The sequence below is a fragment of the Rhodovarius sp. genome (genome assembly GCF_040399605.1).
Taxonomy (GTDB): domain Bacteria; phylum Pseudomonadota; class Alphaproteobacteria; order Acetobacterales; family Acetobacteraceae; genus Rhodovarius; species Rhodovarius crocodyli_A.
On the sequence record NZ_JBBARU010000020.1, the window covers coordinates 1 to 43349 of the forward strand.

Annotated in this window: 41 protein-coding genes; 29 read left to right on the forward strand and 12 right to left on the reverse strand. The window is 65.3% G+C overall.

Annotated features, from left to right (window positions below; genetic code table 11):
* Window positions 1–268, forward strand: a 268-nt coding sequence (locus ABWP84_RS07725) for a glutathione binding-like protein (RefSeq protein ID WP_353211437.1), incomplete at its 5' end; no start/stop codon positions are given.
* A 283-nt stretch (window positions 269–551) separates the two neighbouring features.
* Here ABWP84_RS07725 and ABWP84_RS07730 read toward each other — a convergent pair.
* Window positions 552–1433, reverse strand: coding sequence for a hypothetical protein (locus ABWP84_RS07730; RefSeq protein ID WP_353211438.1), 882 nt, complete (start codon window positions 1431–1433; stop codon window positions 552–554).
* A 41-nt stretch (window positions 1434–1474) separates the two neighbouring features.
* Between ABWP84_RS07730 and ABWP84_RS07735 the strand changes: the two genes are divergently transcribed.
* Window positions 1475–2020: a cytochrome b/b6 domain-containing protein gene (locus ABWP84_RS07735; protein ID WP_353211439.1), complete on the forward strand. Its 546-nt coding sequence runs from the start codon at window positions 1475–1477 to the stop codon at window positions 2018–2020.
* Between the two features lie 4 nt (window positions 2021–2024).
* Here the strand turns inward: ABWP84_RS07735 and ABWP84_RS07740 are convergent, their stop codons facing one another.
* On the reverse strand, window positions 2025–2249 hold the full coding sequence (locus tag ABWP84_RS07740) for a hypothetical protein (RefSeq protein WP_353211440.1): 225 nt from the start codon (window positions 2247–2249) through the stop codon (window positions 2025–2027).
* A gap of 78 nt (window positions 2250–2327) precedes the next feature.
* On the opposite strand from ABWP84_RS07740, the gene ABWP84_RS07745 reads away from it, so the two are divergent.
* Window positions 2328–2660, forward strand: a complete 333-nt coding sequence (locus ABWP84_RS07745; protein WP_353211441.1) for a DUF1491 family protein — start codon at window positions 2328–2330, stop codon at window positions 2658–2660.
* A 4-nt stretch (window positions 2661–2664) separates the two neighbouring features.
* Here ABWP84_RS07745 and gpt read toward each other — a convergent pair whose 3' ends face one another.
* Both gpt and ABWP84_RS07755 read right to left on the reverse strand, forming a co-directional pair.
* The gene (gpt, locus tag ABWP84_RS07750) at window positions 2665–3138 is read right to left on the reverse strand and encodes a xanthine phosphoribosyltransferase (protein WP_353211442.1); all 474 of its coding nucleotides are present in this window, start codon (window positions 3136–3138) and stop codon (window positions 2665–2667) included.
* A gap of 5 nt (window positions 3139–3143) precedes the next feature.
* Entirely contained in the window at window positions 3144–3485 is a 342-nt protein-coding gene (locus ABWP84_RS07755) for a tRNA-binding protein (RefSeq protein WP_353211443.1), read from the reverse strand.
* A 103-nt stretch (window positions 3486–3588) separates the two neighbouring features.
* On the opposite strand from ABWP84_RS07755, the gene ggt reads away from it, so the two are divergent.
* Both ggt and ABWP84_RS07765 read left to right on the forward strand, forming a co-directional pair.
* The gene (gene ggt / locus ABWP84_RS07760; RefSeq protein ID WP_353211444.1) at window positions 3589–5193 is read left to right on the forward strand and encodes a gamma-glutamyltransferase; all 1605 of its coding nucleotides are present in this window, start codon (window positions 3589–3591) and stop codon (window positions 5191–5193) included.
* A gap of 112 nt (window positions 5194–5305) precedes the next feature.
* The gene (locus ABWP84_RS07765) at window positions 5306–6802 is read left to right on the forward strand and encodes an amidase family protein (protein WP_353211445.1); all 1497 of its coding nucleotides are present in this window, start codon (window positions 5306–5308) and stop codon (window positions 6800–6802) included.
* A gap of 125 nt (window positions 6803–6927) precedes the next feature.
* On the opposite strand, the gene ABWP84_RS07770 is transcribed toward ABWP84_RS07765, so the two are convergent.
* A complete protein-coding gene (locus ABWP84_RS07770; RefSeq protein WP_353211446.1) occupies window positions 6928–7170 on the reverse strand; it encodes a hypothetical protein in 243 nt (80 codons plus the stop codon).
* A gap of 171 nt (window positions 7171–7341) precedes the next feature.
* Window positions 7342–7593, reverse strand: a complete 252-nt coding sequence (locus ABWP84_RS07775) for an Lrp/AsnC ligand binding domain-containing protein (RefSeq protein ID WP_353211447.1) — start codon at window positions 7591–7593, stop codon at window positions 7342–7344.
* Window positions 7594–7770: 177 nt separating this feature from the next.
* On the opposite strand from ABWP84_RS07775, the gene ABWP84_RS07780 reads away from it, so the two are divergent.
* The 3 genes from ABWP84_RS07780 (at window position 7771) to ABWP84_RS07790 (ending at window position 11608) form a co-directional block, all read left to right on the forward strand.
* Window positions 7771–8820, forward strand: a complete 1050-nt coding sequence (locus tag ABWP84_RS07780) for an oligopeptide/dipeptide ABC transporter ATP-binding protein (RefSeq protein WP_353211448.1) — start codon at window positions 7771–7773, stop codon at window positions 8818–8820.
* The gene (locus tag ABWP84_RS07785; RefSeq protein WP_353211449.1) at window positions 8817–9788 is read left to right on the forward strand and encodes an ABC transporter ATP-binding protein; all 972 of its coding nucleotides are present in this window, start codon (window positions 8817–8819) and stop codon (window positions 9786–9788) included. Before ABWP84_RS07780 ends, ABWP84_RS07785 begins: the two co-directional genes overlap by 4 nt.
* Before the next feature lie 74 nt (window positions 9789–9862).
* A complete protein-coding gene (locus tag ABWP84_RS07790) occupies window positions 9863–11608 on the forward strand; it encodes a thiamine pyrophosphate-dependent enzyme (RefSeq protein WP_353211450.1) in 1746 nt (581 codons plus the stop codon).
* A 281-nt stretch (window positions 11609–11889) separates the two neighbouring features.
* Here the strand turns inward: ABWP84_RS07790 and ABWP84_RS07795 are convergent, their stop codons facing one another.
* From ABWP84_RS07795 to ABWP84_RS07820, 6 genes are all read right to left on the reverse strand, one after another.
* Window positions 11890–14010, reverse strand: coding sequence for an acetate--CoA ligase family protein (locus ABWP84_RS07795; RefSeq protein ID WP_353211451.1), 2121 nt, complete (start codon window positions 14008–14010; stop codon window positions 11890–11892).
* Window positions 14011–14036: 26 nt separating this feature from the next.
* Complete coding sequence (locus ABWP84_RS07800) at window positions 14037–14519, reverse strand: GAF domain-containing protein (protein WP_353211452.1); 483 nt, start codon at window positions 14517–14519, stop codon at window positions 14037–14039.
* An 89-nt stretch (window positions 14520–14608) separates the two neighbouring features.
* Window positions 14609–14887 carry a hypothetical protein gene (locus ABWP84_RS07805; RefSeq protein WP_353211453.1) on the reverse strand — a complete coding sequence of 93 codons (279 nt, stop codon included), beginning with the start codon at window positions 14885–14887 and terminating at the stop codon, window positions 14609–14611.
* Window positions 14888–15057: 170 nt separating this feature from the next.
* Window positions 15058–16464, reverse strand: a complete 1407-nt coding sequence (locus tag ABWP84_RS07810; RefSeq protein ID WP_353211454.1) for an HlyD family type I secretion periplasmic adaptor subunit — start codon at window positions 16462–16464, stop codon at window positions 15058–15060.
* Window position 16465: 1 nt separating this feature from the next.
* On the reverse strand, window positions 16466–18217 hold the full coding sequence (locus ABWP84_RS07815) for a type I secretion system permease/ATPase (protein ID WP_353211455.1): 1752 nt from the start codon (window positions 18215–18217) through the stop codon (window positions 16466–16468).
* 306 nt (window positions 18218–18523) lie between these two features.
* Window positions 18524–18964, reverse strand: a complete 441-nt coding sequence (locus ABWP84_RS07820) for a GtrA family protein (RefSeq protein ID WP_353211456.1) — start codon at window positions 18962–18964, stop codon at window positions 18524–18526.
* A 161-nt stretch (window positions 18965–19125) separates the two neighbouring features.
* Here ABWP84_RS07820 and ABWP84_RS07825 point away from each other — a divergent pair, with 161 nt between their 5' ends.
* The 21 genes from ABWP84_RS07825 to ABWP84_RS07925 form a co-directional block, all read left to right on the forward strand.
* Complete coding sequence (locus ABWP84_RS07825) at window positions 19126–20727, forward strand: ABC transporter substrate-binding protein (protein ID WP_353211457.1); 1602 nt, start codon at window positions 19126–19128, stop codon at window positions 20725–20727.
* Window positions 20728–20825: 98 nt separating this feature from the next.
* Complete coding sequence (locus ABWP84_RS07830) at window positions 20826–22409, forward strand: ABC transporter substrate-binding protein (protein WP_353211458.1); 1584 nt, start codon at window positions 20826–20828, stop codon at window positions 22407–22409.
* A 77-nt stretch (window positions 22410–22486) separates the two neighbouring features.
* Window positions 22487–24049, forward strand: a complete 1563-nt coding sequence (locus ABWP84_RS07835) for an ABC transporter substrate-binding protein (RefSeq protein WP_353211459.1) — start codon at window positions 22487–22489, stop codon at window positions 24047–24049.
* On the forward strand, window positions 24046–25617 hold the full coding sequence (locus ABWP84_RS07840; RefSeq protein WP_353211460.1) for an ABC transporter substrate-binding protein: 1572 nt from the start codon (window positions 24046–24048) through the stop codon (window positions 25615–25617). Before ABWP84_RS07835 ends, ABWP84_RS07840 begins: the two co-directional genes overlap by 4 nt.
* Window positions 25618–25788: 171 nt before the next feature.
* Window positions 25789–27375: an ABC transporter substrate-binding protein gene (locus tag ABWP84_RS07845; protein ID WP_353211461.1), complete on the forward strand. Its 1587-nt coding sequence runs from the start codon at window positions 25789–25791 to the stop codon at window positions 27373–27375.
* A gap of 20 nt (window positions 27376–27395) precedes the next feature.
* A complete protein-coding gene (locus ABWP84_RS07850) occupies window positions 27396–28337 on the forward strand; it encodes an ABC transporter permease (RefSeq protein WP_353211462.1) in 942 nt (313 codons plus the stop codon).
* Window positions 28338–28378: 41 nt separating this feature from the next.
* On the forward strand, window positions 28379–29242 hold the full coding sequence (locus ABWP84_RS07855) for an ABC transporter permease (RefSeq protein WP_353211477.1): 864 nt from the start codon (window positions 28379–28381) through the stop codon (window positions 29240–29242).
* Window positions 29242–30237 carry an ABC transporter ATP-binding protein gene (locus ABWP84_RS07860; RefSeq protein WP_353211463.1) on the forward strand — a complete coding sequence of 332 codons (996 nt, stop codon included), beginning with the start codon at window positions 29242–29244 and terminating at the stop codon, window positions 30235–30237. The genes ABWP84_RS07855 and ABWP84_RS07860 overlap by 1 nt, the downstream gene beginning before the upstream one ends.
* A complete protein-coding gene (locus ABWP84_RS07865) occupies window positions 30234–31277 on the forward strand; it encodes an oligopeptide/dipeptide ABC transporter ATP-binding protein (protein ID WP_353211464.1) in 1044 nt (347 codons plus the stop codon). The genes ABWP84_RS07860 and ABWP84_RS07865 overlap by 4 nt, the downstream gene beginning before the upstream one ends.
* Before the next feature lie 52 nt (window positions 31278–31329).
* Window positions 31330–31578, forward strand: a complete 249-nt coding sequence (locus ABWP84_RS07870; RefSeq protein ID WP_353211465.1) for a hypothetical protein — start codon at window positions 31330–31332, stop codon at window positions 31576–31578.
* Window positions 31579–31638: 60 nt separating this feature from the next.
* Entirely contained in the window at window positions 31639–32142 is a 504-nt protein-coding gene (locus ABWP84_RS07875; protein ID WP_353211466.1) for a (2Fe-2S)-binding protein, read from the forward strand.
* A gap of 93 nt (window positions 32143–32235) precedes the next feature.
* A complete protein-coding gene (locus ABWP84_RS07880; protein WP_353211467.1) occupies window positions 32236–34629 on the forward strand; it encodes a xanthine dehydrogenase family protein molybdopterin-binding subunit in 2394 nt (797 codons plus the stop codon).
* Window positions 34630–34693: 64 nt separating this feature from the next.
* Window positions 34694–35488: a xanthine dehydrogenase family protein subunit M gene (locus ABWP84_RS07885; RefSeq protein WP_353211468.1), complete on the forward strand. Its 795-nt coding sequence runs from the start codon at window positions 34694–34696 to the stop codon at window positions 35486–35488.
* A gap of 3 nt (window positions 35489–35491) precedes the next feature.
* The gene (locus ABWP84_RS07890; protein ID WP_353211469.1) at window positions 35492–36127 is read left to right on the forward strand and encodes a LysE family translocator; all 636 of its coding nucleotides are present in this window, start codon (window positions 35492–35494) and stop codon (window positions 36125–36127) included.
* A 151-nt stretch (window positions 36128–36278) separates the two neighbouring features.
* Window positions 36279–37538, forward strand: a complete 1260-nt coding sequence (locus ABWP84_RS07895; protein WP_353211470.1) for an FAD-dependent oxidoreductase — start codon at window positions 36279–36281, stop codon at window positions 37536–37538.
* Window positions 37539–37631: 93 nt separating this feature from the next.
* Window positions 37632–38432 (forward strand): cold shock domain-containing protein, encoded by an 801-nt coding sequence (locus ABWP84_RS07900; RefSeq protein WP_353211471.1) that lies wholly within the window; start codon window positions 37632–37634, stop codon window positions 38430–38432.
* Window positions 38433–38891: 459 nt separating this feature from the next.
* The gene (locus ABWP84_RS07905) at window positions 38892–39854 is read left to right on the forward strand and encodes a tripartite tricarboxylate transporter substrate-binding protein (RefSeq protein ID WP_353211472.1); all 963 of its coding nucleotides are present in this window, start codon (window positions 38892–38894) and stop codon (window positions 39852–39854) included.
* Between the two features lies 1 nt (window position 39855).
* Window positions 39856–41007 carry an enolase C-terminal domain-like protein gene (locus ABWP84_RS07910; protein WP_353211473.1) on the forward strand — a complete coding sequence of 384 codons (1152 nt, stop codon included), beginning with the start codon at window positions 39856–39858 and terminating at the stop codon, window positions 41005–41007.
* 66 nt (window positions 41008–41073) lie between these two features.
* Window positions 41074–42051 carry a tripartite tricarboxylate transporter substrate-binding protein gene (locus ABWP84_RS07915; RefSeq protein ID WP_353211474.1) on the forward strand — a complete coding sequence of 326 codons (978 nt, stop codon included), beginning with the start codon at window positions 41074–41076 and terminating at the stop codon, window positions 42049–42051.
* 93 nt (window positions 42052–42144) lie between these two features.
* Window positions 42145–43065 (forward strand): EamA family transporter, encoded by a 921-nt coding sequence (locus ABWP84_RS07920; RefSeq protein WP_353211475.1) that lies wholly within the window; start codon window positions 42145–42147, stop codon window positions 43063–43065.
* An 87-nt stretch (window positions 43066–43152) separates the two neighbouring features.
* The coding region (locus tag ABWP84_RS07925; RefSeq protein WP_353211476.1) for a hypothetical protein at window positions 43153–43349 on the forward strand (197 nt) is incomplete at its 3' end.

Below are 43349 nucleotides of genomic sequence, written 5' to 3' on the forward strand. Positions count from 1 at the left end.
TGAGCGTGATGCTGCGGCGGCCGATGCTGCCGAGGCGGTGCTGCGCGCACCCTTTGCCGTGCTGGACAAGGCGCTGGCCGCGACGGGCTATCTGGCGGGCGGGCGCTTCACCGTGGCTGATATCAATGTGGCGGAGATTATTCGCTACGCCGTGGCGGCGCCGGCGCTGTTCGAGGCCAATCCACATGTGAAGGCGTGGCTGGCGGCCTGCCATGCGCGGCCGGCGTTTCAGCGGATGTGGGCGGAGCGGGATGCTGAGCCGGCCTGAGGGCGGCAGGCTGCGGGAAGACCTGGGTAGGATCGAGGGGCTTTGCCCCTCGAGCACCCCAGCAGGAAACTTAGTTTCCTGCACCTTCGTTTAATTGTTGGGTTTATGTTGTAATTCACTTGGACTAAATTTTGTTGAAGTAGACATACTATAGTAAACTTATTTTTTGAATTTTTTCGAATGTAGGAAAATTTTCGACATACATGTCGAGCCTGGTGGGAGAGCGCCAGAGGGCAAAGCCCTTTCGCCGTTTGTATTGCCACAAGCGCCTGTCGGCCGCCTGTCAGGATTGCCCTAGCACCCAGCCTTCCCAGCGCTGAATCCATGGGTCTTCCGGCACATGATCGGCGCGGCGGCCATCGAGGACTTGCAGCATGCAGAGCAGGCCGATGAGGCAATCCAGCCTGTCCTCGCCGGCGGTGTCGTGGCCGAAGCCATCGGTGATGGCGGCGGAGAGGGCGGGTTCGGGGTGGGCCTGGGCTTGGGTGAGAGCCTGGTGCAGGGCGGGGGCCAGGGCGCGGCGGGCGGTTTGGTCGCGTTTGCTGCCTGGGAGTTTGAGGCCGAGTTGGCGCATGGCTTCGGCGGGGTAGACCTCGGCCAGGACGGCCCGGCCGGGGCGGAGGAGGGCTTGCAGGCGGCCTTCGAAGGGCCAGAGGGAGAGCGGCGCGCCGGCTTGCAGGGCCGGGGCCAGCCAGTCCCGCCAGGCGGCGATGGCGGCCTTGCCGGATTGATTGGCGCCGAGCGTCCAGAAGAGCGGGGCGCCGGCGGGGCGGAGCGGGGTTGCACGGTCACAATGGCGCGACAGATCGGCCGCACTTGCCATGCCCAGGGCCTGGGCGTGGGAGAGGCGCGTCATGCCCTTCACGGCGCGGGCGGGGTAGAAGGGGCGGGCGCGGCTGATGGTGGTGAGGGTTTCGTTCACCTCGAAGAATTCTGGCGTGGTGAGGCGGGCGCGGAGAAAGGCGGGGAAATCGGCCTCGGTGCAATGGGTGGCATAGGCGCGGGGCAGGCCCAGGGGCAGGTCCAGGCCCATAAAGACTGGCGGGCCTTCGGCGAGCAGGGGGCGGAGCAGGGCCATGGGCTCGCCCACCAGCCGGGGGGCGGCGGTGTGCCATGTATTGTTTCGCCGCCGTGCCAGGGCGTGGTAGCGTTTGGGGGTATGCATTGACCAATCGGCATGCAGCGCAATCATCTCCGGAGCCCCGCATGAGCATCACACGACCTGATGGCAGCTACAGCGCCGTCGCGAAGATTTTTCATTGGGTGAGCGTGCCCTTGATTGTGTTGGCGCTGCTGAGCGGGGTGGTGATTGGCCATATCAAGGATCCCTCGAAGATGGGGTTTTACGCGATCCATGAAAGCCTGGGGTTGACGCTGTTGATATTGGTGCTGGCGCGGCTGGCCTGCCGGCGCTTCAGCCCGCCGCCGCCGCTGCCTGGGGATCTGCCGGGGTATTTGCGCAAGGCCTCTGCCGCCACCCACCATATGCTTTATGCCGCGCTGGTGGCGCAGCCGGTGCTGGGGTTTTTCGCCAGCAATGCCTTTGGTTTTCCGATGCAGGGGGCGACAGCCTATCTCGGTTTCATCGACTTGCCAAAATTCATGAATGCCTGGGAGGGATTGGCCAAGCCCCTGATGTGGCTGCATGGCTGGCTGGGCTGGCTGCTGCCGGTGCTGATCGCCGCCCATGTGGCGGCGGCGATCTATCACCATGCCATCCGCCGTGATGGCACGCTGATGCGGATGCTGTGAGGGCCTATAGCGGTTTTTGCGCGCGTTCGAGCAGGCGGGAGAAGAAGCCGGGCTTTTTGGCGGGGGCTTGTGGTTCGGCGGCGGCCGCGGCCTCGCGTGCGGCGGTGGCGGCTTCCTCGCGGGCGCGCTTTTCCTTCTGGGTGAGCCATTTATCCAGGCTCATGCCGGCTTTCGCCGCCCGCTTGGCTTCATAGGCGCGCTGGCCTTCGGTGAGTTTGCTGGCGTCCATGGTGATCTCCTGAAGTGCTGTTGTGGCGCGGGGCGATGGACGCTGGCAAGGGGCGGGCGGCTGGCGCAGAATGGGGCCATGGAAGCACGGGTGAAATCAGAGATCTGGGTGAGCATGGCGATCCGGCTTTCCAATGCCGCCGGCCGCCCGGCGATGCAGTTGCGCCGGGGGGACCCCGATAGTGGCGGCTTTTTGTGTGTGTTGTTGGGGCGGGGGGGGGTGGTGGTGCTCTCCCAGGCGCGCGATGCCGAGGGGCGCCCGGCCTGGATGCGCGGCACTGGCCCAGCGCCGGTGGAGCAGGCGGTGGCGGATGCCTATGTCGAGCGGCAGGTGAAGCGCGACCCTGATCTTTGGGTGGTGGAATTCGAGGCGCCGGATTACCTGCCGCCTTTTGAGGGGCGGATTTTGTAGGGGATTATTTGGCCGCCTTGGCGATGGGCGGGATGAACTGCGCCTCGGTGTCCCAGGGGAAGAGAATCCAGGTATCCTGGCTGACCTCGGTGATGAAGCTGTCCACCAGATCGCGGCCGGCGGGTTTGGCGTAGATGGTGGCGACATGGGCGCCGGGCAGCAGGGCGCGGACCACCCTCAGCGTGGTGCCGGTGTCCACCAGATCATCGATGATGAGCCAGCCGGTGCCATCACCGGCGGCGGTGGCCTGTTTCATCACCTGGGGCTCGCCGCGGCTTTGCTCATCATAGGTGACGACGGAGATGGTCTCTATCACCCGGCATTCCAGTTCACGCGCGACGATGGCGGCGGGGATGAGGCCGCCGCGGGTGATGGCGACGATGCCCTTCCAGGGGCCGCCATGCAGCAGGCGCCAGGCAAGGGCTTTGCTGTCACGGTGCAGTTGGTCCCAGGTGACGGTGAAGTAGCGTTGGGTCATTTTTTCTAGAACATCCTTCCGCCATTGGGCACCGCCTGGTCGGGGGCGAGCAGCACCACGGCACCTTGGGCATCGGGCATGCCCAGCACCAGGATTTCGCTCATGAATTTGCCGATCTGCCGGGGCGGGAAATTTACCACCGCCGCCACTTGGCGGCCGAGCAGCGCCTGGGGCGTGTAATGCACGGTGAGTTGGGCTGAGGTCTTCTTCACGCCGATCTCCGCGCCGAAATCGACCCAGAGTTTGATCGCGGGTTTGCGCGCCTCGGGATAGGGCTCGGCCTGGATGACCGTGCCGACCCGGATGTCCACACGCTCGAAATCGTTCCAGGAGATGGGATCGGCCATGCGATGGGCGCTTAGCGGCTGTGCGCCATGGAGGAAAGGGGGGCGCTTGCCGGTTGGGCTGCCCTGTGCAATCCGAAATGTGACGAGAAGGAAGTCCAAGATCATGCGCGATTTTCATGCCCCGGGCCGCAGCCCGGTCATTTCCGGCCGTGGCATGGCCGCGACCTCCATGCCGGCGGCGACGCTGACGGCGTTGGATATTCTGCGCTCGGGCGGCAATGCGGTGGATGCCGCCATTGCGGCGACCGCGGTGCTGGGGGTGATTGAGCCGCAGAGCACTGGCATTGGTGGTGATTGCTTCGTGCTCTATGCGCCGGCCGGCACGGGCAAGGTGATTGCCATGAATGGCTCGGGCCGTGCGCCGGCGGGGGCGACGCCTGAGGCGCTGCGCGCCCGCCAGGTGACGGCGCTGGAACCCACCAGCGCGCATTCGGTGACCATTCCTGGTGCCATTGGCGCCTGGGAGAAGCTGAGCCGCGCGCATGGCCGCAAGGGGCTGGATGAATTGCTGGAGCCGGCGGCGCGCTTTGCCGAGGGTGGCTTTCACGTTCATGCCCGCGTCGCCACGGATTGGGCGGATGCGGCGGGCAAGCTGGCCAAGAATGCGGCTGCGGCGCGGCATTATTTGCCCGGCGGTGTGGCGCCGAAGATGAGCGATAAGATGGCCTTCCCGGCCCTGGCCCGCACGCTGCGCAATATTGGCCAGCATGGCGCGAAGGCGTTTTACGAAGGTGCTGCGGCCGCCGATATGGTGAAGGCGCTCAATGCGCTGGGTGGTCTGCACACCGAGGAAGATTTTGCCAATGGCCGCGAGGCGGCGGAGTTCGTCACGCCGATCAAGACCCGCTGGAAGGGGATGGATGTCTTCCAGTGCCCGCCCAATGGCTCGGGCATGATCGTGCTGGAGATTTTGAATATTTTGGGCAATCTGCCGACTGCCGAGCAGGGGCCGCTGAGTGCCGAGCGCTTCCATCGGCATATTGAGGCGGCGCGGCTGGCTTATCGGGACCGTGATGCCTTCCTCTCTGACCCGGCCTTCTTTGATGTTCCGGTGGAAAAGCTGCTGAGCCCGGAATATGGCGCGGCGCTGGCGCGGTTGATCTCTGATGAGCGGGCGATGGCGATGATGCCGCTGGCGGGCGAAAGCGACCTCGCCCGGCATAAGGACACGATTTACATGTGCGTCGTCGATGAGGAGGGCAATGCCTGCTCCTTCATCAACTCGCTGTTTGAGAGTTTTGGCTCGGGTATTCTGGCCGAGGAATCGGGGGTGATGCTGCAGAATCGCGGCTATGGCTTCCGGCTGGAGGAAGGCCACCCGAATTGCATCGGGCCGAATAAGCGGCCGATGCACACCATCATTCCCGGCATGGTGATGAAGGATAATGAATGCATCATGCCCTATGGCGTGATGGGCGGGCATTTCCAGCCGATGGGGCAGACGCTGTTCCTGACCAATCATTTTGAATATGGCATGGATGTGCAGGAGGCGATTGATGCGCCGCGGCTCTTCCCGCGCCTGGGCAAGGTGCAGGTGGAGAATGGGATTTCGCCGGAGGTGGTGGCCCGGCTGAATGCGCTGGGGCATGAATGCGAGCCCATTGCCAAGCCGCATGGTGGCGGCCAGGCGATCTTCATTGACCGCAAGCGCGGTGCGCTGATCGCGGGAAGTGAGCCGCGCAAGGATGGCTGCGCGATGGGGTATTGAGGGCAGCGGCCGGGCGCGGTTTCAACCCCGCCCGGCATGGCTTGCCATCATTCACCGGGGGGCGTTTCCTTCTGCCCCAAGGGCCGCGTGATGCGGCGAGAGGACACGACACATGACCGAACCCTGCGACCTCACCGCCATTGCGGCCCGCCGCATGATTGGGGCGAAGAAACTCTCCGCGAGCGAGCTGCTGGAAAGCTGCATCGGCCGGATTGCCGCCATCAACCCGGCGGTGAATGCGATGACGGCGATGGATATCGACGCCGCGCGCGCCACCGCCCGGGCGGCCGATGAGAAGACCATGCGGGCGGATCCGCTGCCGCCGCTGCATGGCCTGCCGCTGGGCATCAAGGATCTGGAAGAGACCAAGGGGCTGCGCACCACCTGGGGCAGCCCGATCTTCGCCGACCATATTCCCACCCGCGATGAGGGCATGGTGCGGCGCCTGCGCGAGGCGGGCGGCAATGTGCTGGGCAAGACCAATGTGCCGGAATTCGGCTTGGGGGCGAATAGCCGCAACACCGTCTGGGGTGCCACGGGCAATGCCTTCAACCCGGCCTATAATGCGGCGGGGTCCTCGGGTGGTTCGGCGGTGGCGCTGGCCACCAATATGGTGCCGCTGGCTTCCGGCAGTGATACCGGCGGCAGCTTGCGCAATCCGGCCGCTTTTAATGGCATTGTGGGTTATCGGCCGTCATCGGGGCTGGTGCCGAGCGAGCGGCGCGGCCATGGGTTTTCGCCGCTGCCGATGCTGGGGCCGATGGCGCGCAATGTGGCGGATCTGGGCCTGATGCTGGGCGCGATGGCGAGTGATGATGCGGCTGATCCGCTGGCCTATAGTTTTCCGGGCCATCGCATGCGTGAGCGGCCGGAGCTGTTTCACCCGGTGCTGCCGGCTGATCTTTCCGCCATGTCGCTCGCCTTCACCGAGGATTTCGGCCTCGCACCGACTGAGGGGATTGTGCGACGGAAATTCCGCCAGGTGGTGGCCGCGCTCGCGCCGATGTTTGCCCGGGCGACTGAGGCCACACCGGATGTGAGCGGTGGCGATGAGGCGTTTGAGGTGCTGCGCTCGGTGGGTGTGCTCTCCGCCCATGCCGAGAAGGTGCAGACGCGGCCGCAGGATTGCGGGCCGAATATGCATGCCAATGTGGCCGAGGCGATGCGCTATACCTTCGCCGATAATTCGGCGGCGCTGACCCGGCAGACGCAGATTTATTTCGGCTTTCAGGCGTTTTTTGGCGAGCATTCGGTGCTGATCAGCCCCGCCATCTGCTGCTCGCCGCGGCCGTGGCGCGAGCTTTATCCGGCGGTGATCGATGGCAAGCCGGTGCGGAGTTACTTCCATTGGCTGAGTCTGGCTTATTACGTGACGCTCACCGGGCACCCGGCGATGAGCCTGCCGGTGGGGCTGGATGAGAAGGGTTTTCCCTTCGGTTTGCAGATTGTGGGCCCGCGCGGTGGCGATGCGGTGGTGTTGCAGGTGGCAGCGGCGATTGAGGCGGCTTTTGCCGGTGATGCCGAGTTTGGCCGGCCGCTGCCGGATTTGGCGGCTTTGGCGAAGGCGCGGCCGATCTCGGAAATGGAGGCCTTTAAGACCTGGGATTAGGGATTTTTCCAGCCCCGCGGCTTCGCGGGGGGCGATTGGGTCAGTCAAAGCTTGAGCCGTTTCACCCTCTTCGCTTGTGGTGAAACGGCTGTGGTGGGGTGTTGATGGCCTGAAGCGGCACCTGGCTACCAGCGCCGGCCGTAGCCGGAGCCGTGTTGCGGGTGGTAGCCGCGACTATAGCCACGGTTATAGCCGCCATTGCGATGGCCATGGCCGCTATTGGCGGCCAGCGCCACGCCGCCGGCCAGGGCGGCGACACCCGCGCCGAGCAGCAGGGTATTGCCCATATTCACGCTGCCATCGGGGTTCTGGCAGGCCCCCAGCAGCAGGGTGGCGGAGAGGGCGGCGGCGGTGAGAAGCTTTCGCATGGGTTTTGGCCTGGGGGAGGTGCCGGCTGTCACCCCGGGCACCGAGGGGGCTATCCCCTCAAGACACATGCTGGACCCAGGCCGTGGCGTAATCGCGCCCGCTTCAAGGCAGCGCGCGGCGGCTTTGTGATGTTGTTGTGGCGGCCCCCAGGGGGAGGGAAGGGAAGCGGCTCAGCGCGTGGCGGTGAAGGCGTTGTAGGTGAGCATGGTGTAGGTGTCTTTCACGCCCTCCACCGTCTGCACCTTTTCGACCACGAAGAGGCCGACATCCTGCTCCGGGGCCAGGTAGAATTTGCCCAGCAAATCATATTGCCCGGAGATGGAGTGCATTTCCGACAATTCCTCGATGCTGTCGGCCATGTGGCGCGCGACACGATAGGCCGCGCCCATCTCACATTTGATCTGCACGAAGATCGCTCGCATCTCGGGCTCCTTGGGATATGCCGGGAGGATGGACGCGCGCGGGCGTGGGGGCAACTGACCTTGGGGCGGGCGCGGTGCAGGGCGGCTGCCCAAGATGGTGGCAGAAACCGCCGCATATGGCCCTGGCCGCTTTGGAGGTGCGTTCCATGGCCGGCGTGAAATGGCTATTCAGTCGCCATGGAATCGAAAAATGACCGTGACGGCCCCGCCCAGCCCCTACTCGCGCTTCGCGGCCTGACCAAGCATTTCCCGATCAAGGGGGGGCTGTTTGGCAATACCGTGGCGACTGTGCGCGCCGTGGATGGGGTGAGCTTTGAGGTGATGAAGGGCGAGACGCTCGGCATTGTGGGGGAGAGTGGCTGCGGCAAATCCACCACCGCTCGGCTTTTGGTGCAGCTGCTGGGGCTTGATGCGGGCAGCATGGTGTTTGATGGCGAGGCGGTGGGTGAGCCGCGCGCGAGCGGCATTTCGCTGCGCAATTATCGGCGGCAGGTGCAGATGGTGTTTCAGGATAGCTATGCCTCGCTGAACCCGCGCCTGCCGATTGAGGACAGCATCGCTTTCGCGCCGAAGGTGCATGGTGTGGGCGAGCGTGAGGCGAGTGAGCGGGCGCGGGATTTGCTGGCGGCGGTGGGGCTGGCGCCGGCGCAATTTGCCCGGCGCTACCCGCATGAATTGTCGGGTGGGCAGCGGCAGCGGGTGAATATTGCCCGGGCGCTGGCCTTGCAGCCGCGGTTGGTGATTTTGGATGAGCCGGTCTCGGCACTGGATAAATCGGTGGAGGCGCAGGTATTGAACCTGCTGGTGGACCTCAAGGCGAAATTTAATCTGACCTTTGTGTTCATCTCGCATGACCTCAATGTGGTGCAGTTCATCTCCGACCGGGTGCTGGTGATGTATCTGGGTGAGGTGGTGGAGATTGGCCCGGTGGAGGCGATTTATGACCGCCCGGCGCATCCCTATACCCGCGCCCTGCTGGCCAGCCGGCCGAGCATGGACCCGGCCAAGCGGCGCACCGTGCCGCCCTTGGTGGGCGACCCGCCGAACCCGGTGAACCCGCCCAGCGGTTGCCGCTTCCGCACCCGCTGCGGCTTTGCCGAGGATGTCTGCGCGGCGCGCAAGCCGGTGGCGGCTGATTTGGGTGATGGGCATTTGGCGGCCTGCCATATGGCGACGCCCGATAGTGGGCATTCCAAGGCCGGTGCGATTTTGGAGGTGGTGGTATGAGTGCCGCACCTCTGATGAAGCTGACCGATCTCTCGGTCACCTTCGCCACGCGCGACCGCACGGTGCATGCGGTCAATGGCGTGAATATGGAACTCGCCGAGGGCGAGGTGCTGTGCATTCTGGGCGAGAGCGGCTCGGGCAAATCGGTCACGCTGCGGGCGCTGATGCGGCTTTTGCCGAAATTCGCCCGGGTGACCGGCGGCATCGAAGTGGCGGGCCAGAATGTGCTGGCGATGAGTGAGCGGCGCATGGCGGATTTCCGCGGCGGCGAGGTGGCGATGATCTTCCAGGAGCCGATGACGGCGCTGGACCCGGTCTTCACCGTGGGGCGGCAGATTGCCGAGGTGGTGCAGCGCCATGAGGGGGCCTCGCGGGCAACGGCAATGGCCCGTGCGCTGGAATTGTTGGAGTTGGTGCAAATTCCCTCGGCCAGGCGGCGGTTGGATGCTTATCCGCATGAGCTTTCGGGAGGGCTGCGGCAGCGGGCGATGATTGCGGTGGCGCTGGCCTGCCGGCCCAAGCTGTTACTGGCCGATGAGCCGACCACGGCGCTGGATGCCACGGTGCAAATTCAGGTGCTGCTGCTGCTGCGCGAATTGCAGCAGAAGCTGGGCATGGGGGTGATTTTCGTCACCCATGATCTGGGCGTGGCGGGTGAGATCGCCGACCGGGTGGCGGTGATGTATGCCGGCAGGGTGGTGGAGGAGGGGCCGGTGGGCAGCTTTATGGCCGGGCCGCTGCATCCCTATCCGCGTGGCCTGCTGAACAGCACGGTGCATGGCAATATGCGCGGCAAGGTGCTGACGACCATTCCGGGTGCGCCGCCGAGCCTTTCCAGCGTGCCCACGAGTTGCAGCTTTTCCCCGCGCTGCGCCATGGCCGAGGCGGCCTGCGAGGCAGGGGTGCCGGCGATGGTGGAGGCGGGCGGTGGCAGGCGGGCGCGCTGCATTAAGATTGCGGCTGGGTGATTCCGCAGGCGCCGCGGAGTGACGCGCGGCGGCGGCGGCGCTAGGCTTGCTTCTCCGAAATGGGGGAAAGCCTGATGGCGAAGATGGTGGCGGCGGTGGCCGCGAAGGCGGGCGGTAAGACCGCGGTGAAGAAGAAGGCCGGTGCGGCGCAAGCCTCCGCGCTGGAACCGCGCAGCGGCGGCAGGCTTTTGGCCGATGCCATTATTGCCCAAGGTGCCACCCATGTTTTTGCCGTTCCGGGCGAATCCTATCTTGATCTGCTCGATGGGCTTTATGCCAATCGCAACCGGGTGGAGTTGGTCACCTGCCGCTTTGAGGCGGGCGCGGTGAATATGGCCGAGGCGCATGGCAAGCTGACGGGGCGGGCTGGTGTGGCCATTGTCACCCGCGGGCCCGGCGCCTGCCATGCCGCCATTGGCGTGCATATCGCCATGCAGGACAGCACGCCGCTGGTGCTGCTGGTCGGCCAGATTCCGCATGAGGAGACTGACCGTGAATCCTTCCAGGAGGTGGATTACCGGCGGATGTTCTCGCCCATCGCCAAATGGGTGACGCAGATCGACCATGAGAGCCGCATTCCTGAACTGATGGCGCATGCTTTTGATGTGGCGCAATCCGGCCGGCCGGGGCCGGTGGTGGTGGCGATTTCGGAGGAAATGCAAAAGCGTTTTGCCAGCGTGCCGGATATTCCCCCGGCGCGGGTGGCGCCGGCGCATCCCTCGCCTAAGGCGATTGATGAGATGATGGAGATGCTGGGGCGCGCCAAGCGGCCGCTGGCGATTCTGGGCAGCAGCAATTGGTCCGAGGCGGGGCGCGCGGCGATTGCGAAATTCCTGGTGGCGAATAATTTACCGGTGGCCGTCTCCTTCCGCCGGCAGAGCAATTTTGACGGCAACCACGATAATTTCGTGGGGGATTTGGGGGTTGGTGCTGATGCGGCGCTGGTGGCGCATGCCAAGCAGGCCGACCTTATTCTCGCCATCGGCACCCGGATGGGGGAGCCGGTGAGCCAGGGTTATACGCTGCTCGATATGGCGGGGGCGACGCCGCTGGTGCAGGTGTTTCCGGAGCAGGGCGAGATTGGCCGGGTGTATCGGCCGGCGCTGGGTATTACCTCGGATCTTGATGCCTTTGCCGCGGCGGTGAAGGGGCTGCGCGTGAAGAAGCCGGTCTGGGGCGCCTGGACGAAGCAGTTGCGCGCCAGCCGCCTGGCTCAAGCCGAGGCGCCGGATTATGAGGGGCCGCTGAATCTGGCCCGGGCGTTGCAGGCGCTGGAAAAGGCGCTGCCGGCGGATACGATCTTCACCACCGATGCCGGCAATTTCGCCACCTGGCCGACCCGGTTTAACCATGTCGGCGCCAAGCAGGATTTCCTGGGGCCGACCTGTGGTGCCATGGGCTATGGCATTCCCGCCGCCATCGGCGCCAAGCTCACCGCGCCGGAGCGCGAGGTGATTTGCTTTGTGGGCGATGGTGGGGCGCTGATGACGGGGCAGGAAATCGCCACCGCCTTCCACCACAAGGTCAACCCGATCATCCTGGTCTTCAACAACCAGATGTATGGCACCATCCGGATGTATCAGGAGCGGACCTATCCTGAGCGCATTTCCGGCACGGCGCTGACCAACCCCGATTTTGCCCGCTTTATCGAGAGCTTTGGCGGGCATGGTGAGGTGGTGGAGCGGACCGAGGAGCTCGTGCCGGCCTATAAGCGGGCCTCGGCCTCGAAAAAGCCGGCGATCATCGAGATTCGGATGAACCCGGAGCAGGTGACCAATCGGGCCACTGTTGCTGATCTTAGGCGGCAGGCGAAGAAGTAAGGCCCTCGGCCGGGGGCGGCGCTGGGTTTGGGCGAGTAGGCGGGGGGAAAGTAACGGCGCGTTGAAACAAGATCGAGGGGCTTTGCCCCTCGAGCACCCCAGCAGGAAACTTAGTTTCCTGCACCTTCGTTTGATTATCGATTTTAATATTCATCAAAGGTCCAGGAAAATCGTCGACATACATGTCGACCCTGGTGGGTGAGCGCGAGAGGGCAAAGTCCTTTCGCTCTTTTACTCAGCAGCCAGCTATCGCGGCGCCGGTTGCCGGCGCCGCCTTTGGCTTAGGCTTGCAACTGCATCAGCCCATCGAGGGCCACACTGCCTTCGGGCAGGCAGACGAGTGGGTTGATCTCCATCTCCTCCAGCCTTGGGCCGATGGCGGCGGCGAGTTCGGAGAAGCGGGCGATGGTTTGGGCCACCTTTGCTACGTCGACGGGGGCGGCGCCGCGGAAGCCGTCCAAGAGGGCAAAACTTTTCAGGCTGCGCAGCATCGCCTCGGCGCGGGCGGGGGAGACGGGGGCGATGTCGAGGGTGACATCGCGCCAGAGTTCGGCCTGCACGCCGCCCAGGCCGACCAGCAGGGTGACGCCGAATTGCGGGTCCTGCCGCGCACCCAGGATCAGCTCTGGCCCGCGGGCGGCCATGCGCTGCACCAGCACGCCATCCACCCGCGCGGCGGGCGCGTGGTGGCGCACGCCCTCCATGATGGCGGCGAAGGCGGTGCTGACCTCGGCGGCGTTGGCGAGGTTGAGTTTCACCCCGCCCACCTCGGTCTTGTGTGCGATATCGGGGCTGTCGAGCTTGAGCACCACCGGGTAGCCCAGGGCCTCGGCGGCGGCGATGGCGGCTTCGGCGGTGGCGGCGCGGGCATCGGGCATGGCGGGCAGGCCGGCGGCGGCGAAGGCGGATTTGGCCTGTGCCTCCATCAGGGTGCAGGCGCCTTTGGGCAGGGCGGCAGCGGCGGCTTTTGCTGCCTCGCCGATCACGCCCATGGCGGGCTGGCCGTCATGATATTCCAGCCAGAGGGCGATGGCCTTCATCATTCGCCGCATGCTGCGGAACAGCGAGAGATCGGCTGAGGTGTCCACCGCGACGGGGCCGGGGCCCTCGAGGCTTTCGGGAATCCAGGCGATGCAGATGGGCTTGCCGGCCGCCTTGGCGAGTGGCGCCATGGCGGCCATGCGCAGCGGTGTGGTGGTGGGGTTGTGATAAACCACCGGCATGACAATGGCGGCGTATTGCGGGTCGGCCAGCATGGCGTTCATGCAGGCATCGAAGCTGGCCGGGTTGGTGGCGACCTGGGCGGTGAGGTCGCAAGGGTTGCGGGGGCTGCCGAAATCGGGGATGGCGGCGCGCAGCACCGCCTCGGTTGCGGCGGTGGGCTGGGGCAGGGTGAGGCCGGCATATTCCGCATGGTCGGAGGCCAGGATGCCCGCGCCGCCGGAGGGGGTGGCGATGCCCACGCCCCGCGCCTTGGGCTTGGGCGCCTTGGCCATGAAGCCGGCGGTTTCCAGCAGCGCGTCGAAATCCTCCACCTCGAGCATGCCGGCGCGGCGGAAGGCGGCGGACCAGGCGGCGGTGCTGCCGGCCATGGAGCCGGTATGGGACATGGCGGCCTTGGCGCCGGTTTCGCCGCGGCCGAGTTTGAGCACCACGATGGGTTTGCCCAAGGCGCGCGCCTTATCGCCCAATTCGATCAGGCGGCGGCCATCGCGCAGGCCTTCCACGGCCAAGGCGATGCTGCGGCATTGCGGCATTTCGAGTTGGAAGCCGGCGAGGTCGCATACGTCCAGATCGGTGGAATTGCCGGCGGTGGCCATGTGGCACATGGCGAAGCCGCGCTCGGCCGCCTGCATCAGCGCATAGCCCAGCGCGCCCGATTGGCTGACCACGCCCACGCCACCGGCCGGTGCCGTCATCTTGAAGTAATCCGGCATGAAGGTGGCGCCGGCGCGGGTGACATGGTTGACGAAGCCCAGGCAATTGGCGCCGAGCAGGGGGATGCCCAATTCGCGGGCGCGGGCGCGCAGATGCTCCTCCTCCACCGCGCGTTCGGGCAGATCGGTCTCGCCATAGCCGGAGGCGTAGATGGTGAGGCCACCCACCCCGCGGGCGGCGGCGAGTTCCACATTGGCCAAGATGCCGGTGCGGGGCATGCAGAGCACCACGCTGTCCACCGCCTCTGGCAGGTCGGTGATGGAGGCGACGCAGGGGTAGCCATGCAGCTCCTGGCCGGCATATTTCGGGTTCACCGCGTAAACCGGGCCGGCGAAGCCGCGCATATTGGTGATGGTGCGGGCGCCGAAGCTGGTGGGCTCGGCCGAGACGCCGACAACGGCGACGCTATTGGGCGCGAGCAGGCGGCGCAGTGATTCTGCGCGGCGAAGCGGTGCTGGATTCACGTGTTTCTCCCCTTATCGGGGAAAGGCTAAAGCGATGCGGGCGAAGGGCAAGCCCCATCCAGCAGCGCGGGTGCCGCCCAGGCTGCGAGTGCCATGCCGATGCGCGCATGATGTGGCACGTAATGGCCGGCGCGGTGCAGCAGATTGACCGTGCCGAGCACCCGCCCATTCCACAGCACGGGCAGGTTCAGCACGCTCTCACAGCCCAGGGCCAGGATGGTTGCGTGATCGGCGAAGGTGGCGCGGATGGTGTCAGCGTCCTGGCCTATGAAGGGGCGGCCTTCGACCAGCAATTGCTGCGTCCAGGCGGTTGGGCGCAGGGGCTTGGCGCCGCCCACGGGGTATTGCTGCTGGTGGCTGGAATGGATGCGGGCATTGCGCCCGGCGCCCGCATCATGGCGCATGATGGTGAAGAGGCGATGGCCTATCTCTGCGCCCATCGCCGCCTGCAAGGCCTGGAATAGTGTTGCTGGCTGGCCGGGAAGGGCCTGGGCCCAGGCGAGGTTCATCGCAGAGGCTCCGTGCTGACATGCGCGGTCCGGGCGACTTGGCACCCGGCATCGGGGGGCGGGTGTCACGTCCGCCCGGGCAGGCGCAATCAGCGGCCGCCGAAGGTAAAGGCCGAGGGCATGGGCTGCTGCTCAGGGGCCACGGGCGCCTGCTGGGCCTGGGATTCCTTCATCTTGCTTTCGATCTGCTGGACGAGGGTGAGAAGCCCATTGGCGAGGGCAGGCAATTGCATGACCGGCACGAGGAGCAGGCTGGAGGGGGCGGCTTTTCCGTCTGGCCCGAGCTGGGCGAGGGTGATGCGCGCCACCCCCAGATTGACGCTGGCGTCGAGGATGCCATCGGTGAATTGGCTGGGCAGGTTGGTCATGAAAATCCTCGCGCGCTGGTCTGGCCGCCGGGGCGGGGATTTTCCCCTCGGGCGAAGGCGGCCTTGGTTGTGTGGCCAGTATGTCTGATTTTGTGGTGATGCACCATGCCAATGGCGGGCCATTGGCTGGGAGGCGCCCCCGCTGCCCATGGGCGGCGGGGGCGGGGGGCTCACTGCTCGAGGAAGGCGCGGGCCATGCTGTCGCGGATCGGCTGGGTCATGTAGCGCCAGAAGCTGCGCTGCCCTGTCTGGATATGGCCTTCCACCGGCATGCCGGGCACCAGGAAGACCGAGGGCAGGCGGTTCAATTGCTCCTGATCGATCGCGATATAGGCTCGGTAGTAGCTCTGCCGGGTCTGCGGGTCGGTGGTGACATCGGCCGCGAGGAAGGTGACATGGCCATGCAGGTAAGGCACCAGGCGCTGCTTGAAGGCGGGCAGGCGAATTTCCGCCTGCAGGCCGGGATAGACCACGTCGATATCATAGGGCTGGACATTCACCTCTGCCACCAATTGGTCGCGCGCGGGGATGAGGTCCATCAGCGGATCACCCGAGCGGATGGCGGCGCCGATGGTGAAGGTGCGCAGGTTCACCACCGTGCCGGCCTCGGGGGCGAGGACCTCACGGCGGGTGGAGACATCGGCCGCGGCACGCATGCGCTCCTCGATATCGGCGAGGCGTGCTGCGACGTCACGCCTATCGGTATTGACCTCCTGCATGCGCTGGTCGGTCATCTGGCGGACGGTGTTGCGGGCCTCCTGGATGGTGGCCTGTGAACGGTCGATCTGGCCTTGCAGATCAACGATCTGGCCTTCAAGCCCATGCAGGCCGCGTTGCAGGGCCAGGAGTTCGGGCAGCCGCGCCAGGCCCTGATTGACCAGGTTGCGGCGCATCACCTCCTCCTGGACGATGAGCTGCAATTGCCGGCGGGTGGAGAGCAATTGGCCCTGGGCGCCGGAAATGGCCGCCTGCTGCTGCACCTCGCGCGCTTCCATCACCGAGACCTGGCTGAGCAGGCTGGAGCGGCGGGCATCGAAGAGGGCGATCTGGCCGGTCATCGCCTCGATCGCCCTGGGGTGGGTGGAGGCTGCGAGGTCAGCGGGGAAGGTGACCAGGGGCGCGCGCTCGGCCTCGGCTAGCAGGCGGGCCTCTTGCGCCTGCAGGGCGAAGCGCTGGGCACGCAGCCCCTCCAGCGTGGCGCCGGACTGCACATCATCGAGGCGCATGACCACCTGGCCAGCCTCGACCCGGGTGCCATCGCGCACCAGAATCTCCTGCACGATGCCACCTTCCAGATGCGCCAGCGTCCGGCGGGTGCCTTCCACCTTGATCACGCCTGGTGCCACCGCGGCCTCGGCGAGGGGCGCGAACACCGCCCAGATCATGAAGCCACCGAAGAAGCCGAGCATGATGATCAGGCCGAAGATGGTCACCCCGCGGGTGCGCGGGCGCTTGGCGTCCAGCAGCGGGTCGAAAGGCAGTTCGATGGCTGGCCTTGCGGCGCGGAGCTGGGATTGGGCCGGGGCAGCGGGGGCTGCGGGCGGCGGGCCGGCGGGGCGCTCGATGATATCGCTCATCTCAGGCAGCCCCCCCCATTGGCATGGGTGCGGGTATTTCCGCCGGGCGTGGCGGTGCCATCAGGCGCTTGAGCACTTCCGCACGGGGGCCAAACATCTCGATCGCACCTTCCTTGAGCAGCAGGACCTTATCGACGCCCTGCACCAAAGCGGGGCGGTGGGAGACGAGGACCACGGTGCAGCCCTGCGCCTTGAGTGTTTCCAGCGCGCGGGTGAGAGCGGCCTCGCTATCGCCATCGAGGTTGGAATTCGGCTCGTCCAGCACCACGAGTTTGGGGCGGCCGAACATGGCGCGGGCGAGGCCGATGAGCTGGCGCTGGCCGCCGGAGAGATGCTGCCCGCCATCACCGATTTCAGTGTCATAGCCATTGGGCAGGCGCAGGATCATGTCATGGCAGCCGGCGAGGCGTGCGGCCTCGAACACATCATCGGGCTCGGCCTCGCCCATGCGGGCGATGTTGCGGAAGACGGTGCCGTCAAACAGCTCCACATCCTGCGGCAGATAGCCGACATGGCGGCCGAAATCCTCGCGCTGCCACATGAAGACATCGGCGCCATCGAGGCGGACATGGCCCTGATTGGGCTGGGCCACGCCGATGAGCATGCGGATGAGCGTGGTCTTGCCCGCGGCGGAGGGGCCGATGATGGCGAGGGATTCGCCCTTGTTGAGTTCGAAGGCGACGCCCTTGACCATGGCCACATTCTGGCCGGGGAAGGCGAAGGAGACCCGGTCAACCAGCACCTTGCCCGTGGGCTCGGGCAGTTTCATCCCCTCGGGGCGGATGCGGGGCTGGGCCAGGAAGGACTGCAGCCGGCGGTAGCTTTGCCTGGCCGAGACCAATTGCTTCCAGCCGCCAATCAATTGCTCCACCGGGGCCAGGGCGCGGCCCATGATGATGGATGCGGCGATGGAGGCGCCGGAGGTCAGCTCCTGTTGCAGCACCAGATAGGCGCCAAAACCCAAAATGGCGATCTGCACCGCGAGGCGGATGAATTTGGTGGAGCCCACGATCCAGGCCGCACGGTCGGCCGCGCGTTGCTGCGGCGGCAGGCTCTTGGCCACGCCTTCGCGCCAGCGGGTCATCACCGCGGGGAGCATGCCCATGCTGTCGATCACCTCGGCATTGCGGCCGATGGCATCCGCCCGGCGCTGGCTGGCCATGGCGGTGGTATTGGCCTCGCGCAGGAGGTTGGAGGTGATGAATTCATTGGCGAGGGTGAGGCCAAAGAGCAGCGCCGCACCAGCCACAGCGATGATGCCCATCAGCGGATGCAGGGCGAAGATCACCGCCAGATAGATCGGCACCCAGGGCACATCATAGAGTGCCAGCATGCCCGGTGAGCCGAGATAGCCGCGGCAGATCGCCAAGTCGCGCAGCGCCTCCATCCGGTAGGGGCGGCCGCGCAATTGGGATTCGAGCGCGCGGGCAAAGCCTTCGGGCGCCACGCGGTTTTCCAGCCAGGTGGCGACGCGCTGCATGATGGTGCCGCGCACCGATTCCAAAATCGCCAGAATGGCGATGGCGAAGACGGCGATCAGCGTCAGGTAGAGCAGGGTATCGGTGTTGCGGGTGGCGAGCACCCTGTCGAACACCTGCATCATGTAGATGGAGACGGTGAGTTGCAGCAGGTTGGCCACGCCCGAGAAGGCGCCGACCAGCATGAATTGCGAGCGGCAGGAGGCGATGGCACGGGCCAGCGGCGTGTCATTGAGCGGGTTTGGGGCGAAGAGCCCCGGGCGCGGTGGCATCATGGCGATATACCCGATCCTGACATACTGGGAATCACACGGTTCATCGGCACGACCTAGCCCCTCCTGTGGTTGCTGCGCCAGGGTGGGCGGCAGACCTTGGCCCAGCGCAGCGGCGCATCATAACGGCAAACCGGTTACCCAATGGTGTTGCCTTGGCGTGGTGAGCGGCTGGGTATGCCTGATATTCAACAAGCGTGCCGCTCATTTTGAGTCCTTTTAAGTCCTTGCTGCAAACTGGCGTGAATTGGCCTGCTCAGAATGCTGTTACGCGTTTTATGTACTGAACCGGTGCGATATTTCATTTTTTTACGAATTTTTCATGCTGGCGGCCTGCTCGGAGGATGCGGCAGGGCGGAAGACAAAGCGGCGGGAGAGGGCGAAATTGATGAACATGCCGGCGATGGAGCCGGCCGCCACGCCCAGCACCGGATGCGCGGCCACCAGCGGGCTGGCCGCCAGGGCCGCAGCATAGGTGCCGTAATTGGCAGCAAAGCCGAGCAGATTGAGTGCCACGAACTGGCCCCATTGCCGCGCCACCGGCGCCTGGGCGGCGGAGCGGAAGGTCCAGGCCCGGTTCAGCGCGAAGGTCAGGCTCGCCGCCGCGAGATAGGAGGCCACCCGCCCCGCATAGGGCCCCACACCCAGGGCCAGCATTGCCAGCAATACGGCCGAATCCATCACGAAGCCGGCGGTGCCGACCAGGCCGAAGCGCAGGAATTGCACAATGATGGGGAAACGGAGGAACATAGCGCCCTTTAGATGGGCGGGCGAGCGGGCGCAAACAGGGGGCCGGTTTCGATTGCATGGCGGCGGGCAGGGCGGCTTTGTGCATACGACAGGCATAACGGCCTTCCCTTGGCTTCGGCCATCGGCCAAGCTCTGCCCAGCCTTAATTCCAGGAGAGCGAGATGCTGCGTAGAGACCTCATGGCGGCCGGTTCCGGCCTTGCCGTTTCAACCCTGGCCGCGCCTGCCATGGCGCAGCCTGCCGCCCAACGGGTGATCCGCTATTCGCCGCACGCCAACCTGCCCAATATCGACCCCTTCACCAATACCGCCTTCGTCGCCCGCGACCATGCCTTCCTGGTCTTCGACCAGCTCTATGGGATGAATGAGCGCTTTGAGCCGCAACCGCAGATGGTGGCGGGCCATGTGGTGGAGAATGGGGGGCTGCTGTGGCGGTTTACCCTGCGCGATGGGCTGAAATTCCATGATGGCACGCCGGTGCGCGGGCGCGACTGCGTGGCCTCGATTCGCCGCTGGGGCCGGCGCGATGCCTTCGGCCAGGTGCTCCTGGCCCGGGTGGCCGAGATGGCCGAGGTTTCGGACAAGGTGTTCGAGATCAAGCTGAACACGCCCTTCCCGAAGATGCTGGAGGCCTTCTCTAAGGTCACCACGAGCTGCCTCTTCATCATGCCTGAGCGGCTGGCGAATGTGGACCCGTTTACCAATATCACTGAGGCGGTGGGCAGCGGGCCCTTCCGCTTCCTGCGTGACCAATGGGTGCCGGGCAGCCGCGTGGTGTATGAGCGCAATCCTGATTATGTGCCCATGCCCAATGGCACGCCTTCGATGACTTCCGGGCCGAAGGTGGTGCATTTTGATCGGGTTGAGTGGAACATCATGCCCGACCCGGCCACCGCCTCGGCCGCCATTCAATCGGGCGAGTTGGATTGGTGGGAACAGCCCACGGCGGATCTCTTCCCGCTGCTGGCACGCAACCGCAACATCACCGTCGATGTCATTAACAATACCGGGCTGATCGGCATTTTCCGGCCCAATCATCTGGTGGCGCCGTTCAACAACCCCGCCGTGCGCCGGGCGGTGATCACCGCCATCAACCAGATGGATTTCATGACCGCGGTGATCGGCACCGCCGGGGTGACGGGGTATCCTGACCTGCGGCGGGAGAATATCGGCTTTTTTGCGCCTGAAAGCCCCTCGGGCTCCACGGTGGGGCTGGACCGGCTGAAGAAGGATATTGCGGCGGCGCGGGCCGAATTGCAGGCGGCGGGTGCCATGGGCGCGCGCATGGTGCTGATGAATGCGACCGATCTCGCCTCGATCAATGCCGCCACCCTGGTGGGCGCTGATCTGTTTCAGCGGATGGGCTTTAATGTTGATCTGGTCTCGGCCGATTGGGGCACGGTGGTGGCGCGGCGTGCCAGCCGCAACCCGCTCGAGCAGGGCGGCTGGAGCGGGTTTTTCACCTTCTGGTCCGGCGTGGATCATTGGAACCCGGCGAGCCATGCAGCGATTCGTGGCCATGGCACCGATGCCTGGCCGGGCTGGCCGACCATCCCCGCGATGGAGGCGCAGCGCGATGCCTGGTTCAATGCGCCCGATGATGCGGCAGCCAAGGCGGCGACGGCCGAGATGCAGCGCATCGCCTTTGACCAGGTGCCGTATATGCCGCTCGGGCGTTACTATCAGCCCACCGCCTATCGCCGGAACATCACCGGCATGCTGAAGGGCCAGCCGCCGCTGTTCTGGAATATCCGCCGCGGCTGATCTTCGGCGATACCCGTGGCCAAACTGCGCCACGTGTCTAAAATATGCGCATGGGCACGGCAAAGGCTGTGCCCGCGCCTGACCTGGGAGCCCTTGCCATGCAACGTCGTGAACTCTTTGCCGCCACCGCCGCCACCGCCGCCGCAGCTATGACCTCGCCCGCGGTGGCGCAGGCGCCGCGCATTTTGCGCTTTGTGCCCCAGGCCAATCTCACCAGCCTCGACCCGATATGGACGACGGCCAATGTCACCCGCAACCACGCCTATATGGTCTATGATACGCTCTATGGCCTGGATGCAGAGTTTAATGCGCGGCCGCAAATGGCCTCGGGCCACAGCATTGAGGATGGTGGCAAGCGGATCACCATCACCCTGCGCGCTGGGCTGCGCTGGCATGATGGCGAGCGCGTCACGGCGGCGGATTGCGTGCAGAGCCTGGTGCGCTGGATGCGCCGCAACCCTTCGGGCCAGCAATTGGCCCGGCAGTTGGATGAATTGGTCGCGGTGGATGACACCTCCTTCCGCTTTCGGCTGAAAAAGCCCTTTCCGCTGCTCTTTTCGGCGCTGGCCAGCCCGGTCAATCCGGCACCGTTCATGATGCCTGAGCGGATTGCGGCGACGGATGCGTTTCAGCAGATTCGCGAAGCCATCGGCAGCGGGCCGTTCAAGTTCAACAGCCGGGAGTATAATTCCGGCAGCCTCGTGGTCTATGAGCGCAATGGCGATTACGTGCCCAACCCGCAGGGGCGGCCGAGCTTTACCGCGGGCCCCAAGGTTGCGAATTTTGACCGCATCGAATGGCGCATCATCACCGATGCAGCGACAGCCACCGCAGCCCTGCAAACCGGCGAGATTGATTGGTTCGAGCAGCCGCCGCCGGAGATTCAGCAGATGCTGCGGCGCAACCGCAACATCACCCAGGAGCCGATCGACCCGCTGCCGCTGAGTGCCATTCTGCGCTTTAATTTTCTGCATGGTCCCTTCGATAAGAAGGAGATGCGCCAGGCCATTCTGCCGGCGGTCAATCAGGCCGATTACATGAGTGCGGTGGTGGGCACTGACCCGGCCTTGATTCGCACCGGGGTGGGGGTTTTCACGCCCGGTACGCCTTTGGCCTCGGATGTTGGGCTGGAGGCGCTGACCGGGCCGCGCAGTATTGACCGCGCCAAGGCTTTGCTGCGCGATGCGGGCTATACCAACCAGCTTATTCGCCTCATTGGGCCGACTGATATTCTGGCGCCTGCCGCCATCACCCAGGTGGCGGGGGATATGTTCCGCCGGCTGGGGGTTAATCTCGATTTCGTGCTGACCGATTGGGGCACGGTGGTGCAGCGGCGTGCCTCACGCGAGCCGATTGAGCGCGGCGGCTGGAATGTGTTTCTGACCAGCTTTTCCTCGACCGATTTCATGGACCCGGCGGGGCATTTCCCGCTGCGCGGCAGCGGCGCCAATTCCTGGCCGGGCTGGCCGACGGTTCCGCGGCTGGAGGAGCTGCGCGACGCGTGGTTCGATGCGCCTGACCTCGATGCGCAAAAGGCGATTGCGCGGGATATGCAGCGCACGGCGATGGATGAGGTGCCGTTTATTCCGGTGGGGGCCTATATGTCGGTGACCGCCCATCGCAGCAATTTGCGTGACCGGGTGCCCGGCTTTGCGCTGTTTTGGAATTTGCGGCGCGCCTGAGGGGCGGCTGACCGGCCTGGCCTTGCTCTCTGCGCCGTCATCCCCGAAGCTTGGCTCTCCAGATGGAGGTCAAGCGGATGCGGCGTAGGTCAATGATGATGGCGGCCATGGCGGGGCCGGCACTGGCGCAGGGCAGTGCGGCGCGCACGCTGCGGGTGATTCCCCAGGCCAATCTGACCTCGCTGGATCCGGTCTGGACCACGGCCGTGGTCACCCGCAATCACGGCATGATGGTGTATGACAATATCACCACGGTGAACCTTGCCGGCGAGGTACGGCCGCAAATGGCCGAGGGCTGGGAGATTTCGGCCGAGGGGCGGCAATGGGATTTCACCCTGCGCCCGGGCCTGAAATTTCATGACAATGAGCCGGTGCGGGCGGCTGATTGTGTGGCGTCCATCCGGCGTTGGGCGGCGCGGGATAGTTTTGGCCAGGTGCTTTGGACGGCGGTGGATGAATTGTCGGTGCTGGATGACCGGCGGTTTCGCTTCCGGCTGAAGCGGCCCTTTCCGTTTCTGGCGCTGGCCATGGGGCGCAGCCAGGGGCCGGTGCCGGTGCTGCCCGAGCGGCTGGCGGCGACGGACCCGTTCCAGCAGGTGCGCGATGCCACGGGCTCCGGCCCGTTCCGTTTCGTGGCCAATGAGTGGAACCCCGGCAGCCGCGCGGTTTGGGCGAAATTTGATGGCTATGTGCCGCGGCAGGAGCCGGTGGATGGGCTGGCCGGTGGTCGCGCGGCGCGCATTGATCGGGTGGAATGGTCGGTCATTCCTGACCCGGCGACGGCGGCCAATGCGATGCAGACCGGCGAGCAGGATTATTGGGAATACCCGCTGCATGACCTGCTGCCGCTGATCCGGCGCAACCGCCAGGTGGTGGTGGAGCAGCGGCTGTCGAGTGGCTTCTATGGCTGCCTGCGGTTTAATCATCTGCATGCGCCGTTCAACAATGTGGCGATCCGCCGCGCGGTGGCGATGGCGGTGGACCAGCGCGATTATCTGCGCGCCGTGGCGGGTGAGGACCCGGCCGGCTGGGGCGTCTGTGAGGGTGTTTTCACCTGTGACACGGCGATGGCCAATGACGAGGGCAGCGAGGTCCTCAAGACGCGCAATATCGAGGCTGCCCGGGCGGCGTTGCGCGCCGCCGGTTACAATAATGAGCGCGTGGTGCTGGTCGCGCCGGGGGATTATCCGCAGATCAACGCGTTATCCCTCGTCACCGCCGATCTGTTGCGCCGGCTGGGGATGAATGTGGAGGTGATCAGCGCCGATTGGGGCACGCTGGTGCAACGCCGCACCTCGCGAGAGCCGGTGGAGCGGGGCGGTTGGAGTGTCATTCACACCACTGCCGGTGGTGATGCGCTGGATACGCCGCCGGTGCATCTCTTCCTGCGCTCGAATGGCCGTGATGCGTGGTTCGGCTGGCCCGAGGATGCGCTGATTGAACAACTGCGCGCGGAATGGCTGGAGGCGGCGGAGCCGGCGCAGGCCCGGCGGATTGCCGGCGCGCTGAACCGGCGGGCGATGGAGACGCTGCCTTATGTGCCGCTGGGCTACTACTGGCAGCCCAGCGTCTGGCGACGTAACGTCACCAATGTGTTTCGTTCGCCGGCGACGGTGTTTTGGGGAATTGGTAAGTCATGAGTGTTTCGCGTCGTGGTGTTTTGGCGGCCGGCATGGCGGCGCCGGCTTTTGCGCAAGGGGCGGGGCGGCCGCTGCGCTTTGTGCCGCAATCCAACCTGGCCAGCATTGACCCGGTTTGGAGCACGGCGGTTGTGGTGCGCAATCACGGCCTCATGGTTTATGACCTGCTTTATGGCCTGGATGCGCAATACCGGGTGCAGCCGCAGATGGCGGCGGGGCATGAGGTCAGCAGTGATGGGCTGACCTGGACGATCACGCTGCGCGAAGGGCTGAAATTTCACGATAATGAGCCGGTGCGCGGGCGCGATTGCGTGGCCTCGATCATTCGCTGGTCGAAGCGCGATGTATTGGGGCAGCGGCTGGATGGGCTGGCCGAGGAGATCACCGCGCCCGATGATCGGCGGATTCGCATTCGGCTGAAGCGGCCCTGGGCCGGGCTGGCCTGGGCCTTGGGCAAACCCTCGGCCAATATGTGCGCCATCATGCCCGAGCGGGTGGCGCGGACTGACCCGTTCCAGCAGATCACCGATGCCACTGGCTCTGGGCCGTTCCGGTTCCGGCAGGATTTGTTCCGGCCGGGCGATGTGGCGGTTTATGACAAATTTGCCGGCTATGTGCCGCGCGGTGAGGCCACGGATTTTCTCGCCGGCGCCAAGCAGGTGCATTTTGACCGGGTCGAGTGGAAGATCATGCCCGACCCGGCCACGGCGGGGGCGGCATTGCAGAATAATGAGGCGGATTGGTGGGAAACCCCGCTGCCGGATCTGCTGCCCTTGTTGCGCCGCAACCGGGATATCGAGATCGGCGTGATCAACCCTGCCGGCAATCTGGGCGTGCTGCGGTTCAATTTTCTGCATCCGCCCTTCGACAATGCGGCGGTGCGCCGCGCCCTGCTGCCGGCGGTGGAGCAGCGCGCCTTTATGGATGCGGCAATCGGCACGGACCCCGCGCTCTCGGTGGTGCCGGCGGGGGTGTTTACGCCAGGCACGCCGCTGGCCAATGCGGCGGGGCTGGAGGTGCTGACGGGCCCTCGCAGCCTGGAGGCGGCGCGGGCGGCGCTGCGGGCCTCGGGCTATGCCAATCAGCGGGTGACCATGCTGGGCGCTTCTGACCTGCCGGTGCTGCAAAACCTCTCTGAGGTGGCGGGCGATTTGCTGCGGCGGGTGGGCTTTAATGTCGATATGCCGGGGATGGATTGGGGCACGCATATCCAGCGACGCAACAATCGCGGCACGGTGGATGCGGGCGGCTGGAGCGCGTTTTGCACGACCTGGGAGGGGCTGGATGTCTCGGTACCTGGGAGCCACCAGCCGCTGCGCGGCCATGGTGCCGCCGCCTGGGCCGGCTGGCCGACCCTGCCGGCTTTGGAGACGCTGCGCGAGGAGTGGTTCGATGCGCCTGATGACGCCACGGCGCGGCGGGTGGCGGAGCAAATGCAACGTGTGGCCTTTGCGGAGGTGCCGTTTATTCCGCTCGGTCTGGTGCGGCCGCCGCAGGCTTGGCGGCGCAGCCTGACGGGCATTGTGCGCGGTGGACCTGCTCTATTTTGGGGCGTTCGGCGGGCTTGAGCGCTTAAGGGGATTTTATTGAGCGTTAAGCGAGCAAATTGCCGCTTAGTGTCGCACCGGCTTGAGGCAGGAAGGCCGGTGGAATGCGAAAAAATCCTGTCACATAAGACTGGCGCACATGCCTCGATTGCGCCAGTTTGCACCGCGATGAGGCTTGGGAGAGCTTGACCGATGGAACGTCGTAACCTTTTGAAGGGCGCCGTGGCCGCCGCCACCGTCACCGCCGCTGCGCCCGCCATCTCGCAGAACGCCGCGGCGCGCACGCTGCGCTTCGTGCCGCAGGCGAATCTGGCCAATTTCGACCCCATCTGGGGCACGCAATATGTGGTCCGCAACGCCGCTGCCGCGGTGTGGGACACGCTTTACGGCGTGGATGAGAATCTTGTGCCGCAGCGGCAGATGGTGGAGGGCGAGACCGTCTCCTCCGATGGGCTGACCTGGGAATTCCGCCTGCGCCCGGGCCTGATTTTCCATGATGGTACGCCGGTGCTCGCGAAGGATGTGGTCGCCTCGATCAATCGTTGGGCGCCGCGTGACCCGATGGGCCAGATGCTGCGCGCCATCCAGGATGAGTTGGTGGCGGTGGATGACCGCAATTTCCGCTGGAAGTTGAAGCGCCCCTATCCCAAGATGAAATACGCGCTGGGCAAATGCGGCACGCCCTGCTGCTTCATCATGCCTGAGCGTATTGCTGCCACCGCTGGCAATTCGATGATCAGCGAATATGTCGGCTCCGGGCCGATGACCTTCAAGCGTGATGAATGGGTGCCCGGTGCGCGCGCCGTATTCGAAAAATTCGGCCGCTATACCCCGCGCGAGGGCGCGGCGAGCTGGCTGGCTGGCGGCAAGCGCATCCTGGTGGACCGGCTGGAATGGGTGGTGATGCCCGACCCGGCGACGGCGGCTAATGCGCTGCAGGCGGGTGAGGTGGATTGGTGGGAGAGCCCGATCAGCGACCTCGTGCCGCTGCTGCGCCGCAACCGCAACATCCTTGTCGATATTGCCGACCCGTTGGGCAATATTGGCAGCTTCCGCATGAACCACCTGCATGCGCCCTTCAATAATCTGAAGGTGCGGCAGGCGGTGATGATGGCGCTCAGCCAGGAAGATTATATGCGCGCCGTGGTGGGCAGCGACACCGCGCTGTGGAGTGTGCTGGGCGGCTTCTTCACCCCTGGCACCTCCAGCTATAGCGAGGCCGGTGGCGAGGTGATGAAGCGCTCGAACATGGACGGCGCCAAGCGCCTGCTGGCCGAGAGTGGCTATGCCAATGAGCCGGTGACCTGCCTGGTGGGCCAGGACCAGCCGCTGCTCAAGCCGATGGGCGATGTGACCGCCGATCTGCTGCGCCGCCTGGGGATGAATGTTGATTTCGTGGCGACCGATTGGGGCACCGTTGGTCAGCGCCGCGCCGTGCGCAACCCGCCGGGCCAGGGTGGTTGGAGCATGTTCCATACCTGGCATGCGGGTGCGGATTGCGTGAATCCGGCCGGCTATAACGCGGTGCGCGCCAATGGCGATGGCGCCTGGTTCGGCTGGCCCTCGGTGCCGGCGGTGGAGGCCGGTGTGGCCGAATGGTTCGACGCGCCGACGGCGGAGACCGAGAAGGCCGCCATCGACAAGATCAACCGCGCCGCGGTGGAAAACGTCGTCTATGCGCCCACCGGCTTCTTCAAGAGCTACCAGGCCTGGCGGCGCAATGTCTCCGGCGTGGTGAAGGGGCCGCTACCCTTCTTCTGGGGCGTGTCCAAGACTTGATGGCCAGGGGGCACTAAGCCATGTGGGCTTACATTATTCGGCGGGTATTGGCGACGATACCCGTCATGGCCTTTGTGGCGCTGTTCGTGTTCTCGCTGCTTTATCTCGCGCCGGGCGACCCGGCGGCGGTGATCGCGGGCGATCAGGCGACGCCTGATGATGTGGAGCGGATTCGCGCCTCGCTGGGGCTGGATCGGCCTTATCTGGTGCGGTTCTCCGAATGGGTGTTTCGCATCCTGCAGGGTGATCTTGGCACCTCGATCTTCACCAATCTGCCGGTCGGTCACATGATCGCTCAGCGGATTGAGCCGACCCTTTCTTTGATGATCGTCACGCTGTGCCTGGCGCTCTCCATTGCCATTCCCATGGGGGTGGTGGCGGCCTGGAAGCAGGGCACCTGGATTGACCGCGCGGTGATGGGATTTGCCGTGCTGGGCTTTTCGGTGCCGGTCTTCGTGGTGGGGTATTTGCTGGCTTATGTCTTTGCGCTGGAACTCGATTGGTTCCCGGTGCAGGGCTATACGCCTTTTGCTCAAGGGTTCTTTCCCTGGATTGAGAATCTGGTGCTGCCGGCGGTGGCGCTGGGTGGGGTGTATATCGCGCTCATCGCGCGCATCACCCGTGCCACGATGCTCGAAGTGCTGCAGCAGGATTACATCCGCACCGCGCGCGCCAAGGGTGCGGGCCAGTCCTCCATCCTGTTTCTGCATGCGCTGAAGAATGCCGCCGTGCCGATTGTGACCGTGGTGGGCATTGGCATTGCGCTGCTGATTGGCGGCGCGGTGGTGACTGAGAGCGTCTTTGCCATTCCTGGCCTCGGCCGCTTGACGGTGGATGCCATTCTGCGGCGGGACTACCCGGTGATCCAAGGCGTGGTGCTGCTGTTCAGCTTCGTCTACGTGCTGGTGAATCTGGGGATCGACCTGCTCTACACCTTCCTTGACCCGAGGATACGCTATTGAGCGCCGTCATTATTCCTGCCGGCTTGGCCATTGCCCAGCCGATGCCCGATGTGCTGCCGCCGGTGAAGCCGCGGCGCGGCGTGCTGGGGTTTTTGCGCCGCTACCCCACCATTGCCATTGGTGGCGGTTTGCTGCTGGCCATGCTCTGCATTGCCGTCTTCGCACCGTTTCTCTGGACCAAGGACCCCACCTCGCTGGCGCCGGCCTTGCGCACGCGCGAGCCTGGGGCGCAGTTCTGGTTCGGCTCCGACATGCTGGGGCGCGATGTCTATTCGCGCGTGCTCTATGGGGCGCGGGTGTCGCTGCTGGTGGGTTTCTCGGTGGCCTTTTTGGCCAGCGTGATCGGCCTCACCATTGGGCTTTTCTCCGGCTTTATTCGGCTGGCTGACAGCATCGTGATGCGGGTGATGGATGGCATGATGTCCATCCCGCCGATCCTGCTGGCGATTGCGCTGATGGCGCTGACCCGTGGCTCGGTGCAGAATGTGATTTTGGCGATTACCATTGCGGAAATTCCGCGGGTGACGCGGTTGGTCCGCGGTGTTGTGCTCTCCTTGCGTGAGCAGCCTTATGTTGATGCCGCCGTGGCCTCGGGCACCGGTACGGTGATGATTATGTGGCGGCATATTCTGCCCAATACCCTGGCACCGCTCACCGTGCAGGCCACTTATATTTGCGCCGCGGCGATGATCACTGAGGCGATTCTCTCTTTCATTGGTGCTGGCACGCCGCCGATCATTCCCTCCTGGGGGAATATCATGGCCGAGGGCCGTGCGCTTTGGCAGGTGAAGCCCTATATCGTGTTCTTCCCTGCCGTTTTCCTCTCCATCACCGTGCTGGCGGTGAACCTGCTGGGCGATGGCCTGCGGGATGCGATCGACCCGCGCCTGGCAAAGAAGCTGTGATGACCGAACCACTCCTCAGCGTCGAACAGCTGCAAACCCATTTCGCCACCTCGGACGGCATCAACCGTGCCGTGGATGGGGTGTCCTTCCACGTCAATGCGGGGGAGACCCTGGCGATTGTGGGGGAGAGCGGTTGCGGCAAATCCGTGACTGCCATGTCCATTTTGCGGCTCATCCCAGAGCCTCCGGGCAAGATCGCCGGGGCGATCAAGTTTCAGGGCAAGGACCTGTTGAAGCTGTCGGATCGGGAGATGCGGGCGATTCGCGGCAACTCGATTTCGATGATCTTCCAGGAGCCGATGACCTCGCTGAACCCGGTGCTGACCGTGGGGCGGCAGATTGGTGAGACTTTGCGCCTGCATCAGGGCCTCTCGGCACATCAGGCGGAAGAGCGGGCGATTGAAATGCTCGAATTGGTGGGCATTCCTGAGGCGCGGCGGCGGGTGCGGGAATATCCGCATCAGCTTTCGGGCGGCATGCGCCAGCGGGTGATGATTGCCATTGCACTGGCCTGCAACCCCAAGCTGCTGATCGCCGATGAGCCGACCACGGCGCTGGATGTCACCATTCAGGCGCAGATTCTGGACCTGATGCGCGACCTCAAGCACCGGGTGGGCGCGGCCATTGTGCTGATCACCCATGATCTGGGCGTGGTGGCCGAAGTGGCGGAGCGTGTCATTGTGATGTATGCCGGGCGCAAGGTGGAGGAGGCAACGGTGGCGCAGCTCTTTGCCAAGCCGCGGCATCCCTATACCCAGGGCCTGCTGGGCTCGGTGCCCAAGTTGGGCTCTTCGCTCACCGGCGAGACGTCGCGGCTGGCGGAAATTCCGGGCCTGGTGCCCAGCCTGAAGCGCAAGCTTGATGGCTGCGTCTTCGCCTCGCGCTGCCAATATGCGACCGATCTGTGCCGCCAGGTGGTGCCGGGTCTGGAGGAGAAAGTGCCGGGCCATATTGCCGCCTGCCACTATGCGGAACGTGAGGTTGTCGCAGCATGAAGCCCATTCTGCAGGTCTCGGACCTCAAGAAACATTTCCCGGTTAAGGGCGGCCTCTTTGGCACGACCGTGGGCCAGGTTTACGCCGTGGATGGCGTGAGCTTTGACATCCGCAAGGGCGAGACGCTCTCGCTGGTGGGGGAGAGCGGCTGCGGCAAATCCACCGTGGGCAAGGCGGTGCTGCGGCTCTTCCCGCTCACTGCGGGCCAGGTGGTGCTGGATGGCCAGCGGATTGACGATATGCCGGCGGCGGCGCTGCGGCCTTTGCGACGGAAAATCCAGGTCGTGTTTCAGGACCCGTTCAGCTCGCTGAACCCGCGTATGAAGGTGCGCGATATCCTGGCCGAGCCGATCACCAATTTCGGTGTGGCCAGCAGCAGCGCTGATATCGACCGCCGCGTGGCCGAGTTGATGGATAAGGTGCGCCTGCCGCGCGATGCGGTGAATCGCTGGCCGCATGAATTCTCTGGCGGTCAGCGCCAGCGCATTTGTATTGCCCGCGCCTTGGCGGCTGACCCCGATGTGATTGTCTGCGATGAGGCGGTCTCGGCGCTTGATGTCTCGGTGAAGGCGCAGATCGTCAATCTGTTGCAGGATTTGCAGGCCGAGTTGGGTCTGGCGATGCTGTTCATCAGCCATGACCTCGCCATTGTCGAGCATATGACGCACCGGGTGGCGGTGATGTATTTGGGCAAGATCGTGGAGGTCGCTGATAAGCGCGACCTCTTCGGTGGGCCGCGGCACCCCTATACCGAGGCGCTTCTCTCCGCCGTGCCGGTGATGGAGCCGGGTGGTGCGCCGACGCGCATTATCCTCAAGGGCGATGTGCCCAGCCCCATTCGTCCGCCGCCGGGCTGCCGCTTCCATACCCGTTGCCCCTATGCGTTTGATCGCTGCCGCAAGGAGGAGCCGAAGCTGGTGGCGACGGGCAATAACCATCTGGCCGCCTGCCATTTGCATGACCTGCCCGAGGCGGAGAACCCGCTGCTGAACCAGACGGGCGCCACCGCCTTCAGGGCTGCCTCGCTTGGGGCGGCCTGAGGGGCTTATCCGCTTTGAGGCCCGTGCGCCGCGCGGGGGCTTTGGGCGGGTGGTGAAGTTTTCCTTCTGGCTGGTGCTGCTGGCGCCGCCGCTTTTGATGCTGGGCACCTGTGCCGGGCTCAAATCCTTTGTCATGTCCGATGATGATGAGGTGGCGCTGGGGGCGATGATGTTCGGCGCCAGCGCGCTGGGGCTGCTTTGGGCCTTATGGCTGGGGGGCGTGCCGGTCTTGGCGCTGCTGATGCTGGCCACGCGCGGCCGCAAGCTGGTTATTGAACAAGCATCGCCACCACCCGCTTGACGCCTTGCGGCCTAGCAGCGAGGCTCTATTCCAACATCACTCAACGACGGGAGGCGGAACATGCCGCAAGTCACACTCACGGTGAACGGCAAGACCCACAGCGTGGCGGTGGAGAGCCGCACCCTGCTGGTCGAATTGCTGCGCGAAAAGCTGCGGCTGACCGGCACGCATGTCGGCTGTGATACCAGCCAATGCGGGGCCTGCGTGGTCCATATCAATGGCGAATCGGTGAAGTCCTGCACCACCCTCGCGGTGATGTGCGATGGCGCTGCGGTCACCACCATCGAGGGGCTGGCTGCGGCTGATGGCACCCTGCACCCGATGCAGGAGGCGTTTCGCGAATACCATGCGCTTCAGTGTGGTTTCTGCACCCCTGGCATGGTGATGAGCGCCATCGACCTGGTGCAGAAGCACCCTGAGGGCCTGAGCGAGCGCGAAATCCGCGAGGGTCTGGAAGGCAATCTCTGCCGCTGCACCGGCTATCACAATATTGTGAAGGCCATCGCAGCTGCGGCCGATGTGATGCATGGCAAGCGCGAGACCATCGCCGCCGCTGCCGAGTGATTTTTCCGCCGCGCGCCGTATCCTCGGCGCGCGGGATGTCTGGGGCGCCAAGCCACCGGCACAGGTGGCATGCCCGCATAGGGAGCGAACAACATGGACACCATCATCCCCTTTGAGGGCATTGGCGCCAGCGTGAGACGCAAGGAAGATTTGCGTTTCCTCTCCGGCCGCGGCCATTACACCGATGACATCAACCGCCCGGGCCAGACCTATGCCTGGTTTCTGCGCAGCCCGCATGCGCATGCGCGGATCAGGGCGATTGACCTTGCCGCCGCGCGGGCGATGCCGGGGGTGATTGCGATTTTCACCGGCGAGGATATGGCGGCCGATAAGATTGGCGGCGTGCCTTGTGGCTGGCAGATCCACAACAAGGATGGCTCGCCCATGGCCGAGCCGCCGCACCCGGTGCTGGCCCAGGGCAAGGTACGCTTTGTGGGTGATGCGGTGGCGCTGGTGGTGGCAACCACCCGCCCACAGGCGCGCGATGCGGCCGAGGCCATTATCGTTGATTATGATGTGCTGCCCGCGGCGGCCGATATGCATCAGGCCCAGGCGCCAGGCGCGCCGGCGGTGCATGATGATATCCCCTCCAATATTTGCTATGATTGGCATATTGGCGACAAGGCGACGACGGATGCCGCCTTCGCCAATGCCAAGCATGTGGTGAAGTTTGAGCTGGTGAATAATCGGCTCATTCCCAATGCCATGGAGCCGCGCGCGGCGATTGGCGATTACGACCCCACCACCGATGAGCACACGCTCTATACCACGAGCCAGAACCCGCATGTGATCAGGCTGCTAATGGGCGCCTTTGTGCTGAATATTCCTGAATCCAAGCTGCGGGTTGTCGCCCCCGATGTGGGTGGTGGGTTTGGTTCGAAGATTTTCCATTACATCGAAGAGGCGGCGGTCACCTGGGCAGCGGCCAAGGTGAATTTGCCGATCAAGTGGACGGCGGATCGCACTGAATCCTTCATGACGGACGCGCATGGCCGCGACCACATCACCCAGGCCGAATTGGCGCTGGATGAAGAGGGCACGTTCTTGGGCCTTCGGGTGGTGACGCAGGCGAATATGGGCGCCTATCTCTCCACCTTCGCCACCTCGGTGCCGACCTATCTCTACGCCACGCTGCTGGCTGGCTGCTATCAGACGCCCGCGATCTATGCCCAGGTGAAGGCGGTCTTCACCAATACCGTGCCGGTGGATGCCTATCGCGGTGCGGGCCGGCCGGAGGCCACCTTCCTGATCGAGCGGCTGGTGGATGTGGCGGCACGCGAGACTGGCATCGACAAGATTGCCATTCGCCGCCGCAATTTCATTCGGCCCGACCAGTTTCCGTATCAGACGCCGGTCGCGCTGCAATATGACAGCGGCGATTATTTCTCGACGCTGGATATGGCGATGAAGGCTTCTGACTGGGCCGGCTTTGAGGCGCGCCGGGCCGAGGCGGCCAAGCAGGGCAAGCTGCGCGGCATTGGTATTTCCACCTATCTTGAGGCCTGCGGCATTGCGCCCTCGGCGGTGGTGGGGGCGCTGGGTGCGCGGGCGGGGCTGTATGAGGTGGGGGTGATCCGCGTGCATCCCACCGGCTCGGTCACCGTGCTGACGGGCACGCATAGCCATGGCCAGGGGCATGAGACCACGCTGGCGCAGCTGGTCTCTGACCGGTTGGGCGTGCCGGTGGCCAATGTGGACATCGTGCATGGCGACACGGCGAAAGTGCCCTTTGGCATGGGCACCTATGGCAGCCGGTCGCTGGCGGTGGGCGGCTCGGCCATGGTGAAGGCGATGGACAAGATTGTCGCCAAGGCCAAACGCATCGCGGCCCATTTGATGGAGGCCGATGTTGCCGATATCGAATTTGATCGCGGCACTTTCCGCGTTGCTGGCACGGACAAGACGAAGTCGCTGACCGATATCAGCCTGGCCGCCTATGTGCCGCATAATTACCCCATCGAGGAGATCGAGCCCGGCCTTGAGGAAACTGCCTTTTACGACCCGAAGAATTTCACTTATCCGGGCGGCTGCCACATTGCCGAGGTGGAGATCGAGATCGAGACCGGCATTGTCTCCATGGTGAATTTCACCGCGGTGGATGATGTGGGGCAGGTGATCAACCCGATGATCGTCGAAGGCCAGGTGCAGGGCGGCGTGGCCCAGGGCATTGGCCAGGCGCTGCTGGAGGCTTGCGTTTATGACGCGCAGGGCCAGCTGATCAGCGGCTCGATGATGGATTACACCATGCCGCGCGCCGATGATCTGGCCCCGGTTTCGGTGGCCACCCACACCACCTTGTGCACCCATAACCCGCTGGGGGTGAAGGGCTGCGGCGAGGTGGGGGCCATTGGCTCACCGCCGGCCGTGATCAATGCGGTGGTGGATGCGCTGCGCGATTATGGCGTCCGCCATGTCGAGATGCCGGCGACACCGGCAAAAATCTGGTCCATCATTCACGCCAACGCGCCGCAGATGGCCGCCGAATAACTGAGAGACAACCCCCGCCCGATCGCCGAAGGCGTGCATCGGGCGGCCAAAGGAGACATCGAAGATGTATGATTTTGCTTATCACAAGCCCGCCTCCATCGCCGATGCCGTGAAGCTGCTGGCGGCGGACCCGGAGGCCAAGGTGGTCTCCGGCGGGCATACCCTGCTGCCGGCGCTCAAGCACCGGCTGAACAAGCCCACCTCGCTGATCGACCTCTCCGGCATTGCCGATCTCAAGGGGATCAAGAAGGTGGGCAATTCCATCGTGATCGGCGCGCTGACCCGCCATGTTGAGGTTGCCACCTCCGAGATCGTGGCCGCGGCCATTCCGGCACTGGCCTATATGGCCAGCCATATTGGTGACAATCAGGTGCGCAACCGCGGCACGATTGGCGGCAGCGTTTCCAACAATGACCCGGCGGCGGATTACCCCGGCGCGGTGCTGGGCCTGGGCGCCACGGTGCATACCTCCAAGCGCAAGATTGCAGCGGATGATTTCTTCCAGGGCATGTTCACCACGGCGCTGGAGGCCGACGAAATTCTGACCGCGATCGAGTTCCCGATCCCGGAAAAGGCCGGCTATGCCAAGATGAAGAACCCGGCCAGCCGTTATGTCATGGCCGGCGCCTTCGTCTCCAAGGGGCCGATGGGCGTGCGCGTTGTGATCAATGGCGCCGGGCCGGGCGTGTTCCGCCAATCCGCCATGGAAGCCGCGCTGGCGGCGAGCTGGGCGCCGGGTGCGGTGGCTGGCGTCAAGCAGGATGCTGATGGCCTGAACAGCGACATCCATGGCAGCGCCGAATATCGCGCGCATCTGGTGGGTGTGATGGCGAAGCGGGCGATCATCGCCGCCGGCTGAGCCATGTCGGCTGCTGATCTGGGGTTGTTCCTGGCGGCGGCCTTGGTTCTGGCCGTGATTCCGGGGCCTGGCATGTTGTATGTGGGCGCGCGCAGTTTGGCGGGCGGCTTGGGGGAGGGGTTGGCCTCCACCATGGGGACCGGCCTCGGCGGTATGGTGCATGTTCTGGCCGGGGCGTTTGGGCTTTCAGCCCTTGTGATGGCCAGTGCCGAGGCTTTTACGGTGATGAAGCTGCTGGGCGGCTTCTATCTGGTGTGGCTGGGTGTTCAGGCTTGGCGTCAGGCCCGGCTGTCACAGTTGGCGGATGGCGGGGTGGCGGCCTTGGGCATGGCCCGCGCCTTTCGCGAGGGCGTGGTGGTGGAGGCGCTGAATCCAAAGACGGCGGCGTTTTTCCTGGCCTTTATTCCACAATTTCTTGACCCCGCGCGGGGGGATGTCGGCTGGCAGTTTGTCCTGCTGGGCAGCCTTTGCGTGGCGGCGAATAGCCTGGTCGATGCCGTGGTGGCGCTGGCCGCTGGCCGGCTGCGCGATGTGGCAGGGCGGCGTGGCAGCGTGTTGTTGCGCATGCGCCAGGCGGGGGCGGGATTGATGGTGGCGCTGGGCCTGGGTGTGCTGCTGCTGCGCCGGCCCATGGCCTGACGGGGCTTTCCCCGCCGGCCATGGCATGGCCCAATGCTGGCCATGCAGCTTGATGACCCCCAGTTCACGCCGAGAGGCGACACAGCTTTGAGCGCCATGAGGCGGCCCATATGTCGCTGCTGGCGCCTCAAGATCGGGGGGCTTGGCTGAGGTGACCCATCTGATTGTTATTGGCGCGGGCATTATGGGGGCTTGCACCGCGCTGGAGGGGCTCAAGCGCGGCTGGCAGGTGACCATTCTTGACCCTGGCACGCCGGGGGGAGAGCAGGCGGCGAGCTACGGCAATGGTTGCTGGCTCAACCCGCTCAGCGTTATTCCGCCGGCACTGCCTGGGGTGTGGAAGAAACTGCCGAAATTTCTGCTGGACCCGTTGGGGCCCCTGGCGATCCGCTGGCGTTATTTTCCCAAGGTGGCGCCTTGGCTGATGCGCTATCTTGCCGCTGGCTGGACCGAGGCGCGGGTGTTGCGCACGGCGCGCGCGCTGCGTGGGTTGCTGGCCGATGCGCCCGCCCGGCATCTTACCCTGGCGCGTGAGGCGGGGGTGGAGCATCTGATAGAGCGCAAGGGCCTGATGTATGTCTGGGCCGACCGGGCCGGATTTGCGGCCGAGGCGCTGGCCTGGCGGATTCGGGCGCAGGTGGGGTGTTCTTGGCGCGAATTGGATGAGGATGCGCTGCGCCAGCAGGAGCCGGCTTTGGACCGGCGCTATCGCTTTGGTATCATGACCGATGAGGGCGCGAGCTGTGCCGACCCTGGCGCCTATGTCGCGGCGCTGGTGGCGTTGGCCCAGGCCCGGGGGGCGCGGCTGCACCGGGCCGCCGCCACTGGTTTTCGCCTGGAGCGCGGCCGGCTGCGCGCGGTGACCACCGGCAAGGGCGAGGTGGTGGGGGATATGGCGGTGATTGCGGCCGGGGTGCGGTCCAAGCCTTTGGCGGCGCTGGCTGGCGATGACCTGCCCTTGGAGAGTGAGCGCGGCTACCATGCCGAGATTATCGCACCCGAAGTCTCCATCCGCACGCCCTTGATGCCCCATGATGGCAAGATGAGCGTGATTCGCACGCGCAATGGCCTGCGCGCCGCGGGGCAGGTGGAAATTGCCGGTATTGACGCCTTGCCGGATTGGCGGCGGGCCGAGATTTTGCGGGACCATGTGATCCGTACCGTGCCTGGCCTGCCGGCGGGCCTGCCGGCGGAGCGGGTGCGCGTGTGGCTCGGGCATCGCCCTTCCATGCCCGATGGGATGCCATGCCTGGGGCTGGCTTCTGCCTCACGTGATATCGGCCATGGTTTTGGTCATGGTCATGTCGGGCTGGTGGGTGCACCGCGCAGCGCGGCAATCATTGTGGGGTTGCTGGCAGGGGAAGTGATACCTGAATCGGCGGTTTTTTCTCCCGCGCGCTTCATGTCATGATTCCTCTCGCATTTCGTTCTGCATGGTGGCATACTCACGTCAAGGCCTTGCATCCCGCAGCGCCTTTTTTCTGAATCTGGATTGTGCACCAACGTGTCTGACAATATGCCGGAAGGCGGGCTGATTGAAGCCAAGGTGAAGTGGTACAACGGGCGCAAGGGCTTCGGCTTTGTGCTGGGACCAGATGGGCAGGATGTGTTCTTTCATGCATCCGCGCTGACGGATGCGGGTATTGAACAGCCCGATACGGACGACACGCTGGTGTGCGAGATCGGTTCTGATCGCACGGGTCGGCGCCTCGTCACACGGATCACGGAGTTGAAGCGTGGTCCAGGCGGCGGTGCTTCGCGCGGTTTTGGTGGCGCCCCTGGTGGGTTTGGTGACCGTCCGCCGCGTGGCAATTTCGGTGATCGCCCGCCGCGCCGCGATTTTGGCGGCCCCTCGGGTGGTGGCTTCGGCGCCCCGGGTGGTTTTGGTGACCGTCCGCCGCGGCGCGATTTTGGCGACCGTCCGCCGCGCCGCGATTTTGGCGCTCCGGGTGGCTTCGGCGGCGGCGGCGGTGGCTTCGGTGGTGGCGGTGGCTTTGGTGACCGTCCGCCCCGTCGTGACTTCGGTGGTCCGCCGGGTGGCGGCATGGGTGGTGATCGCCCGCGTCGTGACTTCGGCGGCGGCGGTGACGCCGGCGGGCCGACCTACGGCGTCAATGGCACCGTGAAGTGGTTTGATCAGGTGCGTGGCTTCGGCTTCGTGACGCCTGATGATGGTGGCCAGGATGTCTTCCTGCATTCCTCCGTGCTGCAGCGCGCGGGCAAGCAGGATGTGCAGCAGGGCGAGAAGGTGGCTCTTGATGTCCGTGATGGGCAGCGTGGGCGCCAGGCCGTCACCATGAAGTAAGCCTTCCTCCGGGACGGTTTTGAGGAGGCCCCGGCCGCGATGCCGGGGCCTTTTTCATGTTCGGGTAACCGGGCGTGGTCATAATGGGGTGATGTGGTGGCTTGCATTTCTCCTTCTGCCTGGCTGGGCCCTGGCGCAACCCGCCTGCAATGCGCAGCGGGAGGGGCAGGTAGCCTGCATGGCCGGTCGGCTTTGCGCCTGCCGCTATGATATGGGCGGTAGCCTGACCGGCCGTCCCTCGGCGCATCGCTGGGATTGTGGGGCGCTGCGGCCGGATTGCCGGCCTGATCCATTGCCGGTACCTGACAATTCGGCGCTGCCATGGCTGGCCGTGCCACCGCGTATTGTGACACCGCGTGCCGCGCCACCGCGTGCCATGCCTGGGCAAGGCGGCGAGGCTGATGGTTCCCCCGGAGCCCGGTCTGGCGTTATAATCACTGGGAAATGAGGGGCTGAGCCATGCAACGCCGCAGTTTTGTCGCCGCCATGCTGGCCGCTCCGGCGGTGGCGCAACCGCAATGGCCTGACCGTCCGGTCCGCCTCGTGGTGCCCGATGCACCGGGTGGGGGCAATGATATCACCGGGCGCATCTTCGCCCATCACCTGCAAATGGCGCTGGGCCAGGGGTTTCCGGTGGAGAACCGGGTTGGGGCTGGGGGGCGGATTGGGGTTGAGCATGTTTTCCGCAGCCCGGCCGATGGTGGGACATTGCTGCTGGGCAATGCCGGCTCCAATGGCATCAATGCTGCGCTCTACCAGAACCTGCCCTATAATCTTGAGGCCGATTTCACGCCGATATCGCTGCTGGTCACCGGGCCCAATGCGCTGTGCATCAACCCTCGGGCGCTGCCGGCGGCGAATATGGCCGAATTGCTGGCCATGCTGCGGGCGCGGCCGCCGGGCAGCGTGAATTACGCCTCGGCCGGGCCTGGCTCATCGGCGCATTTCTCGGGCGAATTGTTCAAGGCCATGGCGGGGCTCGACCTCACCCATATCCCCTTTCGTGGGGCGGTGCAGATGGGCCAGGCGGTGGCCTCGGGCGATACGCCGGTGGTGATTGGCAACCTTGTCAATTTGCAGGGCTTTATCGCCCGCGGCGAGATTCGGCTGATGGCGGTGACCTCGCTGGTGCGCTGGCCCGCCACGCCCGATGTGCCCACGTTGCATGACAGCGGCCTGCCGGGCTTTGAGACCCTGGCCTGGAATGGGTTGTTTGGCCCCGCTGGCCTGGCGCCGGCCATTACCGCCAGGCTGCTGCTCGAGTTGCGCCGAATTGCTGGCCTGGCCGAGGTGCAGGAGCGTATCGCCGCCATTGGTGGCCAATTGGTGGTGAGCGAGCCGGCAGCCCTGGCCGCGCGGGTGCGCGATGACATCACGAAATGGCGCCGCCTCGCCGCGCAAGCCAATATTAGGGCCGATTGAGATGCGCATCACCGGACTCGATTTCTGCGGCGTGGCGGTGACCCCGCGCACCAATTGGTGCTTCCTGCTGGTGCGCACCGAGGATGGCCGCACGGGGCTGGGCGAATGCACCCTGGCCAATCAGGAGGCGCTGTTGGCGGCTGAGGCGGCGCGGCTGGCCAGCCGGGTTGTGGGTTGCGATGCCCTGGCGCGCAACCGCCTGGCCCGGCTGCTGCCCCATGCCCAGGGCGGGCTGGTGGCGCAAACCGTGCTGAGTGCCTTTGAGGGCGCGTTATGGGATCTGGCGGGGCAGGCGCTGGGCCGGCCCATCCATGCCCTGCTGGGTGGGGCGCTGCGCGAGACGGTGCCGCTCTATGCCAATATCAATCGCGGCACCAATCCCCGCACGCCCGAGGGTTTTGCCGCGGCCGCCGGGCGGGCGCTGGCGGCGGGGTTTCGCGCCATCAAACTCGCCCCTTTCGACCCGATCATCTGGGAAGACGCGGCCGAGCCCGGCTGGCGCCAGGGCTATGCCGAGGGGCTGGCACGCATAGCCGCGGTGCGCGCCGCCATTGGCCCTGAGCATGCGCTGATGGTGGATGCGCATTGGCGCTTCTCCCCCGGTGGGGCGGCACGGCTGATCCAGGATGTGGCGGGGTTTGACCTGTTCTGGCTGGAATGCCCTGTGGCCGAGGCCAATCACGCCGAAATCCGCCGGCTGCGCGGCATGGCCAATGACCGTGGCATGCGCCTGGCCGGGGCTGAGGCGCTGGCAGGGCTGGCCGCCTATCGCCCGCTGATCGAGACCGGCTGCTATGATGTGCTGATGCCTGATATGAAACATTGCGGCGGGCATGAGGAAATGCGGCGCATCGCCGCCCTCGCTCTCACCGCTGGGGTGGAGATTGCCCCGCATAACCCTACGGGCCCAGGCTGCCACGCCCATTCGCTGCATGCCTGCGCCACGCTGCCCAATCTGCTGCCACTGGAGGTGCAGTTTGGCGAGACGGAGCGCTTCTTCACCCTCTGCCCCGGCGCTAGCCTGGGGTTTTCGGCTGGCGGTGCCGTTGTGCCGGGCGGGGCGGGCTTGGGGGTGGCGCTGGATGAGGCGGATGCGCGGGCGACGCCTTGGAAGCCCCAGGCCACGCCCTGGCTGGACCCGCGGCTGGGGTAGCGCGGGCGGGGCCAGCGGTGCAACATCGGCTCGGCCAAAGCCCGGCCTGGAACCAGGAGTAGCCGTATGCATCGCCGATCGCTCTTTGCTCTGCCGCTGCTCGCAGCACCTGCGCTGGCGCAGGAGGGGCCGTGGCCCTCGCGCCCCATCACCTTGCTATCGGGTTTTCCCAATGGGGCGGGGACGGATATCTATTCCCGCCGCCTGGCCGAGCCGCTCACCCGGCTGCTGGGCCAGCCCATCATTGTCGATAACCGCACGGGGGCGGGCGGCAATATCGCCTCCGACCTGGTGGCCAAGGCGCGGCCTGATGGGTATCTGCTGCTGCTGGGCACGGCGGGCACCCATGCCATCAACCAGACGCTGTATCGCAGCCTGCCATTTCACGTGGTCAATGACTTCACGCCCATCGCCCATCTGGGGGATGTGCCCAATGTGCTGACCACCAGCCTGCCGCGGCGGCCGCAATTCCAGAACTGTGCCGATGTGCTGGCGGCGGCGCGGGCGCGGCCCCAGGCGGTGAGCTATGCCTCGACCGGCAATGGCGCCTCCACCCATCTCGCCGGCGCGCAATTCGCCGCGGCGGCGAATATTGACCTCCTGCATGTGCCCTATCGCGGCCAGCCCGGCGCCCAAGGGGCCGTGCTGGCGGGCGATGTGGATATTTTCTTCAACCAGGTTGGCCCGGCACTCGGCGCCATCCAGGGGGGGCAGACCCGCGCCATCGCGGTGACCACGGCCGGGCCGGTGGCGGCACTCCCCGGCGTGCCGACGGTGGCCGAGGCCTGTGGCCTGCCCGGCTTTGTCTCCACCACCTGGTATGGGCTTTTGGGGCCGGCTGGGATGGCCCCGGCCATCGTTGCGCGCATCAATGATGCGGTGCAGCAGGTGATCACCTCGGCGGAATTCGCCCAATGGCTGACCAACACCCAGGGCATCGCGCCCCCGCCGGTGACCACGCCTGAGGCGTTTGGCGCCATCCTCCGCCGCGATGTGGCGAGTTGGGCTGAGGTGGTGCGCCGTTCCGGTGCCACGGTGGATTGACCCGGCTGCGGCCCCGCGTGAGGTTGCTGCCATGAATTTCTCCCTGCGCTCTGGCGGCGGCTTCATCACCACGCGGGGGGAGGGGGGCGTCCTGTGATACCGGCCTGGGTGCTCTTCACCGTATCGGCGGCGGCGTTTCAGTGCTGGCGGACGGCCAAGCAGCAAAAATTGCGCGGACAACTTTCGGTCAATGGTGCCGGGGTGGTGCGCTACCTCTATGGCGTGCCGATGGGCCTGGCCTTTCTGGGCGGCTACTGGCTGGCTTTTGGCGGGGCGGTGGGCGGCTTTTCCTGGGTGTTCTGGGCCTATTGCCTGGGCGGGGGATTGGGGCAGATTCTGGGCACCAACCTGCTCATCATGAGTTTTGACAAGCGCGGCTTTGCCGTGGGCACCGCCTATTCCAAGACTGAGGCGATCCAGGCCTCGATCATTGCCATCGTGCTGCTGGGCGAGACGATACCGCTGCTCTCCTGGCTGGGCATCGCGGTCTCGGTGGGCGGGGTGCTGTATCTCTCGCTGGCCGGGCGCAACCTCTCGCCGCGCGGCTTGCTGGAGGCGACATTCCAGCCCGCGGCCATTCTGGGCATCGCGGCGGGCTTTGCTTTTGCGGTGTGTTCGGTCTTCATCAAATCGGCCAATCAGGCGCTGGAGGGCGGTGATCTGGTGCTCAAGGCGCTAGTCTGCCTGGTGATCATCAACGGGATGCAAACGCTGATGCAGGGCGGCTTTTTGCTGGCGCGTGAGCCGGGCGAGATGGCCCGGGTGTTCAGCAGCTGGCGGGATTCGGCGGTGGTGGGTGCGCTGTCGGCCTGTGGTTCGGCCTGCTGGTTCTCGGGCTTTGCGCTGGCGCCGGTGGCCATGGTGCGCGCGGTGGGGCAGGTGGAGATCATCTTCACCCTGCTCGTCAGCCGCTTCTATCTGGGCGAGCGCATCCGCATGGCGGAGCGCATCGGCGCGCTGGTCGTGGTGGCGGGTGTGGTGCTGGTGTTGCTGGGGAAATATAGCTGGGGCTGAGGGTTTGCATGCCAGCATCTAAGCCGGCGCGATATTGACCCGGCGCGGCCTGCTTGCCAGCATCCGGCCGCATCAAGGAAGACTGTCATGCAGCACGCCGCCTTTCGCGCCCAGGAGCTCAATCCCGCTCGCCTCGCCGCATTGTATCGCCGCCAATTCGCCATGTCGAAACTGGCCAAGGGCGAAACTGTGGCCTGCATTTCCGACCTTTCGACCCGGCGCGAATATATCCAGGCCGCCTTCGCCGCGGCGGATGAGCTGGGGGCTGATGTCTATGAGATCTG

What these genes read in the sequence shown, in the direction of transcription:
- ABWP84_RS07830 (WP_353211458.1), top strand. Translation starts at nt 20,826, where the DNA reads ATGCAACGTCGTGAACTCTTTGCCGCCACCGCCGCCACCGCCGCCGCA.
- ABWP84_RS07820 (WP_353211456.1), bottom strand. Translation starts at nt 18,964, where the DNA reads ATGTTCCTCCGTTTCCCCATCATTGTGCAATTCCTGCGCTTCGGCCTG.
- ABWP84_RS07890 (WP_353211469.1), top strand. Translation starts at nt 35,492, where the DNA reads ATGTCGGCTGCTGATCTGGGGTTGTTCCTGGCGGCGGCCTTGGTTCTG.
- ABWP84_RS07800 (WP_353211452.1), bottom strand. Translation starts at nt 14,519, where the DNA reads ATGAACCTCGCCTGGGCCCAGGCCCTTCCCGGCCAGCCAGCAACACTA.
- ABWP84_RS07865 (WP_353211464.1), top strand. Translation starts at nt 30,234, where the DNA reads ATGAAGCCCATTCTGCAGGTCTCGGACCTCAAGAAACATTTCCCGGTT.
- ABWP84_RS07910 (WP_353211473.1), top strand. Translation starts at nt 39,856, where the DNA reads ATGCGCATCACCGGACTCGATTTCTGCGGCGTGGCGGTGACCCCGCGC.
- ABWP84_RS07775 (WP_353211447.1), bottom strand. Translation starts at nt 7,593, where the DNA reads ATGCGAGCGATCTTCGTGCAGATCAAATGTGAGATGGGCGCGGCCTAT.
- ABWP84_RS07730 (WP_353211438.1), bottom strand. Translation starts at nt 1,433, where the DNA reads ATGCATACCCCCAAACGCTACCACGCCCTGGCACGGCGGCGAAACAAT.
- ABWP84_RS07845 (WP_353211461.1), top strand. Translation starts at nt 25,789, where the DNA reads ATGGAACGTCGTAACCTTTTGAAGGGCGCCGTGGCCGCCGCCACCGTC.
- ABWP84_RS07770 (WP_353211446.1), bottom strand. Translation starts at nt 7,170, where the DNA reads ATGCGAAAGCTTCTCACCGCCGCCGCCCTCTCCGCCACCCTGCTGCTG.
- ABWP84_RS07840 (WP_353211460.1), top strand. Translation starts at nt 24,046, where the DNA reads ATGAGTGTTTCGCGTCGTGGTGTTTTGGCGGCCGGCATGGCGGCGCCG.
- ABWP84_RS07815 (WP_353211455.1), bottom strand. Translation starts at nt 18,217, where the DNA reads ATGATGCCACCGCGCCCGGGGCTCTTCGCCCCAAACCCGCTCAATGAC.
- ABWP84_RS07805 (WP_353211453.1), bottom strand. Translation starts at nt 14,887, where the DNA reads ATGACCAACCTGCCCAGCCAATTCACCGATGGCATCCTCGACGCCAGC.
- gpt (WP_353211442.1), bottom strand. Translation starts at nt 3,138, where the DNA reads ATGACCCAACGCTACTTCACCGTCACCTGGGACCAACTGCACCGTGAC.
- ABWP84_RS07780 (WP_353211448.1), top strand. Translation starts at nt 7,771, where the DNA reads ATGGAATCGAAAAATGACCGTGACGGCCCCGCCCAGCCCCTACTCGCG.
- ABWP84_RS07835 (WP_353211459.1), top strand. Translation starts at nt 22,487, where the DNA reads ATGCGGCGTAGGTCAATGATGATGGCGGCCATGGCGGGGCCGGCACTG.
- ABWP84_RS07825 (WP_353211457.1), top strand. Translation starts at nt 19,126, where the DNA reads ATGCTGCGTAGAGACCTCATGGCGGCCGGTTCCGGCCTTGCCGTTTCA.
- ABWP84_RS07905 (WP_353211472.1), top strand. Translation starts at nt 38,892, where the DNA reads ATGCAACGCCGCAGTTTTGTCGCCGCCATGCTGGCCGCTCCGGCGGTG.
- ABWP84_RS07785 (WP_353211449.1), top strand. Translation starts at nt 8,817, where the DNA reads ATGAGTGCCGCACCTCTGATGAAGCTGACCGATCTCTCGGTCACCTTC.
- ABWP84_RS07850 (WP_353211462.1), top strand. Translation starts at nt 27,396, where the DNA reads ATGTGGGCTTACATTATTCGGCGGGTATTGGCGACGATACCCGTCATG.
- ABWP84_RS07885 (WP_353211468.1), top strand. Translation starts at nt 34,694, where the DNA reads ATGTATGATTTTGCTTATCACAAGCCCGCCTCCATCGCCGATGCCGTG.
- ABWP84_RS07915 (WP_353211474.1), top strand. Translation starts at nt 41,074, where the DNA reads ATGCATCGCCGATCGCTCTTTGCTCTGCCGCTGCTCGCAGCACCTGCG.
- ABWP84_RS07875 (WP_353211466.1), top strand. Translation starts at nt 31,639, where the DNA reads ATGCCGCAAGTCACACTCACGGTGAACGGCAAGACCCACAGCGTGGCG.
- ABWP84_RS07740 (WP_353211440.1), bottom strand. Translation starts at nt 2,249, where the DNA reads ATGGACGCCAGCAAACTCACCGAAGGCCAGCGCGCCTATGAAGCCAAG.
- ABWP84_RS07855 (WP_353211477.1), top strand. Translation starts at nt 28,379, where the DNA reads ATGCCCGATGTGCTGCCGCCGGTGAAGCCGCGGCGCGGCGTGCTGGGG.
- ABWP84_RS07765 (WP_353211445.1), top strand. Translation starts at nt 5,306, where the DNA reads ATGACCGAACCCTGCGACCTCACCGCCATTGCGGCCCGCCGCATGATT.
- ggt (WP_353211444.1), top strand. Translation starts at nt 3,589, where the DNA reads ATGCGCGATTTTCATGCCCCGGGCCGCAGCCCGGTCATTTCCGGCCGT.
- ABWP84_RS07745 (WP_353211441.1), top strand. Translation starts at nt 2,328, where the DNA reads ATGGAAGCACGGGTGAAATCAGAGATCTGGGTGAGCATGGCGATCCGG.
- ABWP84_RS07880 (WP_353211467.1), top strand. Translation starts at nt 32,236, where the DNA reads ATGGACACCATCATCCCCTTTGAGGGCATTGGCGCCAGCGTGAGACGC.
- ABWP84_RS07735 (WP_353211439.1), top strand. Translation starts at nt 1,475, where the DNA reads ATGAGCATCACACGACCTGATGGCAGCTACAGCGCCGTCGCGAAGATT.
- ABWP84_RS07860 (WP_353211463.1), top strand. Translation starts at nt 29,242, where the DNA reads ATGACCGAACCACTCCTCAGCGTCGAACAGCTGCAAACCCATTTCGCC.
- ABWP84_RS07790 (WP_353211450.1), top strand. Translation starts at nt 9,863, where the DNA reads ATGGCGAAGATGGTGGCGGCGGTGGCCGCGAAGGCGGGCGGTAAGACC.
- ABWP84_RS07810 (WP_353211454.1), bottom strand. Translation starts at nt 16,464, where the DNA reads ATGAGCGATATCATCGAGCGCCCCGCCGGCCCGCCGCCCGCAGCCCCC.
- ABWP84_RS07755 (WP_353211443.1), bottom strand. Translation starts at nt 3,485, where the DNA reads ATGGCCGATCCCATCTCCTGGAACGATTTCGAGCGTGTGGACATCCGG.